Source organism: Micromonospora sp. NPDC049060 (assembly GCF_040649055.1).
Classification (GTDB): Bacteria; Actinomycetota; Actinomycetes; order Mycobacteriales; family Micromonosporaceae; genus Micromonospora; species Micromonospora reichwaldensis.
Genome location: NZ_JBEZEV010000020.1, coordinates 1 through 57671, shown reverse-complemented (window position 1 = coordinate 57671; position 57671 = coordinate 1). Strand labels below are relative to the sequence as shown.

The following is a 57671-nucleotide window of genomic DNA, read 5'->3' as shown; positions in this document are numbered from 1 at the left end:
ACGTGGCGTGGTTGAACCAGCGCGGGGTGTCCGAGCCGGGCCGGTGGTGCACGACGTCGCGCACCGCGCGGGTACGCAGCCCGTCGGCGCCCCGCCACTCCAGCTCGATCCGGTTCGCCGCCGCGTACGCCTCGACCTCGGCCCGGTCGTCGGTGCCGAAGACGTGCTGCCACGGGGTGCCGAAGTCACCGTGGAAGTTGCGCACCAGCATCCAGCGGCGGCGGACGAACTCCTCGCGTACCGCCGGATCGATCTCGGCGTACACCCGGCGGACGTCGGCCAGCGGGGTGGCGCCCCGCGTCTGCGGCGCGGTGATGCAGTAGAAGAACAACGTCAACGGCCAGCGGGCCTGGTACGAGTTCTCGTTGTGCAGGAAGATCTCCTCGTCCGGCGGGTAGTCGGTCGAGGTGTAGACCCGGCCGGCGATGGCGTGCCGGGGCGACGAACGCTCGGTGTAGACCAGCGGCTCGCCGGACAGCGCCCGCACCGCCCGGTCGAAGCCCTCGACGCCGCCGACGTCGAACCCGCGGAACAGCAGCCCGCCGTGCTCGACCAGGCCCGCCCGCAGCTCCGCGCGGCGGGCGGCGATCAGCTCGGTCAGCTCGCGGCCGTCGTTCTCGACGACGATCGGCAGCGTGGCGATCCGGTCACTCATGCTCTCGCTCCTGTCGTCGCCCGCCGTCGCGGCGGGCGGCCGCGGGACAGCGGGATGGCGGCCCGGACGGCGGCCGTGGTGGGCGGCTCACCCGTGCTGGCGGGGGGCCGCGTCGGTGCGGGCGGCGGTGAGGTCCGCCCGGATCACGGCGAGCAGGTCGGGCAGCCGCTCGTTGAGGAAGAAGTGCCCGCCGTCGATCTCGTGCAGGGTGAAGCCGGCGGCGGTGTGCTCCCGCCAGCCGGCGCTGTGCTCCCGGTAGACGGTGTCGTCGCCGCGCCCGCTGAACGCCACGATCGGCATCGGCAGCGGCTCCTCGGGGGTGTAGCGGTAGTCGTCCACCCGGGCGAGGTCGGCGCGCAGCAGGGGCAGCAGCAGCTCGACCAGCTCCGGGTAGTCCAGCAGCCCCGCCGGCAGTCCGCCGCCGGCCGCCAGGCGACGCAGCAGTTCGTCGTCGTCCACCCGGGACAGCCCGTCGAAGTGGCTGGGCGCGTTGACGTGCGGGGCGCGGGCGCCGCCGACGTAGAGCCGCAGCGGCAGTGGACGCCCGGCGCGGCGCAGCTCGCGGACGACCTCGAAGGCGACCCGGCCGCCCATCGAGTGGCCGTAGATCGCGTACGGGCCACGGGCCCGCTCGGCGATGGCGTACGCGACGTCGACGACCTTGAACACCGGGTTCTCGCTGATCCGGTTCTCGCGGCCGGGCAGTTGCACCGGCAGCACCTCGACGTCGGGGCCGAGCTCGTCCTGCCAGCGCCGGAAGACGGTCGCGCCCCCGCCCGCGTAGGGCAGGCAGAAGAGTTGGACCGGCGCCGGGTGCCAGCCGCCGGCGGAGAGGAACCAGGTCACCGCGCGCCTTTCGTCGAGAGGGGCCGCTCCGGTGCCGCTGGCGCCGGAACGGGTGGTGGGTCGCTCCGGCGTGCCGGAGCGACCCGAGGTGCGGCGCCCTCCGAGGCATCGGCGGGCCGACCGCGTTCGGGCCGACCACCATGCTCCAGGAGGGGCCTCATGATCTGCCTATACCTTCGGGTCGGAAGCAGCATAAGGCGCGATGCCCGCCCGCGAGGATCCGCGTGGCGGGCCGCCGCGACGGTGCGCGGGCGGTGGCGGGTGGCCGGTCAGGCGTCGTCGGGTCGGGGGATCGGTTGGGTCATGCCGTCGAAGTCCCGGGGCAGCCGGGCCACCATGTCGCGGAACTCGTCGACGGTGACCGCCTCCCGCAGGGTGGCGAAGACGGCACCGGTTCCCGCCCGGGCGGTGGCCTCGTCCGTCCCGGCCCGCTCCCCCACCCGTCGCACGAAGTCCGCCGGACCGGGCGCGCCGGGCGGGCCGTCGCCGGCACCGGCCTCCGCGAGATAGCCGTCGAGTTCGTCGGGGAGGCGACCGGTCGCGCCGCCGCTCATCCGTTCCACCATGGTCTGCAACACGGCGCGGGCGATCGTGGCGGCCTGGGCGGTGGGTAGTCCGGCGCGGCGGGACACCGCGTCGACGAAGAGGGGGAACCGCACGGCAGCCTCCTGTCGTCAGCGGCCCCGCGCTTACCCGCGCCCGGCACCGGCAAACGACCCCGCCGTCCGGCCGGCCCTGGGGCGCGGGGCCGTCGACGGACGTCGTACCCGCCGGCTGACCGGGGACGCCCGGCCGGGATCAGCCGGCCGGGTCGTCGGCGAGGACGTCGAGCAGCAGCGCGGCCGTCCAGCCGAAGGCCGGCGAGCCCAGCCCGGCCCCGGTGTCGGGGTGGAAGTACTCGTGGCAGCCGGCGCCGGCCACCAGCTCGATCATCGAGTCGCGCAGGCCCGCGGCCAGGTCGGGGCGGCCGTGGCGCAGCAGTCCCCGGCGTACCAGCCAGTTGACGTTCATCCAGCTCGGCCCGCGCCAGTAGCGCAGCGGCTCGAAGTCCGGCGCGGTGCGGTCGTGGCTGGGCAGCGGCCGGTCCATCCGGGCGGCCAGCCCGAAGCGCGGCGAGCAGGCCTCGGCGACCAGCGCCGACACCTGCCGCGCGGGCAGGTCGGGCAGGACCAGCGGGGCCAGGCCGAGCACCGTCCGGGCCGGCACGAGGCGGTCGGCGCGCAGGTCCCGGGGGTGGAAGACGCCCGTCGCCGGGTCGTACAGCCGGCGCACCAGGGCCTCGGTGATCCGCGCGGCGCGCTCCCGGTGCGGGCCGGGGTCGGCGCCGACCAGCGGCGCGATCCGGGCGAGGGCGTGCTCGGCGGCGCCCATGGCGGCGTTGACCAGCGGGCACTCCACCAGGAACGGGTGCCGGCCGGCGAGGTCGTCGTCGCGGTAGCGGCGCTCGCGGTAGGACGCCACGATCGCGACGTAGCGCGCGTAGTCGAGGTCCGTGGGTCGGTGCGCGGCGTCGGCGTGCGCGGTGTCGTGCCGGCGGTACGCGCGCATGACGGCCGCGTCGGCGGGCACCGCCGCCATCGGCGCGTCCCAGGCGGGGCTGTTGTCCAGCCCAGACTCCCACGGGTGGACGATGCAGGCCAGCCCGCCCCCGCCGACGTCCCGGCGGGTGGCGAGGTAACGCTGCTGGGCCACCAGCCGGGGGTAGAGCCGGCGCAGCGCGGCCCGCGCCTGCTCCGAGGGGCACCGCCGGTACGCGAGCCAGGCGGCGGGCGCGTGCACGGGCGGCTGGATCAGCCCGGAGGTGGCGGCCGCCGGGGCGCCCTCGGCGAGCCCCGACTCCCAGAACTCCGGCCCCGGGAAGTACGAGCCGACGCGCAGGGCCGGGTTGAACACGATGTGCGGCACCCGCCCGTCGACCCACTGGGCGCGGAACAGGCTGGCCAGCTCGCACCAGGCGCGCTCGGGGCGGAAGTGGGACCAGCCGATGGCGATGAACGCCGAGTCCCAGCTCCACTGGTGCGGGTAGAGGGTGCGCGAGGGCACCGTGTGGTCGTGTTCCCAGTTGGCGTCGAGGGTGGCGACGGCGAGGCGGCGCAGGGCCCCCCGGTCGTGGGCGCCGGGGTCGACGGCGGTGGGCGGGCCGCCTGCGGTCCCGGTGCTCACGCCGCCGCCTGCCGGGGCTGGGCGTGGCGCAGCACGGCGGCGGCCTGGTGCAGGGCGCGTACGGGGTCGCCGCGCAGCCGGCACTCCAGCGCCAGCCAGCCCCGGTAGTCGATCTCCAGCAGGGTGCGGAGCAGCGCCGGCCAGTCGAGGTGCCCGGCGCCGGGCTGGTAGCGGTTGGAGTCGCTGACCTGCACGTGCCCGAGGTACGGGGCGGCGGCGCGCAGCGCCCGGTGCACGTCGTCCTCCTCGATGTTCATGTGGAAGGTGTCCGCCACCACCCGCACCGTGGGCAGCCCGACGGCCGCGCAGAGGGCGACCGCGTCGGCGAGCCGGTTGACCATGTGGTCCTCGTACCGGTTGAGCGGTTCCAGGAAGAGGGTGACCCCCTCGGCGCGCGCGTGCTCCCCCAGCTCGCCCAGGGCGTCGACGAGCACCTGCCGGTCGGCGGCGGGTGGGCGGGGCGGCTCGAACGGCGGCAGCCGCCGGGAGAACATTCCCCACGCGGCCGGGGTCATCGCGCCGACGCCGCCCAGCTCGGCGATCACGGAGAGCTGGGAGCGCAGGTTGCGTACGGCGTCGCGGGAGCGCTCGGGGTCGAAGTCGCCGATGAAGTGGTCCATCTCCACGCAGACGGTGGGCATGACCACCCCGGCGGCGCGGGCCCGGCGCAGCTCGGGCAGCCGGCGGGCGAGGCCGAGGTCGCCGGAGCCGCGCAGCTCGATCGCGTCGTAGCCGAGCGCGGTGGCGAGCGCGTACTTCTGGATCAGGTCGGTGCCCGGCAGGAGTTGTTCCTGGCAGGCCAGGGGAATCGTCATGGGAACCTCAGCACCACTTGGAGGGCGTCCGCGTCACCGCGGTCGAGCAGCGCCAGCGCGTCGGCCACCGCGCTCGCGTCGACGACGTGGCTCACGAGCGGCAGCGGGTCGACGCTGCCCTCGGCCACCAGGTCCATGAAGGTGTGTGCGACGCGGGCCCCGGTCCACCGGCCGGCCATGCCGGGCGCCGGGGTCGGCCCGGAGACCTGGGCCGCCACCAGCTGGATCCGGTTGTGGTGGAACTCCTCGCCGAGGCCGAGCGCGTCGGCCTGTCCCTGGTAGAAGCCGGCGGCCACGACGCGACCGGCGTGGGCGGTGGAGCGGATCGCCTCGTGCAGCGCCGGGTACGCCCCGGACAGTTCCAGGCAGACGTCCGCGCCCCGGCCGCCGGTGGCCCGGCGCAGCACGGCCGCGGCGGACTCGGCGCCCGCGTCGACGACGAGCCGGGCGCCGAGTCGGGTGGCGTGCGCCAGCCGGGCGGGCACCCGGTCGACGGCGACCACGCGCGCGCCGGAGAGGGCGGAGAGGCGGGTGGCGAGCAGGCCGATGACGCCCTGCCCGAAGACCGCGACCCAGTCGCCCAGGTGCAGGTCGCCGGCGAGTACGGCGGTGAGGGCGATCGCCCCCGGGCGGGCGAAGACCGCCGCGAGGGGGTCCAGCCCGGCGGGCAGCGGGTGCACCGTGTCGGCGGGCACGACGGCCTCGGCGCGGTGCCCCCAGATGCCCCAGACGACCTGCCCGGCCCGGCGGTCGGCCACGTCGGGTGCGACCTCGACGATCTCGCCGACCTCCTCGTAGCCGAAGCCCACCAGCGGGTACGGCACGGCGGTCTGCCGGGGCACGAACATCCGGCTGACGTCGTCCCAGTCCTTGCTCAGCCGGGGGTTGCTGCCCCGGTAGAGGGTGAGCTCCGTGCCGGCCGAGATGCCGGAGTAGCAGGTGCGGACGCGGACCCGACCGGGGCCGAGCGGGTCCGGGGGGCAAGGCTCGAGGCTGATCCGTCGGGGCCCGGCGAGTGAGACAACCCAGTTGACCATGAGTCACATCCCGGTAGCACTGGGCTCCATCGTAGGCAATAAATCGGCATATGTCTTGTAATTGATCAATCGAAGGGGTTGAATCCCTTGTATACCCTTCGAGAGGAGTGCCACCGATGTCAGCACCTCCGATGCGGATACTCGCCGCCACCCTGATCATGGCAGTCACCGGGGCCACTCTGCTGGGCTGCGGCGACGAAGGATCCGACAGCGACAGCAGGAAGATCACCGTGTGGAGCCTGGAGGACGTGGCCGACCGGGTCACCGCCACCAAGGCGATCATCGCGGACTTCACCGCCAGCACCGGGATCGCCGTCGACCTGGTCACCGTCAACGAGGACCAGTTCCCCGCCCTGATCGCCACCAGCGCTGCCGCCGGCGAACTGCCCGACGTGGTCGGTTCGGTGTCGCTCGCCGGCGTGCGTACCCTCGCCGGCAACGAACTGCTGCACTCCTCGGCGAACGCGGAGGTCGTCGACAAGCTCGGCAGGCAGACCTTCTCGCCGCGGGCCCTGGAGCTGACCGCGGACGACGGCAGGCAGCTCGCCGTGCCCAGCGACGGCTGGGGCCAGCTGCTCGTCTACCGCAAGGACCTGTTCGCCGCCGCAGGGCTGCCCGCCCCCGACACGTACGAGAGGATCGCCACCGCCGCGACGAGGCTCAACGCCGGCGGCGTCGCGGGCGTCACCGCCGCCACCGCCCCCGGCGACGTGTTCACCCAGCAGACCTTCGAACATCTCGCGCTGGCCAACAACTGCCAGCTCACCGACGACTCCGGGGCCGTGAAGCTGGACTCCCCGGAGTGCGTCGAGGCGTTCCGGTTCTACGGCGACCTGATGCGCACCAGCTCGGTCAGGGGCGCGCAGGACGTCGACACCACCCGGGCCACCTACTTCGCCGGCAAGGCGGCCATGCTGGTCTGGTCGCCGTTCATCCTCGACGAGCTGGCCGGCCTGCGCGACGACGCCAGGCCGACCTGCCCGCAGTGCCAGGCCGACCCGGCGTTCCTCGCGAAGAACAGCGGCTTCGTCACCGCGATCAAGGGCCCGAACGGCGTCGAACCCGCCCAGTACGGCGAGATCAGCTCCTGGGCCGTGCTCGACGGCGCCGCCGCCGACCCGGCGAGGTCCTTCGTGGAGCACATGCTCGGCGACGGCTACCCGCGCTGGTTCGGCATGTCCCCCGAGGGGCGCTTCCCCGTCCGCAAGGGCACCGGGCAGGAGCCGGAGAAGTTCCTCACCGCCTGGAACACCAGCCAGGCCGGCGTCGACACCCGCAAGCCGCTCGCCGAGGTCTACGGCGAGGAGGTGCTCGCCAGTCTGCGCCGCAGCCCCGACACCTTCCAGCGGTGGGGGCTCACCCAGGGCCAGGGCAAACTCGTCGGCGCGATCCTCGGCGAGCTGCCGGTGCCCAAGGCCCTGAACGACGTGGTCGCCGGCAAGACCGACGCCGCCGCGGCCGCCGGACGGGCGAAGAAGGACGTGGAGGCGATCAAGGCGGGCGTCAATTGACCACCGCCCCACCGGACACCGGCCGCTCCCCCGCCCGGGAGCGGCCGGCCCCGGCCCGCCGCCGCAGACCACTGACCCTGCGCCGCCGCGAGTCTCGCGCCGGGCTCGCGCTGGTCGCCCCGACCCTGCTCGTCGTGGTCGCCGTGATCGGCATCCCCATCGTCTGGACCGTCGTGCTGGCCTTCCAGCGGGTACGCCTGGCGACGCTGCGGCGTACCCGGCTGTTCGGCGAGTTCACGATGGACAACGTCGAGCGGGTGCTGAACACCCCCGGCTTCGCCGACACGCTGTGGACCACGCTGGTCTACGCCGTGGCCAGCACCGCCGGCTCGATCGTGCTCGGCCTGGTGGCGGCGCTGGTCGTACGCCGGCCGTTCCGGGGTCGCACCCTGGTGCGCGCGTCGATGCTGCTGCCGTACGTGGCGCCGGTCGTCGCGGTCACCTTCGTCTGGCAGGTGATGCTCGACCCGCAGCTCGGCATCGTCAACGACTGGGGGCGGCGGTTCCTCGGCTGGGACACCCCGGTGCCGTTCCTGTCCCAGGAGTCGACGGCCCTGGCCACGGTCGTCGCCTTCGAGGCGTGGCGCTACTTCCCCTTCGCGTTCCTGTTCCTGCTCGCCCGGCTCCAGGCGGTGCCGGGCGAACTGGAGGAGGCGGCCCGGGTCGACGGGGCCACGCCCACCCAGCGGTTCCGGCACATCCTGCTGCCGCAGCTGCTGCCCGTGATCGGCCTGCTGGGGGTGCTGCGCTTCATCATGACGTTCAACAAGTTCGACGACGTCTACCTGCTCACCGGCGGGGCCGCCGGCACCGAGGTGGTGAGCGTCCGGGTCTACGAGTTCCTGACCGCGCGTACGGACATCGGCGCGGCGGCGGCGCAGGCGGTCGTGCTCGCCGTGGTGCTCATCGTGTTCGTGGTGGTGTACCTGCGCTTCTTCGGCGGACGGAGGGACGGCTGATGGACCGGGACCGGATCGAGACGGTGGGCCTGCGCTGGCTGCGCCGGCTGGTGATCGCCGCGTTCCTGCTGGTCACCGTCTTTCCCTTCTACTACATGCTGGTGCTCTCGGTGCGCCCCATCGAGCGGCTGCTGCTCGACCCCGGCTCGCTGGTCGTGGGGCTGGGCGAGCTGACCTTCGACACGTACGCCGAGGTGGTGAAGGCCGTCGACGACGGCGGCCAGGGATTCCTGACCTTCATGCGCAACAGCGGCCTGGTCGCCGTCGCGGCGACGCTGCTGACGCTGGCCGTGGCGATCCCCGGCGCGTACGCGGTCGCCCGGCTGCGGTTCTTCGGCCGGCGGCAGGTCGACTTCCTCTTCCTGGCGGTCTACCTGTTCCCGTCGATCGTCATCGCCATCCCGCTCTTCGTGGTCTTCACCCGGGCCGGGCTGCGCGGCTCGCTGCTCGGCCTGGTGCTGGTCTACATCTCGCAGACCCTGCCGGTCTCGGTCTACATGCTGCGCAACTATTTCGAGACGATCCCGGTCAGCCTGGAGGAGTCGGCCGCCATCGACGGCGCCGGGCGGCTCGGCATCATCCGCCGGGTCAGCCTCCCCCTGGCGGCGCCGTCCATCATGGCCGTCGCCCTGTACGACTTCATGATCGCCTGGAACGAGTTCCTGTTCGCCCTGCTGTTCCTGGTCGACAAGCCGCACCGGTGGACGGTGTCGCTGGGGCTGGCGCAGCTCGCGGACGGCGTCGAGGTGCCCAAGACGGTGCTGATGGCCGGCTCGGTGATCCTCACCCTGCCCATCGTGATCCTCTTCTTCGCCAGCGAGCGCCTGCTCACCGAGGGGCTCACCAGCGGCGCGGAGAAGGGCTGAGGCGGCGGGCGGGGTTGCCGCGCGGTGGGCGCTGGTCGAGGATGTGCCGGGTGGATGCCTCCCCCGGCGCGGTCCCCGACGACGTGCCCACGGCTGCCCCGCCCGCGGTCGGGATGCGGCTGCGCGACGTGCAGCCGGGCGACCTCGACGCGTACGTGCGGATGCGCTGCGATCCGGCCGTGATGGCGGAGCTGGGCGGCCCGCAGCCGCGTGAGCGCGTGCCCGCCCAGCTCCGGCGTGACCTCGAGACCGTCCGCGACGGTAGCGCCTGGATCAAGATGATCATTACCGGCGACTCCGCGCAGGTGGCGGGGACGGTGACGGTGTACTCCCACGGGGGCCTCTCCGAGATCGGCTGGATGGTCGTGCCGGAGTTCCAGGGCAGGGGCCTGGCGGGCAGAGCCGTCCGCGCCGTGCTCGCCCTGGCCCGGGCGGACGGCCGGTGGGGCCTCATCCACGCCTTCCCCGCCACGACCAACGCCGCGTCGAACGCGATCTGCCGATCGGTCGGCTTCGTCCTCGTCGGCGAGGAGCAGACGGAGTTCGCCGGCCGCCTCTTCCGCACCAACCACTGGGTCGTCGATCCGTCGCCCGGCGCTGCCGACTCGTCGGCGGGAGGCGTCGATCCGTCGCCCGGCGCTGCCGACTCGTCGGCGGGAGGCCCGGGCGGCGACGTCCCCCCGGCCTGAGCGGCCACGGTATCCCCGGTCCACGGCACCGGCGGGGCATCGCCCCGTCCGCCCCACCCCCCGGGGAGCACCGGGGACCCGGCTACGGTGGCGGCATGGCAAACCCGACCCGTTGGGAGACCGAGACCGGTCCGGAGCACTCGCAGTGGTACATCGACCGGTTCCGCCGGCTGGCTGCCGAGGGGGCCGACCTGGCCGGCGAGGCCCGCCTGCTGGACGCGCTGGTCGCGCCCGGGTCCCGGATCCTCGACGCCGGCTGCGGCACCGGCCGGGTGGGCGCGGCGCTGGCCGCCCGGGGCCACACCGTGATCGGGGTGGACGCCGACCCGGCGCTGGTGGAGGCCGCCCGCACCGACCACCCGGGCCCGCGCTGGCTGGTCGCCGACCTGAGCGAGCTGGACCTGGCGGCGGCCGGCGAGCCGGAGCCGTTCGACGCGGCGGTCGTGGCCGGGAACGTGCTGGCCTTCGTCGCCCCCGGCACCGAGCGGGAGGTGCTGCGCCGCGTCGCCGCCCACCTGCGCCCCGACGGCGTGCTGGCGGTCGGCTTCGGCACCGACCGGGGCTACCCGCTGACCGGGTTCGACGCCGACGCGGTGGCCGCCGGCCTGCGGCTGGAGCACCGCTTCGCCACCTGGGACCTGCGCCCGTGGCGCGACGACGCCGACTTCGCCGTCACCGTGCTGCGCCGCCCCGCCGACTGAGCCCCGCCCGGCCGAGCCCGACCGGTTCGCCCTCGCCGAGGCCACCCGAGGTAGCGGTGCGGCACCGGCCCAGCCGGCGGCGCGCTCAGGCGGGAGCGCGCTCAGGCGAGCACGGGCTCAGGCAAGGGCGCGCTCAGGCGGGGGCGGCGACGACCCGCGCGGCGGCCGGGTCGAGCGTGGCGCCGGCGGGCACCAGGGCGACCAGGCTGGCCGGCAGCCGCACCGGCCGCACGTCGCGGTAGCCGAGCGTGCCGAGCACCTCGCCGCCGGCGAGGACGTAGCGTCGGCCCAGGTCGGTGACCACGGAGACCGCGCCGCCGGTCGCACCGGGCGCCGCGACCGCCTCGACCACCGCGCCACGGCCCGGCTCCACCACGACGTGGTCGGCGCGCACCCCACCCCCGGCCGCCTGGACGGTGCGCGGCGCGGCGGCGAGGTCGGGCAGCCGTACGCCGAGCCGGACCTCCGTGACGCCGCCGTCGTCGCCCACCCGGGCGCAGAGCCCCACCCCGTCGGAGGCGGCCAGCCGGGGCGGCGCGGTCGGCGGGGCGGTGGGCCCCGTCGGGGCCAGGTCGGGCAGCTTGGGCAGCGCCGCGAACCGCCCGAGCGTGATCGGCTCCGGCTCGCCCTGGCCGGTGCGGGCCAGCAGCAGGCCGGCCTGCAACTCGGTGATGCCGGCCAGTCCGTCCCGCAGCGCGACGGCGTACTGGCGGCCACCGCCCGAGTTACGTACCAGGTAGACGTCGCCGATGCGCGCCCCGGACACCCGCGCGGAGCGCTCCCCCTCGGCCGGCAGGGCGAGCGGGGCGAGGTCGGCGCCGGCGGGCAGGCTGTTGAGCAGGGCCGGGGCCGCCGGGACCGCCCGGGCCCGGGTGGCCGCCAGGGCGGCCAGCACCCGGTTGGTATCGCGCACCAGGTAGCGGCGCTGGTGCCAGACGAGATGCAGCCCGCCGTCGGGGTGGCGCAGCAGCAGCGCGTCCTCGCCGAGGGCCCGGCCTCCTCCGGCGGTCACGCCGATCAGCAGCGCCGAGCGGGGCGTCGTCCGGTCGGCCTCGCCGGCGGCGGAGCAGACCGTCCACGGCGCGGTGGAGAGCCGGCCCCTGGCGGGCAGCGAGTCGGGGGCGTCGGCGATGCCCAGCGGCAGCCCGCGCGGCACCCCGTCGATGGCGCGCCGGGAGACGAGCACCGTCTTCGGCCGCTCGGCACCGATGATCAGCAGGGCCGAGGCGTAGTTGAGCACCGGGTGCAGCTTCTCCTCCCGGTAGACGAACCGGGCCCCGGACTCCTTCTCCACGATCACCGCGCCCGTGTCGCGCCACGTGCTGCCGCCCCCGGTGAAGAGGCCGTAGAGGGCGAAACCGCCCAGGCCGATGGCCGCGACCAGCACGCTGGCCAGGCCGGCGCCGGCGAGCCGCCGGAACGGCGACTGCGCCGGGTCGGTCTCCCGCATCACCAGGGCGGCGACGGCCCGCTGGACGGTGAACTGGTACGAGTGCAGCTGGTCCTGCCGCGACGGCATCGCAACCCTTCCCGGTGTGGCGGTCGGGGCACAGGATAAGCGTTGCGTCGACGGCCCGACGACCCTGCGTCGCGGTGCTGCGGGCGGAGGCGGCCGGAGGCGGTCCTCGCCTCCCCATTCCCGGCGGGGTGCCTCCGCCGGTGCGAACAGGATCACCGCGCGGACGTGCCCGCCCGCCCGGCTAGGGGGTAGCATGGCATCCAGGTACCCCCGGGGGTATCGTGAGGAACACGAGGAGGTGCGCGGTGAAGCTTCGACCCGAGATGACGAGCGAGGCCCTGACCCGCCTGAAGCGGGCCCGAGGTCAGCTGAACGCGGTCATCGAGATGATGGAGACCGGTCAGGACTGCCGCGAGGCGCTGACCCAGCTCGCGGCGGTGTCGAAGGCGATCGACCGGGCCGGCTTCAAGATCATCGCCTCCGGCATGCGGCACTGCACCGCCGCCCGCGAGCGGGGCGACTCCCCGGAGATGACCGAGGAGGAGCTGGAGAAGCTCTTCCTCGCCCTCGCCTGACCCGCCACCTGAAGAAACGCACCGCACACGTTGCGTGGCAGCGGCGTGTGCGGGTAGACAGATTGCACACGTCAACACCCCGGCGTGTGCCCGCCACATACCCCCCGGGGTATTTGATCCCACAAGGAGCACGGCAATGGCAGTTGAGGTGTCCGTCATCGCGACGTCCTCGCTCGGCGACCGCAGCTATCTGGCCTCCGACGGCACGGTGGCGATCGTGGTCGACCCGCAGCGCGACATCGACCGGATCCTGTACCTCGCGGGCGAGAAGGGCGTACGCGTCACGCACGTGGTGGAGACCCACATCCACAACGACTACGTCTCCGGCGGCCTGGAGCTGGCCCGGCTGACCGGCGCCCGCTACCTCGTCGCCGCGGACGACGAGGTCGACTTCGACCGGACGCCGGTCGCCGACGGCGATACCGTGCCCGTTTCCGGCGCGCTGCGGCTGCGGGTGCTCGCCACGCCGGGACACACGTTCCACCACCTGTCGTACGTGCTCGACGAGGCCGACGACTCCGGCTGGCGCCCGGTCGGCGTCTTCACCGGCGGCTCGCTGCTCTTCGGCACCACCGGGCGCACCGACCTGCTCGGCGGGGAGCACGCCCACGAACTCGCCCACCACCAGCACGCCTCGGCCCGGCGCCTGGCCGACCTGCTGCCCGACGGCGCCGAGGTGTGGCCCACCCACGGCTTCGGCAGCTTCTGCTCCGCCAGCCAGGCCGACGCGCCCGAGTCGACGATCGGCCGGGAGAAGCGGGCGAACCCCGTGCTGCGGCTCGCCGCCGACGAGTTCGTCACCGAGACCCTCGCCGGGCTCGACGCCTACCCGGCGTACTACGCCCACATGGGGGTGGCGAACCTCGCCGGCCCGGCGCCGGTGGACCTCACCCCGGTCGCCCGGGCCGACGCCGCCGAGCTGCGGGAGCGGATCGCCGCCGGCCAGTGGGTCGTCGACCTGCGCCACCGCAAGGCGTACGCCACGTCGCACCTGGCGGGCACGGTCGCCCTCGGACTCGACGGCCCGATGTCGACCTGGCTCGGCTGGCTCATCGACTGGGGCGCACCGCTCACCCTGCTGGCGGAGACCGAGGAGCAGGTCGCCGACGCCCAGCGCGAACTGGTCCGCATCGGCATCGACCGGCCGGCCGCCCAGGCCACCGGCGACCCCGACCGGTGGTCCACCGGGCCGGGACAGCTCCGCGAGCTGCGGATGACCGACTTTCCCGCGCTGGCCGCCGCCCGGGCCGGCGACACCCCGGCGGGGCTGCCCGCCCCGGACGTGGTGCTCGACGTCCGGATGACCAACGAGTGGACCGCCGGTCACGTCGAGGGCGCCGTGCACATCCCCCTGCCCGACCTGCCCGGGCGCCTCGCCGAGGTGCCCGCCGGCACCGTCTGGGTGCACTGCGGCTCCGGCTACCGGGCCACGGTCGCCGCGTCCCTGCTGGCCAACGCGGGCCGCGAGGTCGTCGTGATCGACGACAAGTTCGGCCGGGCCGAAGCCGCCGGGGTCGCCATGAGCCCCGGCGACGCCTGACCGACCCACGCACCGCCGGCCCCGCCCCCTGCGTACGCCACCGGTCGTCCGCACGGCGACGCGCGCCCGCCGCCGATCGGCGCCGGGCCGACCCACCCTGCCCTTCCACGGGCGATCGAGCACTGAACGAGGAGAGATGACCACTTCACCGAGCGCCCCGCCCACCCTCGACGCCGCCACGCTGCGCGAGCTGATCGACTCCGGCCGCGCTCCGCGCATGCTGGACGTGCGCACCCCCGCGGAGTTCGAGACGGCCCACGTCCCCGGCGCCCACAACGTGCCGCTCGACGTGCTCAGGGAGCACCGCGAGGAGCTGCGGCGGCACCTCGACGAGACGGTGGTGCTCATCTGCCGCTCCGGGGCTCGCGCCACCCGGGCCGGGCAGGCCCTCGCTGGTGTCGGGCTGCCCGACCTCAGGATCCTCGACGGCGGGATGACCGCGTGGCAGGCCGCCCAGGGACCGGTCCGCCGGGGCACGCCTCGCTGGGAGCTGGAGCGGCAGGTCCGCCTCGTCGCCGGCTCGATCGTCCTGCTCAGCATCCTCGGTTCGGTGTTCGTACCCGGCCTGAAGTGGGTCGCCGGCCTCATCGGCGCCGGCCTCACCTTCGCCGCCGTCACCGACACCTGCGCGATGGGCATGCTGCTCGGCAGGCTCCCCTACAACCGCGGCGCGAGCTGCGACGTGCAGACCGTCGTCGGTCGGCTCGGAGACCACCCGACGCCCCGGCCCCTGCCGTGACCGGCAGCCTCGCGCTGACCGTCGCGCTGGCCGTCCTCATCGGGGTGGCCCTCGGCCTGCTCGGCGGCGGCGGGTCCATCCTCGCCGTGCCGCTGCTGGTCTACGTGGCCGACCTGCCGGCCCGCGAGGCGATCGCCACCTCGCTGCTCGTCGTCGGGGTGACCAGTGCCGTCGGCGCGCTGCCGCACGCCCGGGCCGGCCGGGTCCGGTGGCGCACCGGCCTGCTCTTCGGGGCCGCTGGCATGGTCGGCGCGTACGGCGGCGGACGCCTCGCCGCGTTCGTCCCGCCCGCCGTCCTGCTCGCCGGCTTCGCCGTCATGATGCTCGCCACCGCGACGGCGATGCTGAGGGGCCGGCACGACGGCCCCGGGCGCCAGCGGCGTGAGCTGCCCGTGGCGCGGGTGCTCCTCGACGGCGTCGTGGTCGGACTGGTCACCGGGCTGGTCGGCGCGGGCGGCGGGTTCCTGGTGGTACCGGCCCTCGCGCTGCTGGGCGGCCTGCCGATGCCGGTCGCGGTCGGCACCTCGCTCGTGGTCATCGCGATGAAGTCGTTCGCCGGGCTGGCCGGCTACCTGTCCACCGTCGACATCGACCCGGGCCTGGCCACCGCCGTCACCGCCGCGGCCGTGCTCGGCAGCCTGGCCGGCGGCCGGCTGGCCGGACGCGTCCGCGAGGACGTGCTGCGCCGGGCGTTCGGCTGGTTCGTGGCGGCGATGGGCGTGTTCGTCCTGGCCGGGCAACTGCCCGCGCACCTGCGGACGGACCCCCTGCTGTGGACCGTCGCCCTGGTGACGGCGGCCACGGCGGCTACGGCGGTCGTGCGGCGCCGCCGCTTCGGCCGACCCGACCATCGGGACCGGCCCGACCATCGGAGCCCGGCTGAGCGGCGGGACCGGCCCGACCATCGGAGCCCGTCCGACCGGCGGGACCGGCCCGACCGGACGTAGCGGAATCGGTCAGGGGCGCAGGATCAGCCGGATCGGGTCACCCTGCTTGGTCTGCACCCGGCGTACCGCCTCCTCGGCGTCGGCCAGCGGCAGCACGTCGCTGATCGACGCCGACAGGTCGAGCCGACGCTGCCGGGCCAGGGACACCAACTGCTCGACGTGCTCGCCCTCCGAGCCGTAGTGGCCGAGCACCGCCTGCTGGAAGTAGGTGAACGGGCTGTCCGAGGCGATCGTCACCGGCTTGTTGGCGATGCCCGCGAGCACCAGCCGGCCCCGGCGGCCCAGCACGGTCAACGCCTGCTCGCGTACGGCGGTCACCCCGGCGAAGTCGAACGCGACGTCCAGCCCCCGCCCGCCCGTCAACTCCAGCACGGTCTCGCGGAACGCGGCGTCGGCCGGGTCGAGCACCGCGTCGGCCCCCAGGACCGCCGCCCGGTCCCGCGCCACCGCCAGCGGTTCCACCGCGATCACCGGGGCCGCACCCACCAGTCGCAGCAGTTGGACGGCGTGCGCGCCCAGCCCGCCCACGCCCCACACCCCGACCGCCTCGCCGGGGCGGGTCCATCCGCAGCGCCCGTTCCGTCAGGTGCAGCCGTCCGGCCAGCATGTCCGCCACCGCGCGCCCCCTGCCCGGCCCCCGGTCGGGTGGCCCTCGACGGGGTGGGCATACCCGGCCGGGCGGGAGGAATGCGCGTGCCGGCCGCCGGGGCCCGGGGCGGCGGGGGGTAGCATCCGGGCCCGTGGGCGTGCGATTCGAGGAACTGGCCTGGCGGGAGACCCCGATCGGGCTCATCAGCCTGCGCCGGCGCCGCGACCCGTCGCTCGACGTCGAGGTGTACGAGGTCAAGCTCGACGACGAGTACCTGATGTCCAGCCTCTTCCCCGTCGCGGAGATCGAGCTGGCCCGGCTGGGCCTGGCTCCCCTGTCCGTGCAGGGGCTCGACGTGGTCGTCGGCGGCCTCGGCCTCGGCTACACCGCCCGCACCGCGCTCTCCGACGACCGGGTCGGCTCCCTGCTGGTGGTGGAGGCGATCGAGGACGTCATCGACTGGCACCGCCGAGGGCTGCTGCCCTTCGCCGCCGGGCTGGCCGCCGACCCGCGTACCCGGTTCGTGCGGGCCGACTTCTTCGCCGCGGTGGCCGAGGGCACCGGCTTCGACCCGCGGGAGCCGGAACGGCGGTTCCACGCCGTGCTGCTCGACGTGGACCATTCGCCGCGCAACGTGCTGCACCCCGGCCACGCCCCCTTCTACACCCCCGACGGCCTGCGCCGGCTCGCCGCCCATTTGCACCCGGACGGGGTGTTCGCCCTCTGGTCGGACGATCCGCCCGACGCCGACTTCGAGGCCGTCCTCGCCGAGGTGTTCCGCACCGCGCGGGCGCACGTCGTCCCGTTCGCCAACCCGCTGACCGGCGGGCAGTCGGCCAACACGGTCTACGTCGCCCAGCGCTGACGCGGTCACCGGACGCCCCGCCGGACGGCGACCGGACGCGCGTGCTGCGGGCGTCGGTCCCGATCAGGCGCGGCGTCCCGCTGCCAGTTCGGCGGGGTGCTCGGCGGATCCGGCCAGGTGTAGGAGCGGGGCGTCCCGTTTCCGCGGGTCGCGTCCAGGCGGCGCAGCCGCCGACATCCATTCGCGATCTTGGACAGTTGTCGTTACCCGAGGACGACAACTGTCCAAGATCCACGCTGTCGGCCGGTGGCGGAGCGGCCGCGCCGGACGGCCGCGGCGGTGGCGACCGTGCCGGGCCTCCTCGGACGCCGGTCAGTCGGATGGTCGGCGGAGCGTCGCGGTCCTCCGGGCGTGCGCGGCGTACTCCCGTACCGCCGGATTCCGGGCGGCGCTGGACGCGGTGCTGGCCGACGCGGCGGCCCGGACCATGACGGTGATGTCAGCGAAAATGTGCGCCACCGGCGTGCCGCGCGAGGACTTCGCCGGTCGTGGCGGCATGGCCGGGTGCGGGCCGGGAAGGCAGACGGCCAGGCCGCGCCGCGCGGCCGGAGTCACGGGAGGTGGACATGCGAGCCATGCTCTGGGCCGTCGGCGTCGTCGCCGGCGCGCTCATCCTGCTCGGGCTGCTGCTGGAGGCGGTCCGCTGGCTGGTGATCATCGGCGTGGTGGCGCTGGTCGCGGTCGTCGTCATGGGGGTGGTCAAGGGCCGGCGGGCGGTGCGCCATTCCGCCGGGTACCGCTGACGGCGAGCGCGGCGGCCAACTCCTCGTCGTAGGTCGCGATCGGGCGCCCGTCGGCCGCGTAGGCGACCAGCCGGCCGTGGGTCATGGTCGCCGACCGGAACGAGAACGTCCGGGGGCCCGGGTAGGGCGCGAGCAGTGGAATGACCCGGGGCGCGCCCCCGGGGGCGGAGTGGTATTCCAGCCGGGCGACGGCGGGCGACACCACCCCGTTGACGCGGACCTTGGTCTTCTCCCTGCGGGTGCCGAAGGTGACCGGCGCGTCCGTGCCGTACGCGGCGCACTCCGCCGGGCCCCGGCAGACGAAGAAGTAGCGCGGGTTGGCGACGTCGGAGAGCGCGTACGCCTTGAAGGTCGGATCGGCGCCTGCGGGCAGCGGCTGCACGGCGAAGAACGCCACGGCCAGCGCGGCGGTCGTGCCCACCCGCAGCCAGCCGCGGGTCGCCGGGGTCCGTCGGCCCGCGCCGGCTGCGGCCAGCACCGCCCCGCCGAACCCGGCGAGGCAGAGCACAGCGACGCCGAGGGCCCGGGCGTTCTCGAGGAGGAACTGCACCCCGGACGTGGTCGAGACCGGCCTGAGCGCCACCCCCAGCGAGACCACCATGGTCACCAGCAGGGCGCCGCCGGCGACCCGCCGGGCGACCCCGTCGGCCCCGATCAGCAGCATCGCCGCCAGCACCGGCCAGATCTGGTGGTGCGTCCAGGACACGGGGGACGCGGCGACGGTCGCGCAGCCGACGAGCACGGCGGCGTGGCCGGGGCGCCCGTGCGCCGCCAGGTGCCGGGCCCGCAGCAGGGCCACCGCGCAGACGACGGCCACCAGGGCCGCCCAGAGCAGCGGCAGCGACGCCTGGTCGAGGCCGAGGCGCAGCAGCATGCCGTGCACCGACTGGTTGCCCAGCGAGGCCAGGTTGCCGATCCGGGACGTGTTGCGCACCGCCTCGGTCCAGTAGGTCCAGCTCTCCACCGGGAGAACCACCGCGCCCAGCACGGCGCAGGCCAGGAACGTGACGACGGCCCGCCCGGCGTCCCGGTAGCGGCCCGTGACGAGGAAGTAGACAACGAACAGCAGCGGGGTCAGTTTGATCGCGGCGGCCACCCCCACGAGGACGCCCCGCAGCCGGGCCGGGGGGACGCCCATGCCGTCGAGCAGCGCGAGCAGCACGATGAAGACGCTTACCTGGCCGAAGCGCAGATTGCTCTGCACCGGCGCGGAGAGCATCAGGGCGCAGGCGACGGCCGGCACGACCAGGTGCCGCCGCGGCCCGCCGGCCAGTACGCGGCCGACCGGCACCGCGATGGCGACCACCGCGAGGCAGATCAGCGCCAGCCAGACCCCCTGCACGACACCCTCGGCGACGGCCGAGACCGGCCAGAGCACGAGCGCGGCGAACGGCGGGTAGGTGAAGGGGCCGCCGTTCTCGGCGGCGAACTCGTACAGCGGCCGGCCGGCCTGCAGGTGCAGCAGTGCGCCACGATAGATGTGCAGGTCGGAGAGGCGGTCGGGGCGGAGCGTGACGAGCGCCGACGACGCGGCGGCGAGCAGGACGAACACGGACCAGAGCGCCACGACCCGTCGATCCCGCACCGTCGGAGTCTACGACCGGAGCCGGCCGGACGGGGGGACCCCGAACGCTACCTACGCGACCGTAGGTTACCGTTAAGTAGGAGATGGTCCGGCACGGGCGGAGGAGAGACATGGACCTGAGTGCCGAGCGGCCCTGGCTGCGCAGCTACGCCCCGGGCGTGCCGGCGACCGTCGCGCCGTCCAACGAGTCGCTGGTCGACCTGCTGCGCGACGCCGCCCACCGCTTCGGCCCCCGGATCGCCCTGGACTTCTTCGGCGCCACCACCACGTACGCCGACCTGGACGACCAGGTGGGCCGGGGAGCCGAGGCGCTGCGCCGGCTCGGCGTCGGCCGGGGCGACCGGGTGGCGCTGGTGCTGCCGAACTGCCCGCAGCACGTGGTCGCCTTCTACGCCGTGCTGCGGCTCGGCGCGGTGGTGGTGGAGCACAACCCGCTCTACACCGCGCAGGAGCTCACCCGGCAACTCGCCGACCACGGCGCCCGGGTCGCGGTGGTCTGGGACAAGGTGGCCCCCCTCGTCCGCGACAGCGCGGGCGCGACGGCCGTCGAGACCGTGGTCGCGGTGGACCTCACCCGGGCCCTGCCCCGGCGCAAGCGCTGGGCGCTGCGGCTGCCGTTGGCCCGGGCGCGGGCCACCCGCGCGGCGATGACCGGGCCCGCGCCCGGAGCGCTGTCCTGGGAGCGGCTGGTGGCCGAGGCCGGCCCGCTAGCCGCCGCGCACCCCGCCCCCGGCCCGGACGACACGGCGCTGTTGCAGTACACGGGCGGCACCACCGGCACGCCGAAGGGCGCCATCCTGAGCCACCGTAACCTGCGGACCAACGCGGCGCAGGGCCGCGCCTGGGTGCCGGGCCTGCGCGACGGCGAGGAGACGGTGTACGCGGTGCTGCCGCTGTTCCACGCGTACGGGCTGACGCTCTGTCTCACCTTCTCGGTGGGCATCGGCGCCACGCTGGTGCTGTTCCCCCGCTTCGACCTGGACCAGACGCTGGCGGCGGTGCGTCGCCAGCCGCCGACCTTCCTGCCCGCCGTCCCGCCGATCTACGAAAAGCTCGCCACGACCGCCCGGGAACGCGGGATCGACCTCTCCTCGGCCCGGTACGCCATCTCCGGCGCCATGGCGCTGCCCCCGGCGACGGTCGAGCTGTGGGAGTCGGTCACCGGCGGGCTGCTCGTCGAGGGCTACGGCATGACCGAGACCTCCCCCGTCGCGCTCGGCAACCCGGTCTCCCCCGCCCGCCGGCCGGGCACGGTCGGCGTGCCGTTCCCGTCCACCGACATCCGCATCGTCGACCCCGAGGATCCGTCGCGCGACCGCGCCCCGGGTGAGGCGGGCGAGCTGCTGATCCGGGGGCCGCAGGTGTTCGCCGGCTACTGGAACCGCCCGGCGGAGACGGCGGCGGCGCTGCTGCCCGACGGCTGGCTGCGTACCGGGGACGTCGTGGTGGCCGACGCCGACGGCTTCGTCAGCGTGGTCGACCGGATCAAGGAGCTGATCATCACCGGCGGGTTCAACGTCTACCCGTCGGAGGTGGAGGACGCGTTGCGCCGCGTTCCCGGCGTCCGCGACGCCGCTGTGGTCGGCCTGCCCGGCGAGCACGGCGGCGAGGAGGTGGTGGCGGCTGTCGTCCTGGACGAGGGCGCCGAGCCACCTGACGAGGCGGGCCTGCGGGCGGCGTGCCGTCGGCACCTGGCCGGCTACAAGGTGCCCCGCCGCGTGGTCGTCGTCGAGGACCTGCCCCGGTCCCAGATCGGCAAGGTCCTGCGCCGCGAGGTCCGCGACCGGTTGCTCGCCGACGGCTGAGACCGCCGGGCCCGGGCACCGCGATGGCGGGTGAGGCGGTGTCGTGGGCCAAGCGAGCGGTGCAGCGGCGGGTAGTGCGGATCGGGTCGGCCGGCACCCCGACGGCCGGCACCCCGTCGGGCGGCACCCCGACGGGCGGCACCCCGACGGGCGGCACCCCGTCGGGCGGCGCCGTCGCCCCGGCCGCCGACCGGTCAGGCGACGGGCGGGCCGGCCCGCAGGACGCGCCGGGCCCGGCGGCGGTCGAGCCACCGGGGCTCGGGCGGGTCCGTCGGATCGACGCCGGTGACCAGGTCCAGCAGGATGAGCGCCCAGAAGCCGGCCGCGCTGAGCATGTTGCGGGCGCGGCCCGGCTCCGGCGCTCCCGGTGGCAGCACGACCTGCGCCCACCGCCAGGCCACCCAGGCGATCTCCCGGTCCGGGTGGTGCCGTCCGGAGCGGCTGAGCAGCCGTACCTCGCGTCGCGCGGGAGCCGGCAGCCGCCACCAGCGCCGCAGGGTCTCCAGCCGTTCCCCGGCTCCGTCTGCGGGCGGCGGAACGGTCACGTCACCGGGGTTCATGGCTGGCAAGGATAGGCGGGCCGCGCACCAACGATCCCGGTGGGACAGGGCACCCCGCTGGGGCCGGCGGGACCGGTGAGGGCAGCCGGACCGGCGGGGCAGCGGGACCGGCAGAGGGCGGCGGAACCGGCCGGGGGCAGCGGAACCGGCGGGGGCGGGTCAGAACCAGTCGTCGCGCATCTCCAGCGTGGTCCGGTCGAGGCTGTCCAGCAGGTCGAACTGGGGGCCGGTGCGAGGCAGCTCGTGCCGGAAGAAGTACCGGGCGGCCTGCCGCTTGCCGGCGTGCAGGTCGGCGTCCGGGCCGTCGCCGGGGTCGCCGGCCGCCTCGACGACGAGAAGCTGCTCCAGCCACATCCACGCGATCACCACGTGGCCGACCGCCTCCAGGTAGACGCTGGCGTTGGCCAGCGCCACCTCCGGGTCGCCGGTGCTCCACAGTCGCCGGGTGACCAGGGCGACCCGGTCGAGGGCGGCGCCGAGCGGGGCGGCCAGCTCGGCGGCCTCGCCCCCGGCCCGCCACGCGCGGGTGGTCGTGGCCCGGACCGTCTCCACCAGCAGCGCCAGCCCGGCCCCGTCGCGCATGGTGACCTTGCGCCCCAGCAGGTCCAGCGCCTGGATGCCGTGGGTGCCCTCGTGGATCGGGTTGAGCCGGTTGTCGCGCCAGTGCTGCTCGACGTCGTAGTCGCGGGTGTAGCCGGAGCCGCCGTGCACCTGGATGGCCAGGTCGTTGGCGGCCAGGCACCACTGTGACGGCCAGCTCTTCGCGATCGGGGTGAGCACGTCCAGCAGCAGCCGCGCCCGCTCCCGGTCCGCCGCGTCCGGCGCGGTCTTCTCCTCGTCGAGCAGCCGACCGCAGTAGAGGACGAACGCCAGGGCGCCCTCCACGTAGCTCTTCTGCGCCAGCAGCATCCGGCGCACGTCCGGGTGGGCGACGATGGGCACCTGCGGCGTCGCCGGGTCCTTGTCGGCCAGCGGTCGGCCCTGTGGCCGCTGGCGGGCGTACGCGAGGGACTTGAGGTAGCCGGTGTAGCCGAGGGCGGTGGCGCCGGCACCCACCCCGACGCGCGCCTCGTTCATCATGTGGAACATCTGCGCCAGGCCCTGGTGCGGCTCACCGACCAGGTAGCCGACCGCGCCGGGGCGCCCGCCGGGCCGGTGCACGCCCTCGCCGAAGTTGAGCAGCGTGTTGGTGGTGCCCCGGTAGCCCATCTTGTGGTTGAGGCCGACCAGCACGACGTCGTTGCGGGCGCCGAGCGCGCCGTCGTCGCCCAGCAGCACCTTCGGGACGATGAACAGCGAGATCCCCTTGACCCCGGGCGGGCCGCCGGGGATCCGGGCGAGCACCAGGTGGACGATGTTCTCCGACAGCTCGTGGTCGCCGCCGGAGATCCACATCTTGGTGCCGTGCAGCCGGTACGTCCCGTCGTCCTGCGGCTCGGCGCGGGTGGTGATGTCGGCCAGCGAGCTGCCGGCCTGCGGCTCGGACAGGCACATCGTGCCGAAGAAACGCCCCTGCACCATCGGGCGGACCCAGGTGTCGATCTGCTCGGGGCTGCCGTGCGCCAGCAGCAGGTTGGCGTTGCCGAGGGTCAGCAGCGGGTACGCCGAGGTGCCGGCGTTGGCGGCCTGGAGCCAGGCGAAGCAGGCGGCCCGTACGACGTGCGGCAGTTGCATGCCGCCGACGGACGCGTCCATGCCGGCGCCCAGCAGCCCGGTCTCGGCGAAGACGTCGAGGGCCTGCTTGACCTGCGCGATGGTGTGCACCCGGCGGCCGTCGAAGGTGGGCTCGGCGAGGTCGGCGGCCCGGTTGTGCGGGGCGAACCGCTCGACCGCGACCCGCTCGGCGAGTTCCAGCACGGCGTCGAAGGTCTCCCGGGAGTGCTCGGCGTAGCGGTGCCGCTCGGTCAGCCGGGTCACGTCCAGCCAGTCGTGCAGCAGGAAGCGCAGGTCGCGACGGGAGAGCAGGGTGGACGACACGGGTCTCCTTCCGTCGACGGGCGGGCCGTCGGCCGCGGCGCGGCCCGGCGACGCCCTCGCGCAGGTCATCCTGTCTGATCCGGCCGGCCACCGCACCACCCGACGCCGCGTCGTCGGGTGAGCCGGGGCCGTGGCGCGGCGACGCCGCCGGACCACCGGCCGGCTCCTCCGGCCGGGGGCGAAGCGCGCCACCGGCGCCCGTGCTGGCGGCCCACGTCCGTGCCCCCGCCGCCACCGACGCCCGCAGCCTCCGCGCTGGCGCCCCACGTCTGTGCTCCCGCTACCGGCGCCCGCAGCCTCCACGCTGGCCCCCCGCCCCCGCCACCGGCGCCCGCAGTGCGGACGGCCGCTGTCGGGGCGGGCGGAGCAGGGCATCACACCGCAATCCGGACAGGTTCTTGCCATATCGATAGACAGATCCCTATCCTCGCTGGAAAGCGCTTTCCGGGCACGGGCGACGGCACCACCAGAGCGGATCTTGGCGGCCTCGCGGCCGACGCCGACGACCTCGACGGTCGAGGCCGAGGCGGAACCGCCGACCCGCTCCACATCGAGAAGAACACCTCCACAGCCGGGTCGACGAGCGACCCGTCCGGCGGCCGGCGACACGTCGGCAGCCTCGACGGCCCGACCACGGCACGTGACAGCGACACCCGAAATTTCATACGAAGGTGAGGCAAGGATGAGACGACCAGTCGCACTGCGACTCCAGGTGGCACTGGCCACGACAGCCGTCGGGGCCGCGCTCGGCGTGGCGGCCCTGCCGATGCCGCAGGCGTCGGCAGCCGCCGGCGCCGCCACCGGCTACGCGACCCAGAACGGCGGCACGACCGGCGGCGCGGGCGGGCAGACGGTACGGGTCAGCACGGGCACCGGGATCCACACGGCCCTGTGCACCCGGGCCAGCAGCAGCACCCCGATCATCATCGAGGTGCAGGGGACCATCAACCACGGCAACACCGCCAAGGTGTCGGGCGACAGCTGCAACACCGCCGCCGGCGTGATCGAGCTCAAGCAGATCAGCAACGTCACGATCATCGGGGTCGGCACCGGAGCCGTCTTCGACCAGCTGGGCATCCACATCCGCGATTCCAGCAACATCATCATCCGGAACGTGACGGTCCGGAACGTCAAGAAGTCGGGCTCGCCCACGTCCAACGGCGGTGACGCCATCGGCATGGAGAGCACCGTCCGCAACGTCTGGGTCGACCACGCCACCCTGGAGGCCTCGGGCGGGGAGTCGGAGGGGTACGACGGCCTCTTCGACATGAAGGACAACGTCCAGTACGTGACGCTGTCGTACAGCATCCTGCGCAACTCCGGCCGTGGCGGCCTCATCGGGTCCAGCGAGAGCGACCGCTCGAACGGCTTCGTCACGTTCCACCACAACCTGTACGAGAACATCGACTCCCGTACGCCCCTGCTGCGCGGCGGCATCGCGCACATCTACAACAACCACTACGTGAGCCTGCACGAGTCCGGCATCAACTCGCGGGCCGGAGCCAGGGCCAAGGTGGAGAACAACTACTTCCGGAACTCCAAGGACGTCCTCGGCACCTTCTACACCAGCGAGGCCGGCTACTGGCAGGTCGCCGGAAACGTCTTCGACAACGTGACCTGGTCCAGCCGCAGCGGCGACAACAACCCGGCCGGCCCGAACCCGGTGTCCAACACCAGCGTCAGCATCCCGTACTCGTACAGCCTGGACGGGGCCGCCTGCGTGCCGGACATCGTCCGCCAGACGGCCGGCGCCAACACCGGCCTGCGGGAGTCGAACGGCAGCTGCTCGCCGCAGACGCCGGCACCGACGCCGACCAGCCCGACGCCCGGGCCGACCAGCAGCCCCACCCCTGGGCCGACGAACCCGCCCAGCGGGAGCAACCTCAGCATCGGCGCCGGCTCCGACGGCTCCAGCAAGGCCGACGGCACGAGCTACGGCAACGTGCGCGACGGCAGCCTGAGCACCCACTGGTCGCCGTCGGGCGCGACCGGCGACATCTCGATCAAGTGGGGTTCCGCCACCAGCGTGGCCCGGGTCGTCATCCGTGAGCCGTCGGGCACCCAGGGCAGCATCGGGTCCTGGCAGCTCGTCAACCACGGCACCGGCGCCGTCCTGGCCTCCGGCAGCGGGGCGGGCGTCATCACCTTCCCCTCGACGTCCCTGACCAAGATCACGTTCAGGATCACCGGTTCGAGCGGCGCGCCGAAGGTCGCCGAGTTCGAGACCTACGCCAGCTAGTTTCCCCGCTCCCCCTGCCGTCCGGGACCGGCGTCCCGGTCCCGGGCGGCAGCGGCGGCCCGGTCCCCGGACGGCAGCGGCGGCCCGGTCCCCGGACGGCAGCGGCGACCCCGGTCCCCGGACGGCAGCGGCGACCCCGGTCCCGGGCGGCAGCGGCGTCGGCGCGGCGCGCACCGCCGCCACCGGTCCCCGGCGACGGGCCAGAAGGTCAGGCCACCTCGGCGAGCAGGCCGTCGACGAGGTCGCGCGGCAGCCCGTGGGTGTCGTGCAGATCGCGGTAGTCCTCCTCGGTCAGCGGTCCCCGGGACCGGCGCCGGGAGACCACCGGCCGCCCGCGCCGCAGCAGCTCCCGGAACCGCCGTTCCTCGCCGGAGAACACGTCCCGCACCTCGTCCACGCCGACGGGCTGCCGGAACCCGTCGAGGGTGTGCCGTACCGGCCCGGTCGGCAGGTCGGACAGGGTCCTGGACGCGTCGTCGCGCCACAGCGTGGTGAGCGTCCGGCGCAACAGCCGGCGCAGCACGTAGCCGCGGCCGGTGTTCGAGGGCCGTACGCCGTCGCCGACCACCGCCACGCCCGTACGCAGGTGGTCGCCGACCACGCGCAGCGACGCGTCGCGCAGGCCCCACACGTCGGACACGTCGCGCACCCACGGCACGAGGCCCTCGCCCTCGTGGACCGAGCGGTGCCCGCGCAGCACCATCTCCAGCCGTTCGAGGCCCATCCCGGTGTCCACGTTGGGCTGGCGCAGCGGCGTCAGTCGGCCGTCGGGGTGCCGGTGGTAGCGCATCCCCACGTGGTTCCAGACCTCCATCCACCGCTCGTCGGTGCCGGGGGTGCCGTGGGGCGGGCCGTCGCCGGTCCAGACGAAGATCTCGGTGTCGGGTCCGCACGGCCCCGTCGGGCCGTTGGACCACCAGTTCTCCTCCCCCGTCAGCTCCACGGGCACGCCCAGCTCGCCCCACGTGCGCAGCGACTGTTCGTCCGGGCCGACCCGGTCGTCGCCGCCGAAGACCGTCGCGTGCATCCGGTCGTGCGGCACGCCGAAGCCGTCGCGCAGCAGCTCGTAGCCCCACCGCAGGCTGCGGGGCAGGTCGTAGTCGCCGAGCGACCAGGAGCCCAGCATCCGGAACAGGGTCAGGTGGGTGGAGTCGCCCACCTCGTCCAGGTCGGTGGTGCGCAGGCAGCGCTGCACGTTCACCAGCCGCCGGCCCAGCGGGTGGGGCCGACCCTCCAGGTAGGGGGTCAGGGGGTGCATCCCGGAGGTGGTGAAGAGCACCGGGTCGCCCGGCGGCGGGATCAGGGAGCCGTCGGGCACGAGTTCGTGGCCGCGCTCGCGGAAGAAGTCGAGGAAGGTGCGGCTGATCGGGTCGTACGTCATGGCGGTGGCCTTTCCGGGTGGGACGACCGGAAAGGGTCCGCCGCCGGGGACCGGCGGGCCGACGGGGACGAGAAAGCCGGCAGACCGTTTCCGGTCGCCGGCGGGTGATGGTGAGGTCAGGCGGCGGCGACCGACGAGCGCGAAGCTCGCGCGGCCGCGGCGGCGAAGGGGTGCCTGATCTCCATGCCCCGACTGTACGGGGACACCTCGCCGCCGCCCAGCGCGTTTCGCGGCGGGCGGCGGCGTCGGGGGCGGGTCAGACGCCGGACGTGGCGAGCGCCGGCGCGGGGCGGTCGTCGACCCGGCGGGGCGCCTTCCGGTTCGGCAACGACAGCCGGACGACCTTCCGCCACGCGGAGAAGACCTGCCGGGGCAGCGAGCCGGTGGTGTACTTCAGCCCGTAGCGGTCGAACAGTGCCCGCACCTCGGGGGCGATCTCCTGGTAGCGGTTGCTGGGCAGGTCCGGGAAGAGGTGGTGCTCGATCTGGAACGACAGGTTGCCGGTCATGATGTGCATCAGCCGGCTGCCGCTGATGTTGGCCGAGCCGAGCATCTGGCGCACGTACCACTCGCCGCGGGTCTCGCCCTCGATCGAGCGCCGGGAGAAGGTCTCCACGCCCTCCGGGAAGTGCCCGCACATGATCACCGAGTGGCTCCACAGGTTGCGCAGGAGATTGGCGGTGAAGGTGGCGGCCAGCGTGTGCAGGAACGAGGGCCCCGACAGCAGCGGGTGCACCACGTAGTCCTTGAGCACCTGCCGGCGGATCTTGCGGCCCACTGCCCGGGCCCGGGCCCGGAACTCGGGCTTCTTGTGCCGGCCCTTGCGCAGGTTGCGCCCCAGTTCCAGGTCGTACGCGGCGATGCCGTACTCGAAGAAGCAGGCGTTGATGAAGTTCCACAGCGGCTGCCCCAGGTGGAACGGGTGCCACCGCTGGTCCTCGTCGACGCGCATGATGCCGTAGCCGAGGTCGTTGTCCTTGCCGAGGACGTTCGTGTACGTGTGGTGCAGCTCGTTGTGCGAGTGCTTCCACTGGTCGGCGGGCGAGACGTGGTCCCACTCCCAGGTGGTGGAGTGGATCTTCGGGTCGCGCATCCAGTCCCACTGGCCGTGCAGGACGTTGTGGCCGACCTCCATGTTCTCCAGGATCTTGGCCACGGTCAGGCCGGCCGTGCCCACGATCCAGGCGGGCGGGAAGAGGGAGAACAGCAGCACCACCCGGCTGCCGATCTCCAGCTTGCGCTGGGTGGAGATGACCCGGCGGATGTAGGCGGCGTCGTGCTCGCCCCTGCTGGCGACCACCCGTTCGCGGATCGCGTCGAGTTCCCTGCCGATGGTCTCGATGTCCTCGGCGGTGAGGTGGGCGATCGGGTTCACGGGCTTGTTCTGGATCACGGTCACGTCAGGTACTCCGGTCAGTGGTCGATGTCGCAGGGGCCGGCCGCCGCCGACACGCAGGTCTGGATGCGGACGCCGTCGCCGGGCACCGCCGTGGTCAGTTCCCCGTTTCGCAGGTCCCGAACCGCGCCCTGGCGCAGCGGCAGGACGCAGCCGAAGCAGATGCCCATCCGGCAGCCCGAGGGCATCAGCACCCCGGCGTTCTCGCCGGCGTCGAGCAGCGGGGTCGCCCCGTCGGCGGCGACGGTCACGCCCGAACGGACGAAGGTGACCGCGCCGCCCTCGCCGGGCGAGATGACGGTCGGCCGGAACCGCTCGGTGTGCAGCCGGTCGCCGCGCCCCCCGGCCGTCCAGTGCTCCTCCAGGGCGTCGAGCAGGCCGAGCGGGCCGCAGGCCCAGGTCTCCCGGTCGAGGTGGTCGGGCACGAGGCGGTCGAGGTCGGCCACGGTGAGCAGCCCGTCGGTGTCGGTGTGCCGCTCGACCAGCCGGATCGCGCCCCGCGCGGCCAGGTCCCGCAGCTCGGCGCCGAAGATCACGTCGGCGGGGGTGGGCGCCGAGTGCACCACGACGACGTCGGCGCCGCCCAGCCGGTCGGCGCGCAGCATCCCCATCACGGGGGTGACGCCGCTGCCCGCGGTCACGAAGAGCACCCGGGCCGGCGGCCGGCCCGGCAGCACGAAGTCGCCCTGGGCCTGGTCGAGCTGGACCAGCGTCCCGGGCCGGGTGCGCCGGACGAGATGGTTGCTGACGACCCCGTCGGGGATGGCCTTCACGGTGACCGAGATCGGCCCGCCCCGGCGCGCGGGGGGCGAGGTGACCGAGTAGGCCCGCCACTGGCGTACGCCGTCGACGTCGACGCCGAGGCGGACGTACTGCCCGGGGGTGTGCCCGCGCCAGTCCCGGCCGGGCCGGATCACCAGCGTCGCCGCGTCGGCGGTCTCGGGGCGCACGGCGAGGATCCGGCCGCGCAGATCGGCGCCGGAGCGCAGCGGGGCGACCATGTCGAGGTAGTCGTCGGGCAGCAACGGGGTGGTGACCGACGTGGCCAGCCGAAGGATCCGGCCCCGCAGGGCCGCCTTCCCGGAGGGGTTCGGGACGGTGGTGGTCATGATTCGATGGTCGCCGGCAGAATGGCATAAAATCTTGACCTGCGAAGGTGAACCGGACGAGGCTTTTTGTGCGGAGGGAACAAACGTGTCCGAACGCTCGGAGGCCACGCGGCGCGCGGCCCGCCTCGAGTTGGACGCCCGGGTGGCCGGCGCGCTGCACGCCCGGCTGCCCCTGCTCGCCGAGCGCACGGTGACCGCCATCACCGCCGAGGTGCCCAGCTACTCCGGTGCCCTGACCGGTCAGATGCGCGAGAAGATCGAGACCGCGGTGCAGATCGCGCTCGGCACGTTCCTCCAGCTCATCGGCCGTTCCCAGGGCGGCGATCCGAGCACCCCGCTGGTCGGCGCGCTGGAGGCCGCGTACGCCCTCGGCAGCGGCGAGGCGCGCTCCGGCCGGAGCATGGACGCCCTGCTCGCCGCGTACCGCGTCGGCGCCCGGGTCTCCTGGCGGGAGATGTCCACCACCACCGTGCAGGGCGGGTCGTCCGCCGCCACCGTCGCCGAGTTCGCCGAGCTGATGTTCGCGTACATCGACGAGCTCTCCGCCGCCAGCGTGGCCGGGCACGCCGACGAGCTGGCCAGCGCCGGGCGGGCCCGGCGACGCAACCTGGAGCGGCTCACCCAGCGGCTGCTCGCCGGGGAGCCCGAGGAGGCGCTGCTGCGCAGCGCCGAGCGGGCCGACTGGCCGCCGCCGCAGACCCTCACCGTCGTCCTGCTGCCCCGGGCCAACCTCCGCGCGGCGCTCGCCCGGCTGCACCCGCACACCCTGGAGAGCGGCGACGACCTTCCGGCGGGCGGGGCGGGCGAGGACCTGGCGGTGCTGCTGGTGCCCGACACGCACGGTGACCGGCGGCGGCAGCTCGCCCGGGTGCTGCACGGCCGCCGTGCCCTGCTCGGCCCCGCCCGGCACTGGGCCCTGGTCGCCTCCTCCTACCAGCGGGCGGTCCGGGCCCTGTCGCTCGGCCTGCGCCCGGCCGACGACGGGCCGGCGCTGGACACCGAGGAGCACCTGGCCGAGCTGGTGCTGAGCACCGACCCGGAAGGGCTCGCCGACCTGCGCGCCCGGGTCCTGGCGCCGCTCGCGTCGCTGCCGCCCGGCACCGCCGACCGGCTCGCCGAGACCCTGCGCTCCTGGCTGCTGCACCAGGGCCGGCGCGACGACGTGGCCGCCGACCTCTTCGTGCACGCGCAGACCGTCCGCTACCGGATGGGCAAGCTCCGCGAGCTGTACGGCGAGCGCCTGACCGACCCGGCGACCGTCCTCGACCTCACCCTCGCCCTGGCCTTCCCACCCCGGACCGAGGCCGACGACCCAGCCCTCTGACCGGACCGGCCGCTCCCCTGCGTGGCCGACCGGTGACGCTCAGGTCAGATACCGGACAAACGCGTGCCACCCGTGCACCCGCGGTGCCACCCTGGTCCTCCCCCGCCCGCGATCACCCACCCGGCCACCGGACTCCACCGCAGGCCGCCCGGGTGACCGCCCGGCGGGGCGGACGGGGCCGCCTCCGGTACCGCGACGCCTTCCGCCAGGAGGCCGCCGGAGGGCCCCGGCGAGCGGGAGGACGGGCATGGCGTCGCACACGGGGGACGAGCCCGGGGCCGACCGGCCCGTCGTGGCCAGCGGGCCGACCCGCACCGTGGGCACCGGCCGGCTCCGCGACGCGCTCCGGACGACCCCGGCGCTGATCGTGCTCAGCGGCGCCGTACTGGTCGCCGCGTTGGCCGCCACCGCCGCCGTCGCCGTGCAGTCCCGCGCGTCGGCCACCACGCTGGGCGAGCGGTCCGCGGCGACCGCCGTGGGCACCAGCACGACCGCCCGCCAGATCTACCAGGGCCTCGCCGACGCCGACGTCGCGGCCAGCGCCGTCTTCCTGCTGCCGCCGGCCGAGGAGCGGCGGGCCCCGCTGGTGGCCGCCTACGACGCGTCCGTCCACGAGGTGGAGCGCACGCTGACCGACTCGATGGGCAACGCCGTCGGCGACCCGGACCGCCTCACCCGGCTGGCGACCATCGCCGCCCGGTTGAAGGTCTACCGCGACGTGGTGTGCGCCGCCCTGCGGGTCGCCGGTCCGCTCTCCGCGACGGCCCCGGGCGACCGGCAGCCCTGCCCGCCGGCCGGGGCGGCGGAGCAGGCCGGGACGGGCAGTCCGGCGGCCCGCGCGGTGCTCGCCTCGGCCTACGCGCGGGAGGCGTCGCACTACATGTCCACCGAGCTGCTCACCGCCGCCCAGGGCCTGTGGAACTACGACACCAGGCTGCTGCTCGACGCCCGCGCCGACGCCCGGCCCTGGCTGGCCGCGTCCGTACTGGTGCCGCTGGGCGCCCTCGCCACCCTGGTGGTGGTGCAGGTGTGGCTGCGCCGGCGGACCCGGCGCCGGCTGAACGCGGGCCTGCTGCTGGCCTCGGTGGCCACCACGGCCGTGCTGGCCATGCTGGTCTCCTCGTGGTGGCACTGGCCGGACGCCGACCGGGGGTTCCCGGAGCTGGAACGGGCGATCGACGCGCAGAGCGCCACCCAGCAGCGGCTCGGCGCCCTGCTGGCCGGCCGGGCCGACGTCTACCTGGGGCTCGGCGCGAGCGTCGACCCGGCCGGGCACAAGGCGGACTTCGACAGCCGGGACCTCTGCTCCGGGCCCGCCGCAGGGCGGGAACCGCCGAAGGACCGGATCGACTGCACCGCGCTGGAGCGGGACGTCTGGCCGGCCCGGCAGATCAAGACGCCCGACGCGTTCCGCGACGCGGTCGACACCGTGCTCGCCGAGGGATCGGCGGGCCGGGCGTTCGTCGCGGCGGAGGGCCACCTGCTGACCGAACTGACCACCCGCAACGAGGAGGTCACCCGGATGGTCGACGGGCTGCCCGAGGCACGCCGCCACCTGGGCGGCGCCGCCGCCTGGGTCACCCTGCTCGCCGCCGCCGGTGTGGTCGCCGGGCTGCGCCAGCGCCACCTGGAGTACCAGTGACCACACCCCGGCGGACTCCGACGCGGCGCCGGGCCGCGTCGCTCGCGCTCCTGGCGGCGCTGGCCGGGTGCGCCGCGCCGGCGGCACCCGCTCCCGCGCCCCCCGCGCGGCCGCCGGGGGTGGCCACGACGCCGACCACCGACGCGACCGGCGGGGTCTGCCCGGTGCGCCGCAGCCTCCCGCCCGACCCGACGCCCCCGCGCCGGATCCTCGACAAGGGCGAGCTGGTCGCCGGGGTGGACCCGTCCGACGCCACCATGAGCCACTGGGACGCCAGCACCCAGCGGTTCGAGGGGTTCAACATCGAGCTGATGCTGGCCGTGGCCCGCGCCCTCTGGCCGGCCGACGACCCACGCAACCGGCTCACCTTCAAGGCGGTGCCGCCCGGTCAGGGCGCCTTCGCCATGCTCGACAAGGGGGAGATCGACGTCGTCGCCACGTCGCTGACCGCGTCCTGCGAGCGGGCCCGGCGGGTGCTGTTCTCCAACGACTACCTCGACTCCGGGCAGACGGTGCTGGTCCGCCGGAACGCCGACGGCACGCCCGAGTTCGCGGGCATGGAACAGCTCGGCGGCCGGCGGGTCTGCGCCGCCACGGACACCACCTCGCTGGCGATGATCGCCGGCTACCGCACCGCGGGCGGCCTGCAGCCGGTCCCGGTGCACGCCCCGCACCCGGTCGACTGCCTGGTCATGCTGCGTCAGAAGCAGGTCGACGGGGTCAGCACCGACGACAACATCCTGCTGGGCTTCGCCCGGATGGCCCCGGACACGACGCTGGTGACCGAGGCGCCCCGGCCGGAGAGGCGCTCCTGCGACCAGCACCGGGACGAGGAATGCACCTGGTTCACCGACGAGCCGCACGCCTTCGCGTTCCGCCTGACCGACGGCCGGGAGCTGGTCGCGTTCGTCAACCACGTGCTGGCGCAGCCGCGTACGGCGGTGGTGTGGCAGCAGGCCCACGACCGGTGGCTCGCCGGCCACCGGGACCGGGGCATGCCGTCGCCCGGGCCGGTCACCACCGGCTGGCCGCCCCCCGACCCCGCGCCGGCCGCCCCCCGGCCGGCCGACTGATGGGCGGTGGGCGGATGGCCGTGCGGGAACGCCTCGACGCCACCCTGGCCGCGCACGCCTGGGTCTGCGAGCACCTGCTCGACGTGCAGCAGCTGGTCACGGACGCCTTCCGGCAGCCCGACGGCCCGGCCGCCGCGCCCGCGCAGGAGGCCCAGGACCTGCTGCACCGGCTCGGCTGCCTGTCGCTGGCCCTCGACCGGCTGGTCGACGACCTCGACGGGACCGACCGGTCGACGGACGCGGGCGAGGAGGCCCTGGCCCGGCTGCTGACCGGCCCGTGCGAGGTCCGGTTCACCGCCGCCACCGGCGAGCCGGTGCAGGTGCAGGCGATGGACGTCCAGGAGATCCTGGTCGCGGCCCGCGAGCACGTGGCCCGGATCCGCCGGATCGTCGACGCGTACGGCCGGGACCGGCTGGCGGTCCGGGCGCAGCGGCTGCGCTCCTCGGTGGAGCGGCTCCGGCAGCTCGCGACGGAGGCCGCCGGCGAAGGGCTGGGCGACGGGACGGATCCCCTGGCGGCGCTCGCGCTCGACGGGCTGCTGGACCGGCTCACCGCCGCCGAGGCGGCGGGCCGTGGCCAGTGGTGGCGGGGGGACGTCCAGCCGGAACGCGACGACGGCTCGTTGCGGGCCGCCGTCGACCGCGCCGTCGAGCGGACCGACACCGCGCGGCGCCGGCTGCGCCGGGGCTGCCACGCGGAGCTGACCGGCCGGCTGGAGGCGTACCGGCAGAAGGCCGCCGACGAGGGCCGGGCCGAGCACCCGCGGGTCGAGCTGGCCTACCGGGAGGCGCTGGCCGCGCTGCGCCCCGACGCCTTCACCGTGACCGCCGCGAGCCGCGCGGTGCGCGCCTACCAGCAGGCCGTGAACGGGGGTACGCGATGACGGCGAGCCGCGGCTGCGCGGAACGCAACTGCCCCGGCACCGTCGACCAGGACGGGTTCTGCCGGCTGTGGGGGCACGAGTGCGTCGGGGCCGGCGCCGGGCTCAGCGCCCCCGGCGGGCCGGTGCCGGCTGCGGAGGCCGGCCCACGGCCGCTGCGCACGACGTCCCGGCCCTGGGAGCGACCGGCCGTGCTGCCGACCGCCCGGCCCCACGACCCTCTGACGGCGGTGGTGTCGCAGGCGGTGGTGCCCGAGCACTCCCGCTACTGCGGCAACACGAGGTGCCCCCGCCACCGCGGTCCCCGGCTGCCCCGGGTCGCCGGTTTCTGCCCCGACTGCGGCACCCGGTACTCCTTCACCCCGCCCCTGGCCGACGGCGACCTGCGCGCCGGGCGGTACCGGATCGAGGGCTGCCTCGGCAACGGCGGCGTCGGCTGGGTGTTCCTCGCCCGGGACGAGGACATGGACGGCGCCTGGCGGGTGCTGAAGGGGCAACGCAACCCGGAGGACCGGGAGGCCATCGCGGCGTTCGTCGCCGAGCGGCAGGCGCTGATCGCGCTGAACCACCCGAGGATCGTCACCATCACCCACGCGCTGCGGCCCGAGTCCGACCGGGACGCCGGCTACCTGGTGATGGAGTACGTCAACGGCGGCACCCTGGAGGAGGCCCGCAGCGCGGCCGGCCCGGGCGGCGGTTCCACCGCCGTGGACGTGGCGCAGGCACTGGGATACGCCGTGCAGATCCTCGACGCCTTCGAGTACCTGCACGACCAGGGCTGGCTCTACTGCGACCTGAAGCCCGAGAACGTGATGCGGGTCGGCGGCCAGGGCACCAACGACCCGATCAAGCTGGTCGACTTCGGCGCGGCCCGCCGCATCGACAACACGGTGAGCCCGGCGTGGGGCACCGCGGGCTACACCGCTCCGGAGGTGGAGCGGCTGGGGCCTGCCGGCCCGAGCGTGCGGTCGGACCTCTACACCGTCGGCCGGACCCTCGCCGCGCTGACCCTGGTGCCCCGGTCCACCGAGGTGACCCGGATCCCGCCGGGGCAGGACGTGCTGCGGCTGCCCGTGCCCGCGCGGCTCGACCCGTTCCTGCGGCTGCTCGCCCGGGCCACCGCCGCCGAGCCGGAGGACCGGTTCGCCGCCGCCGCCGAGATGCGCGAACAGGTCCGGGGCGTACGACGGCAGGTCAGCTCGGCGACCGACGGCGTGCCCCGGCCGACCCGGTCCACCCTGTTCAGCCCGTCCGCGTGTGCCTTCGCCCTGCACACCGACCGCGACGCCCTGAACGTCGTGGAGATCATGCTCGGCCTGCCCGTGCCCCTGGTCGACGGCGCCGACCCGGCCGCCGGGTTCCTCGCCTCGCTCGGCGCCGCCGACCCGGCCGAGCTCATCGAGCTGTTGCGGACCGCCCCGGAGCACACCGCGCAGGTGACCTACCGCGCCGTCCGGGCCCACCTCGCCACCGGGCGGGTGGACGAGGCCGGCCCGCTGCTCGCCGACTTCCCCGAGGAGTCGCGGGACTGGGCGCTGTGGTGGCACCGCGCCCTGGTGGCCCTGGTGGGGCGGGACACCGGCACCGCTCGGCGCTGGTTCGCGCAGGTCTACGGCTGGCTGCCCGGCGAGGTGTCCACGCGGCTCGCGTACGCGGTGGCCTGCGAACTCGACGGTGACCCGCGCACGGCGGCCGACCACTACCGGGGGGTGTGGGACGCCGACCCGGGCGTGGTGGGCGCGGCGTTCGGGCTGGCCCGCTGCCTGCTGGAGACGGCGGAGGCGCGCAGCGCGGCGGACGCCCTGCTGCGGGTGCCGGAGTCCTCCCGCGCCTCGACGGCGGCGGTGACCTGTGCGGTGCGCATCCTGCTCGACGCGCCGGACGACGGGCACCGGCTCGACACGGCGCTCGACGCCGCCGCGATCGTCGACAAGCTGCCCCCGTTCGGCGAACGCGAGGAGGTGGAGGCGCACATCCTGCGGATCGCGCTGGACTGCGACCTGACCGAGGAGCGCCACGGCGGCCGGCGGCTGTTCGGTCAGCGGCTCGACGAGGACGCCCTCCGCCGCGCCTTCGAGCGCCGCTGCCGCTCCCGCGCCCGGCGCACCGCCGACCGGCGCGAGCGGATCGCGCTCGTCGAGCTGGCCAACGCGTATCGGCCGGTGACGTGGTGGTGATCCCGGCCGCCAGCCCCGACGGAAAGAGGTCACCCGTGTCCCCCGCCAACGATCTGCCGCTGCGGCTGCGCGCGCACCACACCGAGTGCGTCTCCGCCGACGGGGCGGTCCTCGACGTGGTCGCCACCGTCCGGGGCGAGGAACCCGTCCACGCCGACGTCCGGCACGACGACCTCGCGGAGGTGATCCTGCTCGACTCCTCGGGCTCGATGGGCGCCCCCCAGGTCAAGATGCGCGCCGCCTGGCGGGCCACCGCCGCGGCCATCGACGCCCTGCCCGACGGGGTCGCGTTCGCGGTGGTGGCCGGCACCGCCCGCGCCACGATGGTCTACCCGGTCGACCGGCGGCTGGCGGTCGCCGACGAGGCCACCCGGGCCGCCGCCCGCAAGGCGCTGCGGCACGTGACGCCGCACGGCGGGACCGCCATCGGCACGTGGCTGCTGCTGGCCCGCCACCTGCTGGCCACGCGGCCGGACGCGATCGGGCACGTCATCCTGCTCACCGACGGGCGCAACGAGTCCCAACTCCCCGCCGACCTGCGGACGGCGGTGGACGAGTGCGTGGGCCGGTTCACCGTCGACTGCCGCGCCATCGGCTCCGCCGACGGCGTGCACGACTGGGACGCGGCGGAACTGCTCGGCATCGCGGAGGCGTTGGGCGCCAACCCCGTCGTGCCGGTCGAGGACCTCAACGGGCTCGCCGACGACTTCCGGGCGGTGCTGACCCGCGCGATGTCCCGGCGGGTCCCCGACGTCCGGCTCCGGGTGCGCACCACCGGGCTGGCCCGGGTCCGCTTCGTCAAGCAGGTGCACCCGGCGCTGGCCGACCTGAGCGGGCGCGGCGAGCCGGCCGGCGATCTGGGCACCGACTACCCGGTCGGCGCGTGGAGCCCGCACGACCAGCGGGACTACCACGTCGCCCTGGAGGTCGACGCGATGGCGCCCGGGGCGAGCCGGCGCATCGGCTGGTTGAGCGTCCACGCGGGCGCGGCCACCACGCCGGTCGAGGTGCCGCTCGACGTGGAGTGGACCGAGGACGCCCTGCGGTACTCGGAGATCAACGAGAGCGTCGCGTACTACACCCGTCAGCAGGACTACGCGGCGGCGGTCCAGCGCGGGCTGGCCGCCGCCCGGGCGGGCCGGGTCGTCGAGGCGGAGGAGCACCTCGGGCGCGCGGTGGCGCTCGCCCACGCCACGGGCCGCGACGACGACGTCGCCCTGCTCGCCCGCGTCGTGGACGTCCTGGACGCCGCCGACGGCCGGGTCCGCCTCAAGCCCGACGTCGACGCCCGACTCACGCAGTCCTCCCTGGTCGTGGCCCACCACACGTCCCGCTGGGGACCGCAGGAGCCGCCGGCCCAGCGGGTCGCGCCGGCCGGACCGCCCGCGCCGTGGCGGCACTGCCGCGAGGAGCAGACCGGCGCGTACTGCCAGGGCTGCGGCACCCACCACCTGTCCGCGGACCAGCCCGCCGGGCAGTCCTGACCGGCGATGGACCTGGACGTCTCGGACAAGGTCGCCAGTGTCGTCGGCGGCACGGTGACGCTCGCCACCGCGCTCGTCACCGCGACCGTCGCCCTCCGCCACCGCGCCCGGGGCCGGCGCGGCTGGTGGGCCGCGCTGCGCCCGGTCTGGCGCGGCGAGGCCGACGCCGGCATCGTCCACCCGCACCGCTTCGGCGGCTACGTCAAGCCGCTGTCCGAGGTGTACGTGCCGCGTCGCGCGGTGCCACGGCTCGCCCCGTCCGGCGACGGCGACAGCGTCGACGTGGCGGACCTGCTCACCGGCGCCGGCAACGTGCTGCTGATCGGGGAGCCGGGCAGCGGGAAGACGGCGCTCGTGCGCTACGAGAGCGCCCGCTCGGCGCGACGGTGGCTCGCCGGGCGCGGGCGGCGACGGCGCTGCCCGCCCGGGCCGGTGCTGGTGAGCCTGCCGGCCGCCGCCCTGGTGCGCCAGCCGCTGTCCGCGGCGCTCGCCGAGGCGTACCCGCGCGACGGCGCCCCGCTCGACGTCGAGCAGGCCCCCGCCCCCGGCCGGCGGTGGCTGGTCTGCGTCGACGCTCTCGACGCCGTGACCGACCCGGACGAGCGGGCCGTCGTCCTGAACCGCCTCGCGGAGCTGGCCCGCTCCCCCGGACCGGCCGGCCCGCCGAGGCCCTGGCGGGTCCTGGTGACCACGCGGCACCTGGCGGAGGACGAGCTGGCCGTGCTGGGCGACGACTATCCGGCGTACCACCTGGCGCACTTCACCGACGCGGACGTGGCGCTGCTGGCGGCCCACTGGTTCCCCGACGGCGCCACGGCCCGCAGGTTCCTGGACTGGACCCACGCCCAGCGCATCACCGGGCCGGTGCACAATCCGCTCACCGCCACCGTCGCGGTGCTGGTCTGGGAGGGCGGGCAGGCGGAGGCGGCCACGCCGACGGGCCCGGCCGCCCTGCTCGACGAGTTCGTCCGCGCCCTGCTGCGCGGCGGCCGGGCCAGCCTCGACGCCGCCTGCGCGGCGCTGCGGCGCCACCCGCCCGACGGCGAGGCGGTCGCCGCCTGGCTGGACACCCGGCACACCGACCTCGTCGAGGTGGCGGCGACCGCCGCCGTCGCCGCCGGCGACCCGGTGGCGGCCGTCGTCGACTGGTCGGCGGCCCACGCCCCGGCTCCCCCGGCGACGGTGCTGCCCGACTGGCCCGCGCGGGTACGGCAGATCCTGCTCGCCACCGACCTCTTCCGGGCCGACCGCCACGCCCTGGCCTCGGTCTGGCCCAGCCTGGTGGAGTACCTGGCGGCCGGGCCGCTCGCCCGCGACTGGCGGCCCGACGAGTGGGTGACGCTGATGAACACCGGCTCGGCGCGGTTCGTCGCGCTGCAGGCGATCAGCCGGGCCGCCGTCACTCCGGCCTTCCTGCGCGCCCGGCTGACCGAGCCGGTCGGGGCGATCGCCGCGGGTCACCTGCTCGCCGGCCGGGGCACGGCCGCCGCCAGCGCGCCGGCGTTCCGGGCGGACGTGCTGGCGGCGCTGCTCACCCACTGGTCCGACGGCGCGGACGGTCCCGGCGGCCGGGACGCCGCCCGGGAATGCTTCTCGCTGTTGACCACCCTGGCGGCGGACCGCGCCGACCGGGACCTGCTGCACGAGATCGCCGCGGATCCGCAACGACCGGGTGAGGTCCGCCGGGCCGCGGCGCTCTTCTTCGCCCTGCGCACCCGCAACGCCCACCGCTCCCGCGCGGTGCGATGACCGACGGAGCGGTGGGCGTCGCGGGTGTTCGCCTACGCCGCCCGCTGCGGGCCGACGACGGTCCAGCACAGGCCGGCGGGATCGCGCAGCGTCACCTGGCGCGACGGATCCGCCGGCGTCTCGACGCGGGCACCGGCGGCCACCGCCCGCCGCAGCACCGACTCGGGGTCGGTCCGCTCGATGGTCAGCACGTCGTCGCGGCTCTCCACCGCCGACGGCGCGCCCGCCTCGTACCACTCGCTGACGGTCAGGCGGTGGCCGCCGACGGCCAGCTCCGCGTGCAGGACGTGCCCGTCGAGCAGACACTCCCGGACGATCGCGACGGCGTCGAAGACATCCGTGTAGAAGGCGATGGCCTCGTTCGTGTCGCTGACCGTCAGGTGGGGACCCGGCCGGTGGTTCTGTGCCCTCATGTGACTGGTGCCGCCCTTCCCCTACTCGGCGATCCGGGTCCGACCGGTCCAGCGGAAGACCACCGGAAGGTCGACCGCCAGCGGGGTGGCGCCCCGTTCGAAGTGCTCGTACCCGCCGTAGTGCAGGACCTTGATCTTCTCCTCCGCCCGCGCCACCTGGCGGCTGCGCAGGTCGGCCGGCAGATCGACCGGACCGCCCTCCAGGACGACGTCGATGACGCCGACTGCGTCCCGGGTGACCGGATCAGCTTGCGAAACGTCCTTCATGGCACGACCTCCGTCGCATTCCGCACACCTCGGACGAGCCGCCGCACGGCGGACACGTCCACACAGGCCTGACGACACCCGTTGCCGGGTGAACGGACGCTTCACGGCCGAACGTCCTTGTCCGGTGACCGGGCGCCCGTTCTGCTCCGAACGTAATCCAGATCACATTCGGCGGACACCCTTAGGCCACCCCTAGGAACGGCCCTGGGCAGCGACGACGTCCCCCGCACCCGCCATGGGGGGTGCGGGGGATCACTCCCAGCGGAAGAACCGGGTGGCCGCCGCGGAGCCGACCACGGCCGTCACCGCCAGGGCGATCAGCTGCGGCAGCTCCGGGTTGGCGCCCGCCCACGCCGCACCGAGGGTGTCCACCGTGGCACCCAGCGGCGAGTAGTCGGCGATGGCGGCCAGCGCGCTCGGCATCCGGTCACGGGGCAGCCAGGCGCCCGCCAGGAAGAGCAGCGGGAAGAACAGCGCGGGACCGATCGACTGCGCCGCCCGGGCGGAGGGCGCCAGCGCCGCGATCAGCAGACCGACGGCGAAGAGGCACGCCACCCCGAGCAGGAAGGCCAGCACGAAACCGGGAACGTTGGCCGGCGCCGGCTGGTCCAGCAGGAACCGTACGGCGATCGCGGTGACCACCGCGCCGAGGACGCCCATCACCAGGTTGACCACCACCTGCGCCACCAGCAGGAGCGCGGGCTGCACCGGGGTGGTCGCCAGGCGGCGCAGCACCCGGCGTTCCCGGTAGATGCCGAGCGCCATCGGCAGGGTGAAGAGCGCGAGCATGCCGATGGTGAGGGCAAGCGCCAGCGACGGCAGGAAGGTCTGCTCGGCGTGCTGCCCGGTGTCGGCGGCCGTGCCGGCGCGCTGCGGCAACCCGAAGACGAGCATCAGGCCGATCGGCAGGGCGAACACGAAGAACAACGACACCGGTTCCCGCAGGAACAGCTTCGTCTCGACGGCGATCAGCTTGGACAGGGCGCTCACGACGACCTCCCGTCGGTCGGGGACTGCGCGGCGGTCCGGCCCGAACGGCCGGTGAGGGAGACGAACGCGTCGTCGAGGGTGGGCTGCTCGACCCGCAGCGCGTCGTAGCGGATCCCGCGCCCGTTGAGCACGGACAGGACCGACTGGAGCACGTCCTTCGTGCCGGTCACCGTCACCTCGTCGCGGTAGCGGGAAACCCCCGTCACGTCGGGCGCCGCGAGCAGCAGGGCGTCCTCGACCGGCTCGGCGGGACGGAAGTGCACCCGGTGCTCGCTGCCGACCCGGGTGAGCAGGCCGGCGGGGCTGTCGATGGCCACCACCCGACCCTTGTCGATGATCGCGAGCCGGTCGCAGAGGCGTTGCGCCTCCTCCATGAAGTGGGTGACCAGCACGACGGTGACGCCCCGGTCGCGGATCCGCTCGACCAGGTCCCAGGTGTCCCGGCGACCCTGCGGGTCGAGGCCGGTGGTCAGCTCGTCGAGGATGGCGACCTCCGGCCTGCCGACCAGCGCCAGGGCCACCGACAGCCGCTGCTTCTGACCGCCGGAGAGCTTCTGGAAGTAGGTGTTGCGCTGCTCGGCCAGGCCGAGGTCGGTCAGCAGCTCGTCGATGTCGGCCCGGTTGCGGTAGAAGGACCGGTACAGGTCCAGCGCCTCCCACACCCGTACCTTGTCCGGCAGCTGGCTCTCCTGGAGCTGGGCGCCGACGCGCTGCCGCACCTCGGTGCGGTCGCGGACCGGGTCGAGCCCGAGCACCCGGATGGTGCCGCCGTCGGGACGACGCAACCCCTGCACGCACTCGACCGTGGTGGTCTTGCCGGCCCCGTTCGGGCCGAGCACGCCGAAGATCTCGCCCTGTTCCACGGTGAAGGAGACGTCGTCGACCGCGATCTTCTCGCCGTACCGTTTCTGCAGATGATCGACTTCGATGACCGGCATTGGGGGTGGTCCTCCTTCACGTGCGGGTTGCCGTCGAGAAGGGCGGACCCCTCGGCTGATCGCGGCGTCGGCTTGCGGGAACGGGCCGGCCGGCCGGCGCCAGGCCGACCGACGCCCGACATCATCCGGCCAACCGATGTGCCGATCAACTGATCAGCTGACAAATCGGGGGTATCGAACCGGGAATCGGCCCGGGACAGGGGTGCCGACCGCGAACGCGGCGCGGGGGCAGGGGTGCCGCTCGGTCACCGCAGGTGTCCGTCCACGCGGGTCGGTCACCGGCGGGCCGGGCAGAACGGCAGCAGCTCGTCGAGTCGGGTCAGGACGACGTCGGGGCCGGCGGCGCGCAGGGTCTCCTCGTCGGATTCGCCCCACAGCGCGGCCACCGCCAGCACCCCGGCCGCCCGCGCGCTGGCCAGGTCGCTGGGGGCGTCGCCGACCATCAGCGCCTCCCCGGGGCGGGCCCCGAGCAGGCGCAGCGCCCGCCGCACGATGTCCGGAGCGGGCTTCGGCCGGGGCACCTCGTCCGAGCCCACCACGTGGTCGACCAGCGGCAGCAGGCCGAGCCGGCCGAGCAGATCGCGGGCGCGGACCCCGCTGCGGCCGGTGGCCACGGCCAGCCCGATCCCCCGCCGGCGCAGGGTGCCTAGCAGCTCCGGCACCCCGTCGACGGGGGTGACCCGGTGCGCGAGGCGGTTGCTCTCCCGCACGAACGGCCCGGCCAGCGTCGCCGGCAGGCCCATCAGCTCCAGCACCTCCGGCAGGTACCGGCCCGGGTGGCGGCAGTACTCCTCGACCGGGGCGACGCCGTCGCCGACCACCTCGGCGTACGCGAGGGCGAACGCTTCCCTGGCCACGGCGAGGCTGTCGACCAGCACCCCGTCGAGGTCGAGCACCACGGCCCGGACGCCGCCCGGTACCGCCGTCCACGCCGTCGCGTCCGCGACCACCGACGTCACCTCCCGCCCGTCCGATCCGGCGCGCCGCCCGGTAGGGGTGGCAGGCCGGGGTGCCCCCGACTACGGTCAGGACCGTCGTTCCGGGCCCGCCGGCGCGGCGCACCGCGCCCACCTGGATCCGCCGGCGCCCCACCGACCCTACCGGCGTCCCGGGTGCCCGTCGTCCGGCCGCCGCGGCACGCCCGGCCGGACCGGCCCGGGCCCGAGCCGCTGGAGAGGGGTCGCACCATGCCGCTGTTGAGCGCGCTCGCGGGAGGCACCGACGAGCGTCCGGACGCCATCCGCGTCGACGACCGCGCGGTGTCCTGGGTGGAGCTGCGCCGCCTGGCCGCGGCGGTGGCCGACGAGCTGCACGGCGTCGACCGGGTGGCCATCGAGGCCACGGCGACCCTGGAGACGGTGGTCGGGGTGGTCGGCGCCCTCACGGCCGGGGCGGCGGTCGTGCCGGTCCCGCCGGACGCCGGGCCGATGGAGCGCGACCACATCCTGCGCGACTCGCGCGCGACGGCACTGCTGGTCCCGGCCGGCGTGGGGCGCACCACCGAGGGCACGGGCCGGGCCGTCGTACCCGTCGACCTGAGCCACCGCTCGGACACCGTCCATCCCGAGCCGGACCCGGCCGGCACCGCGGTGATCCTCTACACCAGCGGCACCACCGGCGCCCCGAAGGGCGCCGTGATCTCCCGCCGTGCCGTCGCCGCCTGCCTGGACGGGCTGGCCGACGCCTGGGCGTGGACGCCGGACGACCTGCTGGTGCACGGCCTGCCGCTGTTCCACGTGCACGGGCTGGTGCTCGGCGTGCTCGGGCCGCTGCGGCTGGGTGGCCGGCTGCACCACGTGGGCCGGCCGCGACCCGAACGGTACGCCGCCGCCAACGGCTCGATGTACTTCGGCGTGCCGACCGTGTGGTCCCGGATCGCCGCCGACCCGGACTCGGCGCGGGCGCTGCGTCCGGCGCGACTGCTCGTCTCGGGCAGCGCGGCGCTGCCGGCGGCCGTCTTCGCGGACCTCGCCACCCTCACCGGGCACCGGCCCGTCGAGCGGTACGGGATGACCGAGACCCTGATCACGGTGAGCGCCCGGGCGGACGGCCCGCGCCGGCCGGGCACCGTCGGGCTGCCGCTGCCCGGGGTGCGTACGCGGCTGGTCGACGAGAACGGCGCCACGCTCCCCGCCGACGGGGCGGCGATGGGCGAGCTCCAGGTCGACGGTCCCACCCTGTTCGACGGCTACCTGAACCGTCCGGACGCCGACGCGGCGAGCCGCACCCCGGACGGCTGGTTCCGCACCGGGGACGTCGCCACCGTCGACCCGGACGGCTGGCACCGGATCGTCGGGCGGGCGTCCACCGACCTGATCAAGAGCGGCGGCTACCGGATCGGCGCCGGCGAGGTGGAGGACGCCCTGCTGGCGCACCCGGGGGTCCGCGAGGCCGCCGTGGTGGGCACCCCGCACCCCGACCTCGGCCAGCAGGTCACCGCGTACGTGGTGGGCGACGGGGTGGACGGGGCCGAGCTTATCGACTTCGTGGCCCGGCACCTGTCGGCGCACAAGCGGCCACGCGAGGTGCGCCTGGTCGACGCGCTGCCCCGCAACGCCCTCGGCAAGGTGCAGAAGACCAGGCTGACGGCGGACTAGGGCACAACGGCCGGGATGCTGATCGCGGTGGCGACCAGTCCCCGCTCGACCAGGAACCTGCCGGCGAAGGCCGTCACCGGGATCCCGCCGAGGACCGGGCCGGGCACCAGCAGCCGGGCCTCGAACGTGCCGGCCGGATCGATCACGATGTCCGCCTCCGAGAAGTCCAGCCACCGGCCGGTGAGCGGGAACCACGCCTTGTACACCGCCTCCTTCGCGCTGAACAGCAGGCGGTCCCAGCAGACGGCGGGGCGGGCCGCGCCCAGCGTGGCGGTGCGCGCCCGCTCGGCCGGCAGGGCGATCGCGTCGAGCACCCCGTCGGGCAGCGGCGCGTGCGGCTCGGCGTCCACGCCGAGGGTGGCGAACGCGGTCGTACGGCCGAGGACCGCCGCCCGGTAGCCGTCGCAGTGCGTCATGCTGCCGACCACGCCGGCCGGCCAGACCGGGGCGCCGCGGGCGCCGGAGACGATCGGCACCGGCGTGAGGCCCAGCTCGCCGAGGGCCGTGCGGGCGCAGTGCCGCACGGTGGTGAACTCCCGGCGACGCTTCTCCACCGACCGGGCCACCAGCGCCTCTTCCTCGGGGAACAGGGTCAGGCCGGCGGGGTCCGTGAAGGCCTCGGCCACCGCCACGGCGGGAGGCAGGATCTGCTCGATCACGTCCGCCGATGCTAGGCGCTGCGGCGAGCCGCGCCGCGCCGGCACCGACGGTACGGTGCACCATAGGGGTCGGGTACGGGTGCCGGGCCGCGCGGGCGGCTGCCAGTCTGGGGGCGGGCCCCGGTTCCATGGGCGGGGTACGCGGATTTTGGTCGGATGGATGCGGGAAAAGCGATGCTCACTGGCAAGGTGGTGCGGTTCGACGAGGTGCGGGGCTACGGGTTCATCGCCCCGGACGACGGCAGCGACGACGTGTTCGTGCACGCGAACATGCTGGACGGCGACAAGTGGGCGCTGACGCCCGGTGTCCCGGTGGAGTACGAGGCGGTGGGGACCGACCGCGGCCCCAAGGCCGTGCTGGTGCGGGTGGTGGGCGCTGCCGTGGGCGCGGAGCGCAACGGGACGGCCGGCACCGCGGCGCCCTCCCGGGCCGGCGTGGCGTTCACCGGCGGGCGCAGCAGGGACGGCGGGCCGTCCACGGGCGGTGCGGAGGACGACGAGGGCCTGTGCGACGTGCTCTCCGAGCGGGCCTTCTGCACGGAGACCACCGAGGCACTGGTCACCTCCGTGTCGGACCTGACCGGGGCGCAGATCGTGGCGGTGCGTGCCCGGATGCTGGACCTGGCCCGACGGCACGGCTGGGTGGAGGGCTGACCGCGGGACGGACGTCGGTGGACCGCCGCCCACTCCCCCGGCCGGCTCAACCGGCGGCGATCAGCAGGGACTTCCTGATCCGGCCGAGCGCGCTGCGCGGCAGCTCGTCGACGAAGTGCACCCGCCGGGGTCGTTGACCCGCGGAGAGGTACCGGCCGACGTGGTCGATGAGCACCTGCGCGGTCAACCCCTCGGCGACGACGTACGCGGTGACCTGCTCGCCGAGCGCGTCGTGCGGCGTGCCGACGACGGCGGCCTCCCGGACACCGGGATGGCTCAGCAACGCCTCCTCGATCTGCCCGGCGTGCATCCGCCGGCCCCGGCAGTGCAGCACGTCGAGCCCGCGCCGACCGATGATCCGGTACGAGCCGTCGGCGGCCACGGTGGCCAGGTCGCCGGTGGCGTGCCAGTGACCGGCGGCATGGCCCCGCCCGCCCTCGACGTAGCCGCTGAACAGCGTCGGCCCGCAGATGCTCAACTCGCCGACCGACTCGCCGTCGGCCGGCACCGGTCGGGCCTCGCGGTCCAGCACCCGGGTCTCCACCCCGGGCAGGGGGGTGCCGACGGCACCGGCAACCGTGGGGTCGTCGGCCCGCCCGGTCAGCGCGATGAGCGTCTCGGTGGTGCCGTACGCCTGGACCGGCGTGTGCGAGGTGAGCAGCCGGAGGCGTTCGGCCACGGCGCAGGCCAGTGGGGCGTCCGCGGAGATGAGGATCCGCGCCGCCGACAGCGACCGGGCCCAGCCGGCGTTCAGCGCGATCTTCGCCCACTGCTCGGGCAACCCCAGGTACATGGTGCCGACCGGTCCGGCGGCGGCGTTGCGGTCGAGGTGGACGAAGCGGCTGCCGACCCGCAACGCGCCGAGCAGGCCGACGACCAGGCCGTACGCCCGGAACAGCGGCGCGCCCTGGACCACGACGTCCTCCTCGCTCCACCGCCACGCGTCGGCCAGCAGGTCGAGGTCGGCGGCGATGGCGCGACGCGAGATGCGTACCCCGCGCGACGGCCCGCCGGCGCCCCCGGTGTAGAGGATGACCGCGTCGGTGCCCGGCGCCGGCTCGGGGTGCGGTGTCGAGGAGCGCTCCCGCAGGTCGACCGGGACGGTGGGCAGCCGGTGGGTGTCGGACCGGTTGCGGCCGAGGAGCACCGTCGCCCCGGACTGCCGCAGGATGCGGCCCCGTTCGCACTCGTCCGCGTCGGGGGGCAGCGGTACGAGCGGGACGCCCGCGTGGACGGCGCCGAGCATTCCCACCACCGTCTCCAGGGTCGGTGTGCCGTCGACGGCCACCGCGACCGCACCCCTGATCCGGTCGGCGACCGCGGTGACGCAGCCGAGCAGGGCCTCGCTGGAGAGCGTGCCGCCAGCCACCGTGACCGCATCGGCCCGGTCCGCGCCGAATCCCCGCAGCGCCGGCAGCAGTGTCATCTGCGCTATCCCCTGCGGAGGGGGGCAACGAGTCGCGGCGGCAGGTGGAACATCACGACGGCCACAGAACCCTTCAGGTCACGGGGGCACGGCCCCATATCCGACCATCCCGATGATGGAAACGGGTGCCACGAAATTAGGCCGGGCTATCGGCCCGGCACAACCCCTAGCTGCCCGGACCGGGTCCCCTGCGAGGCCGACAGGCCAGGTAGGACAGGATCTCGTCCGGTTTCCGACAGCGGCGGGCCGGACCACCCTTTCCCGTGGCCGACACTATGGATGGACGACGACTCGCCGACAGTGACGGACATTGGAGTCGACTTTTGACAGGAAATTGTCGATCAGCAGTAATGCAACGCTGATACATTGATGTCGGTTACACTTATCCGACCGCATTCCGTCGCCCACGCAGCGACACCGGCGCCCGCCGACTGACCCCTGGCGCATAATTCTTTTTTAACAACATAATCGGTGAATTTCCCAAAGGTCCGAATCGGGCGACGCGCGCCGACTCCCGATCCCGGGCGACCCGGCGGCCCGCAGTCGCACTTCGGGCAGGCGATGTCGCGCGCCGCAACAATCGGGAACCTTTAACAATTGTCGAGCCGCCCGACCGCGCCCTGGAGCCCCTCGTCGCCGGCCCGGGCCCGCGGGCCGGCAGGCACCCCCGACCCCCTTCCGACAGTCAGCGCTCCCACGCCGGGCCGCACCGTCGCCCGTGGCCGCCGGGCCGCCCGCCGGCCATGTTGACACTGAGTTGAGCAGCGCTTACACGGGATGACGTCGAGGGCTTCCGGCCCCACCCGACGCGGGACGGCCACCGACGGGAGGCGGCTTCGCCGCCGACGGGCCGACGACGGGAGTTCCGTCGCGGTGACGGCGTGGACACGCACCGGACGCTTAGCACGCAAGAACGCGTCCGCCAATCGCCGAGCGGGCCGGAAAAGGCGCGACCAATGGGCCACGGCGGCATACTGTCACGTTACGGGACCGCCCGGCGACTTTCCGCTGTCGGCCGTACGCACGAAGCCAGGTCGGGCCGACGCGAGACAGAACCGATGTTTGCCCATCCTTTACAAACCTCGGCTTGCCGCCCAATTGCCGAACTGCCATACTCCCACCATCACGGTGGTCGATAGGGGGAAGGCCGGCCCGGAGAGGCCGGGGAATTATCACCGACGCTGGCGGGGGCGCGACCCGGAGTCGCCATCCGGTCAAGTCGGTCGATGGTTCGCCGGCCATGCTCGATGGTCGTCTATATTTGCTAATAATGGAATGGGTCAAGAATTGCCGGTCTCCGATTTCGTCGAGCTCCAGGGGCGCGCAGGGCGGGCGGCCCCTCCGGTGACCGCGGACCGCACGTTCCTCCGGGGGCCGCGTCGATGGAGCTGACCGAGCGGTCGTGCCTGCTCAGCATGCTGGAACGCCGGCTGACGGACCTGTTCAGCAGCGAGGCCTCCCCGACCAACCGGACCGTCGCCGTGCTGACCGGCCCGGTCGGCTCCGGCAAGACCACGCTGTTGCAGACCTTCGCCCGGCGGGCCTGCGACTCCGGGGCACGGGTCCTCGGCGCGAGTGCCTCCCGCGCCGAACGCACCGTCCCGCTGGAGGTCATCCGGCAGCTCGTGCGGGCGGCGCCGTTGAGTGGAGCCGGCAACCCCGACCTCTGGGCCCGCCTCGGGCGGCTGCTGGACGCCGGTGCCCTCACCTGGACCGACGCCGACGACACGGACCACGAGGACACCGCCCTGGCCACCGCCGCGATCGGTGGGGCCCTGCTGGAGATGACCGCGCAGGGGCCGTTGGTCATCGCGGTCGACGACGTCCACCACGCCGACGTGCCGTCACTGCGTTGCCTCGACTACGTGGCCCGACGGATCTCCGGGCTACCCGTGCTGATCATCCTGACGGAGGCGCCGCGCACCCGGCCGTGGCGGCCCGAGGTGCACGCCGAGCTGCTGCAACCCGCGCGGCTGCAGCGCATCCGGCTGCCGCAGCTCACCGCCGACGGGACGTTCCAACTGCTCGCCCGGCGACTCGGCGTTCCGGTCGCCCGCACCATCGCCGAGGAGAGCCATCGGATCAGCGGCGGCAACCCGCTGCTGGTGCAGGCGCTCGCCGAGGACCAGGCGGCCGCGCCCCGGCCCGCCGACCGTCCCGTGACCGGGGAGTCGTTCCGGGAGGCCGTGCTCAGCTGCCTGTACCGCTGTGACCAGCTGGTGCTCAACGCCGCCCGGGTGCTGGCCGTGACCGGCGAGCCGCTGCACGGCAACCTGCTGCCCCACCTCGTCGACGCACGGTCACGGGCCGCGCTCGGAGCGATCGACGACTCGACCAGCGCGGGACTGATCACCGAGCAGGGGCTGCGCCATCCGGCGGTGAGCCAGGCCGTCCTCGACGGCATGACCGCCGAGGAACGCGCACGGCTGCATCTGGAGGCGGCCTGCCTGCTGCACGACGACGGCGCGGCCCCGGCCCGGATCGCGCCGCATCTGGTCGGGATCGACGAGCTGGCCGAGCCCTGGATGGCGCAGACCCTGCTGGACGCGGGCGAGCAGGCGTTGCGCGACGGCGAGATGGAGACCGCGCTGCGTTACCTGCGCCGCGCGCACCGGAGCTGCGCCGGCGAATGCCTGCGGGCGCGGATCCGTTCCGCGCTGGCCCGCGCCGAGTGGCGTCTCGACCCGCAGGCCGCGATCCCCCACCTGGTCGGCGTCGTCAGCGCCATCCGCGCCGGGCACCTCGGCAGCCAGCAGGCCGCCGGCGCCATCCACTACCTGCTCTGGCACGGCGAGATCGACAAGGCCGTCGATCTCGTCAACCACCTGAGCGAACGGGCGGACAGCGTCGACCCGAGGTCCGCCGCCGAACTGCTCGTCACCACGGGCTGGATGTCGACTCTCTACCCCGGCGTGATGGTCGACCGCCCCGCACCCGCCGTGGCCGCCCGGGACCCGCTCACCATGGCCAAGGTCAAGCGCGGGATCGAGGGCGCCACCCTGCTGTCCGCCGTGCTCGACCGCGGTGACGCTGGCGCCGTCGAGCAGGCCGAGCGGGCGCTGTCGACCACCGGGCTGGACGACGAGCCGAACATGTGGACCGCCGTCTGCGCACTCATCGCCATGATCTACGCCGACCGGCTGGACCTGGCCGACGACTGGTGCGACCGGCTGGGCCGCAACCCCGCCACCCCGCGCTACCCCACGCCGTCGGCGACGCTCGCGGCACTCCGGGCGGCCGTCGCCGGACGCCTCGGCGACCTGCCCCGCGCCGAGAAGCTGGCCAACGAGGCGCTCAGTCAGCTCTCGCCGAAGGGCTGGGGAGTGGTGATCGGGATTCCGCTCGCCGTCCGGGTACGGGCCCTCACCTTCATGGACCAGCTCGACGCGGCGGCGGCCTCCCTCCAGGTGCCGGTGCCCCCGGCGATGTTCGAGACCCCGATCGGGCTGCACTACCTGCAGGCCCGCGGGATGCACGCCCTCGCCGCGGAGAGCCCGGAGGCGGCCCTGGCCGACTTCCAGCTCTGCGGGCAGCTGATGAACCGCTGGCGGCTGGACTTCTCGGGACTCGTCCCGTGGCGGACCGAGTCGGCACGGGCGCTGCTCCGGATGGGCCGCCGCCAGCAGGCCGGCCGGTTGGTCCGCGAAGAGCTGGCCCGGCTGCGGCCCGTGCACGTGCGGCACCGGGCCGCCGCCCTGCGGGTGCTGGCCGCCACGGAGGACGGGCCGGACCGGATCCCGCACCTGCGCAGCGCCGTCCGGCTGCTGCGGCAGTGCGGTGACCGGATGGAGCTGGCGCACAACCTGGCCGACCTCGGTCAGGCCTACCAGCAGGTCGGCGACCGGCGGCAGGCCCGCGTCGCGGCGCGGTCGGCCCGGGTCCTCGCCGAGGAGTGCGGGATCCCGATGCTGCGGCCCGGCCTCTCCGCCAGGAGCGGCGGCGCCGAGGGCGCCGGCGCGACGGCCGTCGTCCGGGGACTGACCGACGCGGAGTGCAATGTGGCCACCCTGGCCGCCCAGGGCCACACCAACCGCGAGATCGCCGAGAAGCTCTTCCTGACCGTCAGCGCCATCGAGCAGCGGCTGACCCGGATCTACCGGAAGCTGGACGTCAACTCGCGCAGCGAGCTGGCCGCCCGGCTGCGCATGAACCGACCCGGCGCGACGGTCCTGGACCCACCGCCGCGAGGCAGGGACGACCCGGGCCACCGGCCCGCCGGGCCCCGGCCGCGCTGACCTTCGCCGGAAGACCACCGCTCCTGCCCCGCCGACCGCCCCGGCCACGGCTCACCGCCGGCCGTGGTCTCCTGGGGCCCGTCCCCGGACCGGTTCGTCGACCTGCGGCCGCACGGGGCCCGCGCCACCACGTCGCCCGGCACCCGCGGCCGCCTTCGACGTGGACCGCCGCCGGCCGTCCGCCGCCGTTCGCCCCGGCTTCCGCCGGTCTTTTCAGTCGAATGTGGAGGGTTGGCCTCGGCCGCCACCTGCGCCGACCGTCGCCGGGTGTCCACACCTGAGCACTGAGCGTGCAACCGGGCGTGCGTCGCGAAGGCCGATGTGACACCATCAAGCCGCACACCCGACACCAGCCACTCACCGTGTCGCCATCTCCCCCACCGGGTCGAGTCCGACACCCCTTCATCGCGCTTCGCGCAACCCCTATATGTGTTTCAGGGCCGCAGGTTTGTGCGCGAAACGATGGGGTCTCGCGCCCGTTGTCGCACACCCACGCCGGTGCCAGACTCCCCTGAGCACCCGGACCGTACGGCGAGAACCCCGGTCCGGCGAAGGATTTCCAGGTCCACCCGGCACGGCGGCCCGGTGCGCTCCACCCCTACCCGGAAGACGCGGGTGGAGGGGCGGCTGTCCGGCAAGGGGGAGGCGGCGTCGGCAACACCGGGGTTCCCGGTCCCGCGCCGCGTAGGAGAAGGGCTGACACGTTGGTGTTGGTGCAGCAAGAGGAGCAGACGACCCGTCTCCGGCACGCGTTCCAGGCTTGTGAGGACCAGCAGCGCGGACACGTCGCGCTGGTCACCGGCGCCGTGGGCAGCGGCAAGACGAGCCTGCTGGAGTCGTTCAGCGAGTGGGCGGCGGGCGCCGGCGGGCAGGTGATGAGCGCCGCTGGCTCCCGGGCCGAGCGCGGGCTCCACCTGGGAGTGGTCGGGCAGCTGTTCCACAGTGCACGGCTCACGCCGGAGGCCGCGGCCCGGGTCGAGAAGCTGATGCGGGACGCCACCTTCGCCGTACCGCTGCCCGAGCCCGGCGCCGAGGCGGCCGACGGCGACCGGGCCTGGGCCCCCCTGCTGCACGGCCTCTTCGCCGCCCTGCTCGACCTGACCGCCGCCGGCCCCCTGGTCCTCGTCGTCGACGACGTGCACCACGCGGACCCGGCCTCGCTGCACTGCCTTCTCTACGTGACCCGCCGGCTGCGCCACGCCCGGATCATGGTCGTGCTCGCGGAGGCCTCGACGCTGCGCCCGCCGCACCCGCTGTTCCGCGCCGAGCTGCTCAGCCAGCCGCACTTCTCCCGCATCGGCCTGCCGCCGCTGACCGTCGACGCCGTCGCCCGGCTGGTCGGCGGCGAGGCCGACAACGCCGACGCCCGGCGGACGGCGGAACGCTGCGTCCGCATGACCGGCGGCAATCCGCTGCTCACCCGGGCGCTGCTCGAGGAGCGGGCCGGCGCGGAGACGAACGACGAGTACGGCCCGCCGGTCGGCGACGCGTTCGACCAGGCGGTGCTCGGTTGCCTGTACCGGCACGAGCCGGGGGTGCGCCGGGTGGCGCAGGCGCTGGCGGTGCTCAACCGGCCCGCGACGACCGAACTGCTCGGCCACCTCCTCGACGTGGTGCCCGAGTCGACGGCCCCGGCGGTACGGGTGCTGCGCACCTCGGGCCTGATGGAGGGCGACCAGCTGCGCCACCCGCGCATCCTGCGGTCGATCCTTGGCGACATGTCGGCCGACGAACGGCGGAGCCTGCACCAGCGAGCCGCCGAGGTGCTGCACGACCACGGGGCCGAGCCGAGCGTGGTCGCCGAGCACCTGGTGGCCGCCGGCTCGGCGAGCGCGCCCTGGGTGGTGCCGGTGCTCCAGGACGCCGCCGGCCACGCGCTGGCGTCGGGCCGGCCCGACGTGGCCGCCGCGTGCCTGCGCCTGGTCTCCCGCGCCCCGGTCGACGCGCAGCAGCGGACCGCCACCACCGAGATGCTGGTGAACGCCCGCTGGCAGATCAACCCGCTGGCCGTGAACGGGCAGCTGACCGAGCTGGTGGAGACGGCGCGGGCCGCCGGGTGGTCCACCGACGCGGGCCTGTCCGCCGTGCCCTACCTGCTCTGGCAGGGCCGGGTGGACGAGGCCACCGAGGCGGTCAGCGCCTTCCCGACGGACGAGGAGCACGGCTCGGCCGGTACGGCCGGTCGCCTGCGGATGATGCAGCTGCTGGTCAGCCTCTCCCACCCGGAGCACCTGGCCACCGTGCGGGAGACCCCGAGCGCCTGGAGCCGGGCGGCGAGCGCGCCGACCACGATCAGCCCGCTGCTCCAGGCGGTGACGGTGCTCGGCACCGCGCTGACGCCGGCCGCGGACAACGACACCGTGGCAACCGCGGAGCAGCTTCTCCAGCGCCACCACACGGACGACGGCGCGCTGGGTCTGCTGACCGCTCCCCTGCTGGCGCTGCTCTGGGCGGGTCGGTCCGACCGGGCCGCGGTCTGGGGAGACGTGCTGCTCGGCCGGCCGGCGGCCCAGCACGCCCCGGTGTGGCGGGCCGTCATCCGGGCGGTCCGGGCGGAGGCGGCGTTGCGCGTCGGCGACCTGCCCGGCGCGGAGCACCACGCGCGGGCGGCCCTGGAGGACATGCCCGCCCCGGCCTGGGGCGTGGCGGTCGCCGGCCCGCTGGCCACGTTGGTCGCCTGCGCGACCGAGTCGGGCCGGTTCTCCGAGGCCGAACGGTGGCTCGCCCACCCCGTCCCGCCCGGCATGTTCCGCACCCCGCTGGGCCTGCACTACCTGGCCGCCCGGGCCCGGCACCACCTGGCCGTGCGCCGGCCGCACGCCGCCACCACCGACCTGCGCCGGTGCGGCGAGCTGATGCGCGCCTGGGGCATCGACGCGGCCGGGCTGGTGCCGTGGCGGCTGGAGCTGGCCCGGGTGCAGCTCAGCGTCGGCAACAAGGCGCAGGCCACGCAGCTTCTCCAGGAGCAGCTGCGGGTGCCGCACGGGGTCGACGACCGCACCCGGGGTCGTACGCTCCGGCTGCTCGCCACCACCGCCGCCCAGGACCACCGGCGCAAGCTGCTCTCCGAAGCGGTCAACCTGCTCCAGTCCAGCGGCGACCGGCTGGAACTCGTCCGGGCCCTCGGCGACACCGGCCAGACGCTCCAACGTGCCGGGGACTCCGCCCGCGCCCGACTGCTCGTCCGCCGCGCCTACCAGCTCGCCCAGGACTGCGGCGCGTCGGTGCTGGCCCAGCGGCTGATCCGTCGGGAGCCGGGCAGCGGACTGCCGGCGTACCCGGCCGCCGCCGAGTTGCAGGAGCCGGACGACGGGCTGAGCGACGCCGAACGCCGGGTCGCCGCGCTGGCCGCCCAGGGGCACACCAACCGGCAGATCTCCAGCAAGCTCTTCATCACCGTGAGCACGGTGGAGCAGCACCTGACCCGGGTCTACCGCAAGCTCGACGTCAAGCGGCGCACGGACCTGCCGTCCCGGCTCGTCGCGTACGCGGAGGCGCTGGCCGACGAGACCCAGGGCGCCGCGTCCTGACCGACGTCGCAGGGGCGCGGTGGGTGTGACCCACCGCGCCCCTGCGGCGCGTACGACGACCGGGAGATCAGCCGACGGCCAGCCCGACGGTACGACGGACCGCCGCCTCATCGCGGTGTTCCAGCACGAGGTCGGCGGCGGCGGTGACCCCGCCGGCCTGCCGCATCCGCCGGCTCCACAGCTGCGCCCGCGCCCGGAACGTCTCCTCGCCCAGCAGCCGCCCGAGCTTGGCGAGGACGTCCTCGACGTCCGGCGAGTCGGCGCGCTCGACGGACAGGGCCACCCCGCTGTCGACCGCGCGCACCGCCCCGTCGGGGCAGTCCAGCCAGAACGGCATCACCAGCTGCGGCACGGCGAAGTGGACCGCCTCGTGGATGGCGTTGGCGGCGCCGTGGTTGAAGAAGACCCGCACGTGCGGGTGGGCCAGCACCCGGTGCTGCGACGGCACCCACGCCTCCACCCGCAGGTTGCCCGGCAGCCGCCGCGTTGGCGGGAGGAGGTGCTGCTGGCGCGCGGGCACCTTCCACAGCACGGCGTGCTCGGGCCCGAGCCGGTCGGCGATCTCGACGATCGCGTCCACCTGGCCGCGCGACAGTCGCATGATGGTGCCGAAGCCGATGTAGACCACCGAGGGGTGCACGTCGAGCCACCGGGTCAGCTCGTCGTCGCCGTCGGCGGGCGGCAGTTCCCGGGGCACGACGGGACCGAGCATCCGCAGCTTCTCCGGGGCGGTCGCGAAGGGGTACTCGAAGCCGAAGACCGTGTACGCCATGAGCGCCGCGGCGGCCTCGACGTAGCCGGCCGGGCGCATCTCCGGGTTGTGGATGCCGGCCGCCTTCCGGGCGGCCACGGCGGCGAGGCTGCGCCGCAGCCGGTCCGGCTCCATCAGCGCCCGCACCAGCCGGTTGCGGAAGCCGACGTTGGCCGCCTGCTGCCGGGGCGTCATCCGCTCCGGCAGCCCGGAGAACGCGGCCGGGTAGCGCGACGGCAGCTGCTCCTGGAAGAAGTTGGACGGCGGCAGCGAGATGCTGACCACGAAGGGCAGCTGCCGGGTCTGCGCCGCGTCCATCGCCCAGCTGGCGAGGCTGTCGACCACGGCCACCACCGGCCCGACCTCGTCGATGACCTGGAGGCAGCGCCGGTGGAGCTGCCGCACGTGGTCGTAGTCGGTGCTGACGTCGAGGTACCGGGCGAAGCTGGTCGCCCGGTCGCCGGTGGTCAGCAGCCGGTACGTCGCGTCGTCCCAGGTGTCCGGTGACGACTGCGGCCGGGCCGGGCCGAGCGAGACGAACGAGACCTCGCCCGGCCCGCGCAGTCCCTCGACGTCTGCCCGGCGGTCCTCGGTCGATGCGAACCAGACGTTCCCGACGCCCCGGGCCTTCAACTCGCCCGCGATGTTGAGCAGCGGGTTGAACATCCCCGCGCTGTTGTAGGCGACGACGAGTACCGCCCGGTCACGGTCGTTTCCGGTCATGTCCACCGTCCGTCACTCCTTCCCGCCTGTGCGGCGTCCCGCGCCGTCCGACCCTGGAGTACGCCGCGCCGGCGGGCTGTTCGTGGAGCCGTTCGGTCGGCGGCGGATCGACATCGATACACATCGATGCAGCAACGTGCGGCGAAGCTCGGGTCGAAGGGGCTGGCACTCCGGAACAGCCGGGACCTCGAGCTGGCGCCCTCTGCTCAGACTGCCACGGCTGGCATGGCAACGCTCGCTGGAGAGGCGGGTTATGTGCCGATTATTTCGGACTAACCTACCATGTCGACATTCGTGCCTGCCAATGGGATACAACCACCGACGCCGATGGCCCGGGCCCGGTCGGCGGCTCGACCGGCAGGTACGTCGGCTACCTGGTCCCGGGCCGGCGCGGCGGGACGCCCGGC

Annotated in this window: 46 protein-coding genes (1 of these 46 running past the window's edge); 24 read left to right on the top strand and 22 right to left on the bottom strand. The window is 74.8% G+C overall.

Going from position 1 to position 57671, the window contains the following annotated elements:
• The 6 genes from AB0B83_RS11335 to AB0B83_RS11310 all read right to left on the bottom strand — a co-directional run.
• Positions 1–655, bottom strand: the 5' portion of a protein-coding gene (locus AB0B83_RS11335; RefSeq protein WP_357578052.1) for a TauD/TfdA family dioxygenase. Its footprint begins 281 nt before the window's first position; the window shows 655 of its 936 coding nt (coding positions 1–655); it begins with the start codon at positions 653–655; its stop codon lies off the left edge, out of view.
• An 87-nt stretch (positions 656–742) separates the two neighbouring features.
• Positions 743–1501 (bottom strand): alpha/beta fold hydrolase, encoded by a 759-nt coding sequence (locus tag AB0B83_RS11330; protein ID WP_357578051.1) that lies wholly within the window; start codon positions 1499–1501, stop codon positions 743–745.
• A 269-nt stretch (positions 1502–1770) separates the two neighbouring features.
• A complete protein-coding gene (locus AB0B83_RS11325) occupies positions 1771–2160 on the bottom strand; it encodes a DUF2267 domain-containing protein (protein ID WP_357578050.1) in 390 nt (129 codons plus the stop codon).
• Positions 2161–2299: 139 nt separating this feature from the next.
• Positions 2300–3598: a hypothetical protein gene (locus AB0B83_RS11320; RefSeq protein ID WP_357578071.1), complete on the bottom strand. Its 1299-nt coding sequence runs from the start codon at positions 3596–3598 to the stop codon at positions 2300–2302.
• Between the two features lie 62 nt (positions 3599–3660).
• Positions 3661–4479 carry a sugar phosphate isomerase/epimerase family protein gene (locus AB0B83_RS11315; RefSeq protein ID WP_357578049.1) on the bottom strand — a complete coding sequence of 273 codons (819 nt, stop codon included), beginning with the start codon at positions 4477–4479 and terminating at the stop codon, positions 3661–3663.
• Entirely contained in the window at positions 4476–5516 is a 1041-nt protein-coding gene (locus tag AB0B83_RS11310) for a zinc-binding dehydrogenase (protein WP_357578048.1), read from the bottom strand. The genes AB0B83_RS11315 and AB0B83_RS11310 overlap by 4 nt, the downstream gene beginning before the upstream one ends.
• A gap of 116 nt (positions 5517–5632) precedes the next feature.
• On the opposite strand from AB0B83_RS11310, the gene AB0B83_RS11305 reads away from it, so the two are divergent.
• From AB0B83_RS11305 to AB0B83_RS11285, 5 genes are all read left to right on the top strand, one after another.
• Entirely contained in the window at positions 5633–7027 is a 1395-nt protein-coding gene (locus tag AB0B83_RS11305; RefSeq protein ID WP_357578047.1) for an extracellular solute-binding protein, read from the top strand.
• Complete coding sequence (locus tag AB0B83_RS11300) at positions 7024–7986, top strand: sugar ABC transporter permease (RefSeq protein WP_357578046.1); 963 nt, start codon at positions 7024–7026, stop codon at positions 7984–7986. The genes AB0B83_RS11305 and AB0B83_RS11300 overlap by 4 nt, the downstream gene beginning before the upstream one ends.
• Positions 7986–8852 carry a carbohydrate ABC transporter permease gene (locus tag AB0B83_RS11295; RefSeq protein WP_132240245.1) on the top strand — a complete coding sequence of 289 codons (867 nt, stop codon included), beginning with the start codon at positions 7986–7988 and terminating at the stop codon, positions 8850–8852. Before AB0B83_RS11300 ends, AB0B83_RS11295 begins: the two co-directional genes overlap by 1 nt.
• A gap of 50 nt (positions 8853–8902) precedes the next feature.
• Positions 8903–9541 (top strand): GNAT family N-acetyltransferase, encoded by a 639-nt coding sequence (locus tag AB0B83_RS11290; protein ID WP_357578045.1) that lies wholly within the window; start codon positions 8903–8905, stop codon positions 9539–9541.
• A gap of 95 nt (positions 9542–9636) precedes the next feature.
• Entirely contained in the window at positions 9637–10242 is a 606-nt protein-coding gene (locus AB0B83_RS11285; RefSeq protein WP_132240246.1) for a class I SAM-dependent methyltransferase, read from the top strand.
• Positions 10243–10375: 133 nt separating this feature from the next.
• Here the strand turns inward: AB0B83_RS11285 and eccB are convergent, their stop codons facing one another.
• Positions 10376–11761, bottom strand: a complete 1386-nt coding sequence (eccB, locus tag AB0B83_RS11280; RefSeq protein WP_357578044.1) for a type VII secretion protein EccB — start codon at positions 11759–11761, stop codon at positions 10376–10378.
• Positions 11762–12006: 245 nt separating this feature from the next.
• Between eccB and AB0B83_RS11275 the strand changes: the two genes are divergently transcribed.
• The 4 genes from AB0B83_RS11275 (at position 12007) to AB0B83_RS11260 (ending at position 15502) form a co-directional block, all read left to right on the top strand.
• Positions 12007–12276 carry a metal-sensitive transcriptional regulator gene (locus tag AB0B83_RS11275; protein WP_089000744.1) on the top strand — a complete coding sequence of 90 codons (270 nt, stop codon included), beginning with the start codon at positions 12007–12009 and terminating at the stop codon, positions 12274–12276.
• Between the two features lie 136 nt (positions 12277–12412).
• Complete coding sequence (locus tag AB0B83_RS11270; RefSeq protein ID WP_357578043.1) at positions 12413–13816, top strand: MBL fold metallo-hydrolase; 1404 nt, start codon at positions 12413–12415, stop codon at positions 13814–13816.
• 136 nt (positions 13817–13952) lie between these two features.
• Positions 13953–14555: a rhodanese-like domain-containing protein gene (locus AB0B83_RS11265; RefSeq protein WP_357578042.1), complete on the top strand. Its 603-nt coding sequence runs from the start codon at positions 13953–13955 to the stop codon at positions 14553–14555.
• Positions 14552–15502, top strand: coding sequence for a sulfite exporter TauE/SafE family protein (locus tag AB0B83_RS11260; protein ID WP_357578041.1), 951 nt, complete (start codon positions 14552–14554; stop codon positions 15500–15502). Before AB0B83_RS11265 ends, AB0B83_RS11260 begins: the two co-directional genes overlap by 4 nt.
• A gap of 9 nt (positions 15503–15511) precedes the next feature.
• On the opposite strand, the gene AB0B83_RS11255 is transcribed toward AB0B83_RS11260, so the two are convergent.
• Positions 15512–16030 (bottom strand): zinc-binding dehydrogenase, encoded by a 519-nt coding sequence (locus AB0B83_RS11255; RefSeq protein WP_357578040.1) that lies wholly within the window; start codon positions 16028–16030, stop codon positions 15512–15514.
• Between the two features lie 212 nt (positions 16031–16242).
• Between AB0B83_RS11255 and AB0B83_RS11250 the strand changes: the two genes are divergently transcribed.
• The gene (locus tag AB0B83_RS11250; protein ID WP_357578039.1) at positions 16243–16956 is read left to right on the top strand and encodes a spermidine synthase; all 714 of its coding nucleotides are present in this window, start codon (positions 16243–16245) and stop codon (positions 16954–16956) included.
• Positions 16957–17522: 566 nt separating this feature from the next.
• Positions 17523–17699, top strand: coding sequence for a hypothetical protein (locus AB0B83_RS11245; RefSeq protein WP_357578038.1), 177 nt, complete (start codon positions 17523–17525; stop codon positions 17697–17699).
• Here the strand turns inward: AB0B83_RS11245 and AB0B83_RS11240 are convergent.
• Positions 17656–19284: a glycosyltransferase 87 family protein gene (locus AB0B83_RS11240; protein WP_357578037.1), complete on the bottom strand. Its 1629-nt coding sequence runs from the start codon at positions 19282–19284 to the stop codon at positions 17656–17658. The genes AB0B83_RS11245 and AB0B83_RS11240 overlap by 44 nt on opposite strands.
• A gap of 110 nt (positions 19285–19394) precedes the next feature.
• Between AB0B83_RS11240 and AB0B83_RS11235 the strand changes: the two genes are divergently transcribed.
• Complete coding sequence (locus AB0B83_RS11235) at positions 19395–21089, top strand: long-chain-fatty-acid--CoA ligase (RefSeq protein ID WP_357578036.1); 1695 nt, start codon at positions 19395–19397, stop codon at positions 21087–21089.
• Between the two features lie 194 nt (positions 21090–21283).
• Here AB0B83_RS11235 and AB0B83_RS11230 read toward each other — a convergent pair whose 3' ends face one another.
• Together AB0B83_RS11230 and AB0B83_RS11225 are read right to left on the bottom strand one after the other, a co-directional pair.
• On the bottom strand, positions 21284–21649 hold the full coding sequence (locus AB0B83_RS11230) for a hypothetical protein (RefSeq protein ID WP_357578035.1): 366 nt from the start codon (positions 21647–21649) through the stop codon (positions 21284–21286).
• A gap of 159 nt (positions 21650–21808) precedes the next feature.
• Complete coding sequence (locus AB0B83_RS11225) at positions 21809–23626, bottom strand: acyl-CoA dehydrogenase (RefSeq protein ID WP_357578034.1); 1818 nt, start codon at positions 23624–23626, stop codon at positions 21809–21811.
• A 682-nt stretch (positions 23627–24308) separates the two neighbouring features.
• On the opposite strand from AB0B83_RS11225, the gene AB0B83_RS11220 reads away from it, so the two are divergent.
• A complete protein-coding gene (locus tag AB0B83_RS11220; RefSeq protein ID WP_357578033.1) occupies positions 24309–25865 on the top strand; it encodes a pectate lyase in 1557 nt (518 codons plus the stop codon).
• Positions 25866–26073: 208 nt separating this feature from the next.
• On the opposite strand, the gene AB0B83_RS11215 is transcribed toward AB0B83_RS11220, so the two are convergent.
• The 3 genes from AB0B83_RS11215 to AB0B83_RS11205 all read right to left on the bottom strand — a co-directional run bounded on the left by AB0B83_RS11215 (position 26074) and on the right by AB0B83_RS11205 (position 29751).
• Positions 26074–27246, bottom strand: a complete 1173-nt coding sequence (locus AB0B83_RS11215; RefSeq protein WP_357578032.1) for an alanine--tRNA ligase-related protein — start codon at positions 27244–27246, stop codon at positions 26074–26076.
• Between the two features lie 256 nt (positions 27247–27502).
• Positions 27503–28645 carry an acyl-CoA desaturase gene (locus AB0B83_RS11210; RefSeq protein ID WP_357578031.1) on the bottom strand — a complete coding sequence of 381 codons (1143 nt, stop codon included), beginning with the start codon at positions 28643–28645 and terminating at the stop codon, positions 27503–27505.
• A 14-nt stretch (positions 28646–28659) separates the two neighbouring features.
• A complete protein-coding gene (locus AB0B83_RS11205; RefSeq protein ID WP_357578030.1) occupies positions 28660–29751 on the bottom strand; it encodes a ferredoxin reductase in 1092 nt (363 codons plus the stop codon).
• A gap of 85 nt (positions 29752–29836) precedes the next feature.
• Here AB0B83_RS11205 and AB0B83_RS11200 point away from each other — a divergent pair, with 85 nt between their 5' ends.
• The 7 genes from AB0B83_RS11200 to AB0B83_RS11170 all read left to right on the top strand — a co-directional run bounded on the left by AB0B83_RS11200 (position 29837) and on the right by AB0B83_RS11170 (position 40081).
• Complete coding sequence (locus AB0B83_RS11200; protein ID WP_357578029.1) at positions 29837–31075, top strand: helix-turn-helix domain-containing protein; 1239 nt, start codon at positions 29837–29839, stop codon at positions 31073–31075.
• A gap of 247 nt (positions 31076–31322) precedes the next feature.
• Positions 31323–32717, top strand: a complete 1395-nt coding sequence (locus AB0B83_RS11195; protein WP_357578028.1) for a hypothetical protein — start codon at positions 31323–31325, stop codon at positions 32715–32717.
• Positions 32714–33790, top strand: coding sequence for a transporter substrate-binding domain-containing protein (locus tag AB0B83_RS11190; RefSeq protein WP_357578027.1), 1077 nt, complete (start codon positions 32714–32716; stop codon positions 33788–33790). The genes AB0B83_RS11195 and AB0B83_RS11190 overlap by 4 nt, the downstream gene beginning before the upstream one ends.
• Positions 33791–33804: 14 nt before the next feature.
• Positions 33805–34674: a hypothetical protein gene (locus tag AB0B83_RS11185; protein ID WP_357578026.1), complete on the top strand. Its 870-nt coding sequence runs from the start codon at positions 33805–33807 to the stop codon at positions 34672–34674.
• The gene (locus AB0B83_RS11180; protein ID WP_357578025.1) at positions 34671–36848 is read left to right on the top strand and encodes a tetratricopeptide repeat protein; all 2178 of its coding nucleotides are present in this window, start codon (positions 34671–34673) and stop codon (positions 36846–36848) included. Before AB0B83_RS11185 ends, AB0B83_RS11180 begins: the two co-directional genes overlap by 4 nt.
• Positions 36849–36883: 35 nt before the next feature.
• Positions 36884–38332 carry a VWA domain-containing protein gene (locus AB0B83_RS11175; protein WP_357578024.1) on the top strand — a complete coding sequence of 483 codons (1449 nt, stop codon included), beginning with the start codon at positions 36884–36886 and terminating at the stop codon, positions 38330–38332.
• A 6-nt stretch (positions 38333–38338) separates the two neighbouring features.
• The gene (locus AB0B83_RS11170) at positions 38339–40081 is read left to right on the top strand and encodes a hypothetical protein (protein WP_357578023.1); all 1743 of its coding nucleotides are present in this window, start codon (positions 38339–38341) and stop codon (positions 40079–40081) included.
• Positions 40082–40113: 32 nt separating this feature from the next.
• Here AB0B83_RS11170 and AB0B83_RS11165 read toward each other — a convergent pair whose 3' ends face one another.
• The 5 genes from AB0B83_RS11165 to AB0B83_RS11145 all read right to left on the bottom strand — a co-directional run bounded on the left by AB0B83_RS11165 (position 40114) and on the right by AB0B83_RS11145 (position 43639).
• Entirely contained in the window at positions 40114–40494 is a 381-nt protein-coding gene (locus AB0B83_RS11165) for a VOC family protein (RefSeq protein WP_151452392.1), read from the bottom strand.
• Positions 40495–40515: 21 nt separating this feature from the next.
• Positions 40516–40761 carry a DUF5988 family protein gene (locus AB0B83_RS11160; protein WP_311410138.1) on the bottom strand — a complete coding sequence of 82 codons (246 nt, stop codon included), beginning with the start codon at positions 40759–40761 and terminating at the stop codon, positions 40516–40518.
• Positions 40762–41013: 252 nt separating this feature from the next.
• Entirely contained in the window at positions 41014–41751 is a 738-nt protein-coding gene (locus AB0B83_RS11155; protein WP_151452394.1) for an ABC transporter permease, read from the bottom strand.
• Entirely contained in the window at positions 41748–42689 is a 942-nt protein-coding gene (locus tag AB0B83_RS11150; protein ID WP_311410136.1) for an ABC transporter ATP-binding protein, read from the bottom strand. The genes AB0B83_RS11155 and AB0B83_RS11150 overlap by 4 nt, the downstream gene beginning before the upstream one ends.
• 275 nt (positions 42690–42964) lie before the next feature.
• Positions 42965–43639: an HAD-IA family hydrolase gene (locus AB0B83_RS11145; RefSeq protein ID WP_357578022.1), complete on the bottom strand. Its 675-nt coding sequence runs from the start codon at positions 43637–43639 to the stop codon at positions 42965–42967.
• 237 nt (positions 43640–43876) lie between these two features.
• Here AB0B83_RS11145 and AB0B83_RS11140 point away from each other — a divergent pair, with 237 nt between their 5' ends.
• Positions 43877–45286 (top strand): acyl-CoA synthetase, encoded by a 1410-nt coding sequence (locus AB0B83_RS11140; protein WP_357578021.1) that lies wholly within the window; start codon positions 43877–43879, stop codon positions 45284–45286.
• Here the strand turns inward: AB0B83_RS11140 and AB0B83_RS11135 are convergent.
• Positions 45283–45945, bottom strand: a complete 663-nt coding sequence (locus tag AB0B83_RS11135; RefSeq protein ID WP_357578020.1) for a 4'-phosphopantetheinyl transferase superfamily protein — start codon at positions 45943–45945, stop codon at positions 45283–45285. The genes AB0B83_RS11140 and AB0B83_RS11135 overlap by 4 nt on opposite strands.
• Before the next feature lie 174 nt (positions 45946–46119).
• On the opposite strand from AB0B83_RS11135, the gene AB0B83_RS11130 reads away from it, so the two are divergent.
• Entirely contained in the window at positions 46120–46599 is a 480-nt protein-coding gene (locus AB0B83_RS11130; RefSeq protein WP_357578019.1) for a cold shock domain-containing protein, read from the top strand.
• 46 nt (positions 46600–46645) lie between these two features.
• Here AB0B83_RS11130 and AB0B83_RS11125 read toward each other — a convergent pair whose 3' ends face one another.
• Positions 46646–48025 (bottom strand): AMP-binding protein, encoded by a 1380-nt coding sequence (locus AB0B83_RS11125; protein WP_357578018.1) that lies wholly within the window; start codon positions 48023–48025, stop codon positions 46646–46648.
• A 1382-nt stretch (positions 48026–49407) separates the two neighbouring features.
• On the opposite strand from AB0B83_RS11125, the gene AB0B83_RS11120 reads away from it, so the two are divergent.
• Both AB0B83_RS11120 and AB0B83_RS11115 read left to right on the top strand, forming a co-directional pair.
• Entirely contained in the window at positions 49408–52260 is a 2853-nt protein-coding gene (locus AB0B83_RS11120; RefSeq protein WP_357578017.1) for an AAA family ATPase, read from the top strand.
• A 713-nt stretch (positions 52261–52973) separates the two neighbouring features.
• Positions 52974–55790, top strand: coding sequence for an AAA family ATPase (locus AB0B83_RS11115; RefSeq protein ID WP_357578016.1), 2817 nt, complete (start codon positions 52974–52976; stop codon positions 55788–55790).
• 67 nt (positions 55791–55857) lie between these two features.
• On the opposite strand, the gene AB0B83_RS11110 is transcribed toward AB0B83_RS11115, so the two are convergent.
• Positions 55858–57264, bottom strand: coding sequence for a glycosyltransferase (locus AB0B83_RS11110; protein WP_357578015.1), 1407 nt, complete (start codon positions 57262–57264; stop codon positions 55858–55860).
• Positions 57265–57671 lie beyond the last annotated feature (407 nt).

What these genes read in the sequence shown, in the direction of transcription:
- AB0B83_RS11270 (WP_357578043.1), top strand. Translation starts at nt 12,413, where the DNA reads ATGGCAGTTGAGGTGTCCGTCATCGCGACGTCCTCGCTCGGCGACCGC.
- AB0B83_RS11170 (WP_357578023.1), top strand. Translation starts at nt 38,339, where the DNA reads ATGGACCTGGACGTCTCGGACAAGGTCGCCAGTGTCGTCGGCGGCACG.
- AB0B83_RS11295 (WP_132240245.1), top strand. Translation starts at nt 7,986, where the DNA reads ATGGACCGGGACCGGATCGAGACGGTGGGCCTGCGCTGGCTGCGCCGG.
- AB0B83_RS11140 (WP_357578021.1), top strand. Translation starts at nt 43,877, where the DNA reads ATGCCGCTGTTGAGCGCGCTCGCGGGAGGCACCGACGAGCGTCCGGAC.
- AB0B83_RS11165 (WP_151452392.1), bottom strand. Translation starts at nt 40,494, where the DNA reads ATGAGGGCACAGAACCACCGGCCGGGTCCCCACCTGACGGTCAGCGAC.
- AB0B83_RS11285 (WP_132240246.1), top strand. Translation starts at nt 9,637, where the DNA reads ATGGCAAACCCGACCCGTTGGGAGACCGAGACCGGTCCGGAGCACTCG.
- AB0B83_RS11235 (WP_357578036.1), top strand. Translation starts at nt 19,395, where the DNA reads ATGGACCTGAGTGCCGAGCGGCCCTGGCTGCGCAGCTACGCCCCGGGC.
- AB0B83_RS11265 (WP_357578042.1), top strand. Translation starts at nt 13,953, where the DNA reads ATGACCACTTCACCGAGCGCCCCGCCCACCCTCGACGCCGCCACGCTG.
- AB0B83_RS11305 (WP_357578047.1), top strand. Translation starts at nt 5,633, where the DNA reads ATGTCAGCACCTCCGATGCGGATACTCGCCGCCACCCTGATCATGGCA.
- AB0B83_RS11195 (WP_357578028.1), top strand. Translation starts at nt 31,323, where the DNA reads ATGGCGTCGCACACGGGGGACGAGCCCGGGGCCGACCGGCCCGTCGTG.
- AB0B83_RS11205 (WP_357578030.1), bottom strand. Translation starts at nt 29,751, where the DNA reads ATGACCACCACCGTCCCGAACCCCTCCGGGAAGGCGGCCCTGCGGGGC.
- AB0B83_RS11310 (WP_357578048.1), bottom strand. Translation starts at nt 5,516, where the DNA reads ATGGTCAACTGGGTTGTCTCACTCGCCGGGCCCCGACGGATCAGCCTC.
- AB0B83_RS11125 (WP_357578018.1), bottom strand. Translation starts at nt 48,025, where the DNA reads ATGACACTGCTGCCGGCGCTGCGGGGATTCGGCGCGGACCGGGCCGAT.
- AB0B83_RS11130 (WP_357578019.1), top strand. Translation starts at nt 46,120, where the DNA reads ATGCTCACTGGCAAGGTGGTGCGGTTCGACGAGGTGCGGGGCTACGGG.
- AB0B83_RS11230 (WP_357578035.1), bottom strand. Translation starts at nt 21,649, where the DNA reads ATGAACCCCGGTGACGTGACCGTTCCGCCGCCCGCAGACGGAGCCGGG.
- AB0B83_RS11315 (WP_357578049.1), bottom strand. Translation starts at nt 4,479, where the DNA reads ATGACGATTCCCCTGGCCTGCCAGGAACAACTCCTGCCGGGCACCGAC.
- AB0B83_RS11185 (WP_357578026.1), top strand. Translation starts at nt 33,805, where the DNA reads ATGGCCGTGCGGGAACGCCTCGACGCCACCCTGGCCGCGCACGCCTGG.
- AB0B83_RS11215 (WP_357578032.1), bottom strand. Translation starts at nt 27,246, where the DNA reads ATGACGTACGACCCGATCAGCCGCACCTTCCTCGACTTCTTCCGCGAG.
- AB0B83_RS11160 (WP_311410138.1), bottom strand. Translation starts at nt 40,761, where the DNA reads ATGAAGGACGTTTCGCAAGCTGATCCGGTCACCCGGGACGCAGTCGGC.
- AB0B83_RS11245 (WP_357578038.1), top strand. Translation starts at nt 17,523, where the DNA reads ATGCGAGCCATGCTCTGGGCCGTCGGCGTCGTCGCCGGCGCGCTCATC.
- eccB (WP_357578044.1), bottom strand. Translation starts at nt 11,761, where the DNA reads ATGCCGTCGCGGCAGGACCAGCTGCACTCGTACCAGTTCACCGTCCAG.
- AB0B83_RS11220 (WP_357578033.1), top strand. Translation starts at nt 24,309, where the DNA reads ATGAGACGACCAGTCGCACTGCGACTCCAGGTGGCACTGGCCACGACA.
- AB0B83_RS11110 (WP_357578015.1), bottom strand. Translation starts at nt 57,264, where the DNA reads ATGACCGGAAACGACCGTGACCGGGCGGTACTCGTCGTCGCCTACAAC.
- AB0B83_RS11150 (WP_311410136.1), bottom strand. Translation starts at nt 42,689, where the DNA reads ATGCCGGTCATCGAAGTCGATCATCTGCAGAAACGGTACGGCGAGAAG.
- AB0B83_RS11120 (WP_357578017.1), top strand. Translation starts at nt 49,408, where the DNA reads ATGGAGCTGACCGAGCGGTCGTGCCTGCTCAGCATGCTGGAACGCCGG.
- AB0B83_RS11180 (WP_357578025.1), top strand. Translation starts at nt 34,671, where the DNA reads ATGACGGCGAGCCGCGGCTGCGCGGAACGCAACTGCCCCGGCACCGTC.